At 63.6% G+C, this 42,793-nt stretch carries 43 protein-coding genes and 1 pseudogene; 22 read left to right on the top strand and 22 right to left on the bottom strand.

Annotated features, from left to right (window positions below):
• Positions 1-789: 789 nt before the first annotated feature.
• Entirely contained in the window at positions 790-1,650 is an 861-nt protein-coding gene (locus UNPA324_RS11700) for a LysR family transcriptional regulator (protein ID WP_128920967.1), read from the bottom strand.
• Between the two features lie 103 nt (positions 1,651-1,753).
• Here UNPA324_RS11700 and UNPA324_RS11695 point away from each other — a divergent pair, with 103 nt between their 5' ends.
• The gene (locus UNPA324_RS11695) at positions 1,754-2,746 is read left to right on the top strand and encodes a zinc-dependent alcohol dehydrogenase family protein (protein WP_164936454.1); all 993 of its coding nucleotides are present in this window, start codon (positions 1,754-1,756) and stop codon (positions 2,744-2,746) included.
• Positions 2,747-2,841: 95 nt separating this feature from the next.
• Here UNPA324_RS11695 and UNPA324_RS35105 read toward each other — a convergent pair whose 3' ends face one another.
• Together UNPA324_RS35105 and UNPA324_RS11685 are read right to left on the bottom strand one after the other, a co-directional pair.
• Complete coding sequence (locus tag UNPA324_RS35105) at positions 2,842-3,084, bottom strand: hypothetical protein (protein ID WP_245471709.1); 243 nt, start codon at positions 3,082-3,084, stop codon at positions 2,842-2,844.
• A 346-nt stretch (positions 3,085-3,430) separates the two neighbouring features.
• The gene (locus tag UNPA324_RS11685; protein WP_128920966.1) at positions 3,431-4,504 is read right to left on the bottom strand and encodes an RgsD C-terminal domain-containing protein; all 1,074 of its coding nucleotides are present in this window, start codon (positions 4,502-4,504) and stop codon (positions 3,431-3,433) included.
• Between the two features lie 250 nt (positions 4,505-4,754).
• Between UNPA324_RS11685 and UNPA324_RS11680 the strand changes: the two genes are divergently transcribed.
• Entirely contained in the window at positions 4,755-5,789 is a 1,035-nt protein-coding gene (locus tag UNPA324_RS11680; RefSeq protein ID WP_128920965.1) for a patatin-like phospholipase family protein, read from the top strand.
• On the opposite strand, the gene UNPA324_RS11675 is transcribed toward UNPA324_RS11680, so the two are convergent.
• Together UNPA324_RS11675 and UNPA324_RS11670 are read right to left on the bottom strand one after the other, a co-directional pair.
• On the bottom strand, positions 5,790-6,218 hold the full coding sequence (locus tag UNPA324_RS11675; protein WP_128920964.1) for a CBS domain-containing protein: 429 nt from the start codon (positions 6,216-6,218) through the stop codon (positions 5,790-5,792).
• A gap of 190 nt (positions 6,219-6,408) precedes the next feature.
• The gene (locus UNPA324_RS11670) at positions 6,409-7,230 is read right to left on the bottom strand and encodes a rhomboid family intramembrane serine protease (RefSeq protein WP_141934729.1); all 822 of its coding nucleotides are present in this window, start codon (positions 7,228-7,230) and stop codon (positions 6,409-6,411) included.
• Positions 7,231-7,685: 455 nt separating this feature from the next.
• Between UNPA324_RS11670 and UNPA324_RS11665 the strand changes: the two genes are divergently transcribed.
• Positions 7,686-8,240 carry a PAS domain-containing protein gene (locus UNPA324_RS11665; RefSeq protein ID WP_128920962.1) on the top strand — a complete coding sequence of 185 codons (555 nt, stop codon included), beginning with the start codon at positions 7,686-7,688 and terminating at the stop codon, positions 8,238-8,240.
• Between the two features lie 160 nt (positions 8,241-8,400).
• On the opposite strand, the gene UNPA324_RS11660 is transcribed toward UNPA324_RS11665, so the two are convergent.
• The gene (locus UNPA324_RS11660) at positions 8,401-8,787 is read right to left on the bottom strand and encodes a COG4315 family predicted lipoprotein (protein ID WP_181769364.1); all 387 of its coding nucleotides are present in this window, start codon (positions 8,785-8,787) and stop codon (positions 8,401-8,403) included.
• 145 nt (positions 8,788-8,932) lie between these two features.
• On the opposite strand from UNPA324_RS11660, the gene UNPA324_RS11655 reads away from it, so the two are divergent.
• A complete protein-coding gene (locus UNPA324_RS11655; RefSeq protein WP_128920960.1) occupies positions 8,933-9,439 on the top strand; it encodes a GNAT family N-acetyltransferase in 507 nt (168 codons plus the stop codon).
• A 127-nt stretch (positions 9,440-9,566) separates the two neighbouring features.
• Positions 9,567-9,884, top strand: a complete 318-nt coding sequence (locus UNPA324_RS35100; RefSeq protein ID WP_181769363.1) for a hypothetical protein — start codon at positions 9,567-9,569, stop codon at positions 9,882-9,884.
• A gap of 78 nt (positions 9,885-9,962) precedes the next feature.
• Here the strand turns inward: UNPA324_RS35100 and UNPA324_RS11650 are convergent, their stop codons facing one another.
• Positions 9,963-11,909: a DEAD/DEAH box helicase gene (locus UNPA324_RS11650; protein ID WP_128920959.1), complete on the bottom strand. Its 1,947-nt coding sequence runs from the start codon at positions 11,907-11,909 to the stop codon at positions 9,963-9,965.
• Between the two features lie 238 nt (positions 11,910-12,147).
• On the opposite strand from UNPA324_RS11650, the gene UNPA324_RS11645 reads away from it, so the two are divergent.
• Together UNPA324_RS11645 and UNPA324_RS11640 are read left to right on the top strand one after the other, a co-directional pair.
• A complete protein-coding gene (locus UNPA324_RS11645) occupies positions 12,148-12,654 on the top strand; it encodes a hypothetical protein (RefSeq protein WP_164936452.1) in 507 nt (168 codons plus the stop codon).
• Positions 12,655-12,709: 55 nt separating this feature from the next.
• On the top strand, positions 12,710-13,063 hold the full coding sequence (locus UNPA324_RS11640) for a cupin domain-containing protein (RefSeq protein ID WP_128920958.1): 354 nt from the start codon (positions 12,710-12,712) through the stop codon (positions 13,061-13,063).
• Positions 13,064-13,084: 21 nt separating this feature from the next.
• Here UNPA324_RS11640 and UNPA324_RS11635 read toward each other — a convergent pair whose 3' ends face one another.
• From UNPA324_RS11635 to UNPA324_RS11615, 5 genes are all read right to left on the bottom strand, one after another.
• Complete coding sequence (locus UNPA324_RS11635; RefSeq protein WP_128920957.1) at positions 13,085-13,597, bottom strand: hypothetical protein; 513 nt, start codon at positions 13,595-13,597, stop codon at positions 13,085-13,087.
• A gap of 103 nt (positions 13,598-13,700) precedes the next feature.
• Positions 13,701-14,114 carry a VOC family protein gene (locus UNPA324_RS11630; RefSeq protein ID WP_128920990.1) on the bottom strand — a complete coding sequence of 138 codons (414 nt, stop codon included), beginning with the start codon at positions 14,112-14,114 and terminating at the stop codon, positions 13,701-13,703.
• Between the two features lie 8 nt (positions 14,115-14,122).
• Positions 14,123-15,868 (bottom strand): serine hydrolase, encoded by a 1,746-nt coding sequence (locus UNPA324_RS11625; protein WP_128920956.1) that lies wholly within the window; start codon positions 15,866-15,868, stop codon positions 14,123-14,125.
• Positions 15,869-16,065: 197 nt separating this feature from the next.
• Complete coding sequence (locus UNPA324_RS11620) at positions 16,066-16,548, bottom strand: DUF5680 domain-containing protein (protein WP_128920955.1); 483 nt, start codon at positions 16,546-16,548, stop codon at positions 16,066-16,068.
• Positions 16,549-16,551: 3 nt separating this feature from the next.
• Entirely contained in the window at positions 16,552-17,703 is a 1,152-nt protein-coding gene (locus tag UNPA324_RS11615) for a zinc-binding dehydrogenase (protein ID WP_128920954.1), read from the bottom strand.
• A 298-nt stretch (positions 17,704-18,001) separates the two neighbouring features.
• On the opposite strand from UNPA324_RS11615, the gene UNPA324_RS11610 reads away from it, so the two are divergent.
• The 3 genes from UNPA324_RS11610 (at position 18,002) to UNPA324_RS11600 (ending at position 20,948) form a co-directional block, all read left to right on the top strand.
• The gene (locus UNPA324_RS11610; RefSeq protein WP_283810240.1) at positions 18,002-19,243 is read left to right on the top strand and encodes an MFS transporter; all 1,242 of its coding nucleotides are present in this window, start codon (positions 18,002-18,004) and stop codon (positions 19,241-19,243) included.
• A gap of 138 nt (positions 19,244-19,381) precedes the next feature.
• Entirely contained in the window at positions 19,382-19,993 is a 612-nt protein-coding gene (locus UNPA324_RS11605) for a PilZ domain-containing protein (protein WP_128920953.1), read from the top strand.
• A 331-nt stretch (positions 19,994-20,324) separates the two neighbouring features.
• Positions 20,325-20,948 carry a transglutaminase-like cysteine peptidase gene (locus UNPA324_RS11600; protein WP_164936451.1) on the top strand — a complete coding sequence of 208 codons (624 nt, stop codon included), beginning with the start codon at positions 20,325-20,327 and terminating at the stop codon, positions 20,946-20,948.
• 153 nt (positions 20,949-21,101) lie between these two features.
• On the opposite strand, the gene UNPA324_RS11595 is transcribed toward UNPA324_RS11600, so the two are convergent.
• Positions 21,102-21,881, bottom strand: a complete 780-nt coding sequence (locus UNPA324_RS11595; protein WP_246667162.1) for an AraC family transcriptional regulator — start codon at positions 21,879-21,881, stop codon at positions 21,102-21,104.
• 169 nt (positions 21,882-22,050) lie between these two features.
• Between UNPA324_RS11595 and UNPA324_RS11590 the strand changes: the two genes are divergently transcribed.
• On the top strand, positions 22,051-22,587 hold the full coding sequence (locus UNPA324_RS11590; RefSeq protein ID WP_141934727.1) for a peroxiredoxin-like family protein: 537 nt from the start codon (positions 22,051-22,053) through the stop codon (positions 22,585-22,587).
• A 43-nt stretch (positions 22,588-22,630) separates the two neighbouring features.
• Here UNPA324_RS11590 and UNPA324_RS11585 read toward each other — a convergent pair whose 3' ends face one another.
• Both UNPA324_RS11585 and UNPA324_RS11575 read right to left on the bottom strand, forming a co-directional pair.
• Positions 22,631-24,178 (bottom strand): FAD-dependent oxidoreductase, encoded by a 1,548-nt coding sequence (locus UNPA324_RS11585; protein ID WP_164936450.1) that lies wholly within the window; start codon positions 24,176-24,178, stop codon positions 22,631-22,633.
• Between the two features lie 365 nt (positions 24,179-24,543).
• Positions 24,544-25,251 carry a GntR family transcriptional regulator gene (locus UNPA324_RS11575; protein ID WP_141934726.1) on the bottom strand — a complete coding sequence of 236 codons (708 nt, stop codon included), beginning with the start codon at positions 25,249-25,251 and terminating at the stop codon, positions 24,544-24,546.
• 268 nt (positions 25,252-25,519) lie between these two features.
• Between UNPA324_RS11575 and UNPA324_RS11570 the strand changes: the two genes are divergently transcribed.
• From UNPA324_RS11570 to UNPA324_RS11545, 6 genes are all read left to right on the top strand, one after another.
• A complete protein-coding gene (locus UNPA324_RS11570) occupies positions 25,520-26,506 on the top strand; it encodes an ABC transporter ATP-binding protein (RefSeq protein ID WP_128920947.1) in 987 nt (328 codons plus the stop codon).
• A gap of 45 nt (positions 26,507-26,551) precedes the next feature.
• Positions 26,552-27,841 (top strand): ABC transporter substrate-binding protein, encoded by a 1,290-nt coding sequence (locus UNPA324_RS11565; protein ID WP_164936449.1) that lies wholly within the window; start codon positions 26,552-26,554, stop codon positions 27,839-27,841.
• Positions 27,842-27,846: 5 nt separating this feature from the next.
• Positions 27,847-28,800: an ABC transporter permease gene (locus UNPA324_RS11560; protein WP_128920945.1), complete on the top strand. Its 954-nt coding sequence runs from the start codon at positions 27,847-27,849 to the stop codon at positions 28,798-28,800.
• 3 nt (positions 28,801-28,803) lie between these two features.
• Complete coding sequence (locus tag UNPA324_RS11555; RefSeq protein WP_128920944.1) at positions 28,804-29,682, top strand: ABC transporter permease; 879 nt, start codon at positions 28,804-28,806, stop codon at positions 29,680-29,682.
• A 36-nt stretch (positions 29,683-29,718) separates the two neighbouring features.
• Complete coding sequence (locus UNPA324_RS11550) at positions 29,719-30,450, top strand: aspartate/glutamate racemase family protein (protein WP_128920987.1); 732 nt, start codon at positions 29,719-29,721, stop codon at positions 30,448-30,450.
• Between the two features lie 177 nt (positions 30,451-30,627).
• The gene (locus tag UNPA324_RS11545) at positions 30,628-31,122 is read left to right on the top strand and encodes a hypothetical protein (protein ID WP_128920943.1); all 495 of its coding nucleotides are present in this window, start codon (positions 30,628-30,630) and stop codon (positions 31,120-31,122) included.
• A 190-nt stretch (positions 31,123-31,312) separates the two neighbouring features.
• Here UNPA324_RS11545 and UNPA324_RS11540 read toward each other — a convergent pair whose 3' ends face one another.
• Entirely contained in the window at positions 31,313-31,672 is a 360-nt protein-coding gene (locus UNPA324_RS11540; RefSeq protein ID WP_128920942.1) for a hypothetical protein, read from the bottom strand.
• Positions 31,673-31,775: 103 nt separating this feature from the next.
• Positions 31,776-32,126: a hypothetical protein gene (locus UNPA324_RS11535; RefSeq protein WP_128920941.1), complete on the bottom strand. Its 351-nt coding sequence runs from the start codon at positions 32,124-32,126 to the stop codon at positions 31,776-31,778.
• 93 nt (positions 32,127-32,219) lie between these two features.
• Here UNPA324_RS11535 and UNPA324_RS35095 point away from each other — a divergent pair, with 93 nt between their 5' ends.
• Complete coding sequence (locus UNPA324_RS35095) at positions 32,220-32,384, top strand: hypothetical protein (protein WP_164936448.1); 165 nt, start codon at positions 32,220-32,222, stop codon at positions 32,382-32,384.
• A 2-nt stretch (positions 32,385-32,386) separates the two neighbouring features.
• Here UNPA324_RS35095 and UNPA324_RS11530 read toward each other — a convergent pair whose 3' ends face one another.
• Positions 32,387-32,917 (bottom strand): gamma carbonic anhydrase family protein, encoded by a 531-nt coding sequence (locus UNPA324_RS11530; RefSeq protein WP_128920940.1) that lies wholly within the window; start codon positions 32,915-32,917, stop codon positions 32,387-32,389.
• A gap of 88 nt (positions 32,918-33,005) precedes the next feature.
• Positions 33,006-33,335 (bottom strand): DUF6949 family protein, encoded by a 330-nt coding sequence (locus UNPA324_RS11525; RefSeq protein WP_128920939.1) that lies wholly within the window; start codon positions 33,333-33,335, stop codon positions 33,006-33,008.
• 219 nt (positions 33,336-33,554) lie between these two features.
• On the opposite strand from UNPA324_RS11525, the gene UNPA324_RS11520 reads away from it, so the two are divergent.
• Entirely contained in the window at positions 33,555-34,262 is a 708-nt protein-coding gene (locus UNPA324_RS11520; protein WP_141934725.1) for a hypothetical protein, read from the top strand.
• Positions 34,263-34,679: 417 nt separating this feature from the next.
• Here UNPA324_RS11520 and UNPA324_RS11515 read toward each other — a convergent pair whose 3' ends face one another.
• Positions 34,680-34,898, bottom strand: a complete 219-nt coding sequence (locus UNPA324_RS11515) for a DUF3126 family protein (protein WP_007602550.1) — start codon at positions 34,896-34,898, stop codon at positions 34,680-34,682.
• A gap of 130 nt (positions 34,899-35,028) precedes the next feature.
• A complete protein-coding gene (gene cysE / locus UNPA324_RS11510) occupies positions 35,029-35,853 on the bottom strand; it encodes a serine O-acetyltransferase (protein WP_128920937.1) in 825 nt (274 codons plus the stop codon).
• Between the two features lie 276 nt (positions 35,854-36,129).
• On the opposite strand from cysE, the gene UNPA324_RS11505 reads away from it, so the two are divergent.
• Entirely contained in the window at positions 36,130-37,488 is a 1,359-nt protein-coding gene (locus UNPA324_RS11505) for a hypothetical protein (protein WP_164936447.1), read from the top strand.
• Positions 37,489-37,714: 226 nt separating this feature from the next.
• Here the strand turns inward: UNPA324_RS11505 and UNPA324_RS11500 are convergent, their stop codons facing one another.
• Positions 37,715-41,092, bottom strand: a complete 3,378-nt coding sequence (locus UNPA324_RS11500) for an adenylate/guanylate cyclase domain-containing protein (RefSeq protein ID WP_246667161.1) — start codon at positions 41,090-41,092, stop codon at positions 37,715-37,717.
• A 565-nt stretch (positions 41,093-41,657) separates the two neighbouring features.
• On the opposite strand from UNPA324_RS11500, the pseudogene UNPA324_RS36165 reads away from it, so the two are divergent.
• A pseudogene (locus tag UNPA324_RS36165) lies at positions 41,658-41,768 on the top strand (DUF1330 domain-containing protein); the annotation flags it as partial.
• A gap of 405 nt (positions 41,769-42,173) precedes the next feature.
• On the top strand, positions 42,174-42,443 hold the full coding sequence (locus UNPA324_RS11490) for a DUF1330 domain-containing protein (protein ID WP_128920983.1): 270 nt from the start codon (positions 42,174-42,176) through the stop codon (positions 42,441-42,443).
• Positions 42,444-42,793: the final 350 nt, after the last annotated feature.

Below are 42,793 nucleotides of genomic sequence, written 5' to 3'. Positions count from 1 at the left end.
TAGGACCGACGTTGCCGTTTTGCCATCTGACACCTCTCGCTGCCTAAGCTATAGGTGTCCACCGATTTAGGGGAGGTCCACCTTCGCAACCTCGCGGCGCATTTCGCCCGAGCTTTGCCTCGATGCTTCACCCTCTGAAAATGAAGAGAGCGCGGGGAAGGCCGGGAGCCGGTTGGCTCCCATCGAACCGCCATGCCAAGAGCAGACTGCGTGTGCTTCATGCATAGCGGAAAAGCAGGGCAACCGGAGACATCCCGGCCTTCCCCGCGCAGTGGTTTTACGGCTTATGTCGTGCTCTCCCCGGGGAGCGATGCACTATTGCCCCCGTCGCCTTGCGGATGATCGATGCGCCTGCCCGGTTGGGCCGCCACATCTCCGCAACACTTGGCGCGCAGACCCCGGGCGCCAGGACCACACGATTTTGCCGTACGCTCAAATCACACCGGTCGTGTGCGCGACGGCTTTGCTCACGGTTGCCCGCCCTGCAAAACCTCTTCGCGCCGATGCAATCGGCGTCCACCGCCGCCCGGCCCGCGTTCGTGACGATCGCGATACGCCCCTCTCCTTGGGCCGGGTTGCGGCGACACATACGAGACTTCCGAATTTCGGTAAAGCGTAATATTTTCGATAGCGCGGATTGACCTAGGGCTCGCGTGTTTTGCCCGTCGGCAACGCAAGGTCTCGTAGCCCGGGTGAGCGCAGCGACATCCGGGATTCTCATCGAGAGCGGCCCCGGCTATCGCTGCGCTCACCGGGCTACACGCTCACCGGGAATTCCGACATCGCCGGCTACGGAGCTGGGCCCGCGAGCCGTTCGATCACCAGATCGAGCAGCGCACGCAGACGAGCGAGCCGCTTCAGATCGCGATGATAGCCGACATAGGTGTCGCGGCCGGGCGGCGTCGCGCCGATGTCGAGCGCGACCAGACGGCGGTCGCTGTCGCCGAGCGGCCGCGGCAGCACGGCAAAGCCGCCGCCGCTCGCGCAAAGCTCCGCCTGCACCTGCCTGTTGTTGCTGCGCGAAGCAACGCCCGCATTCGGCAGCACGCGCTTCAGCCAGACCGCGTCCGGCATGTCGGCGAACTCCGCATTCATGGTCACGACGCGAACGCTGCTGCCGTCGCCGGCGCGCGGCGGTTTGCTGCCCTTCTTGCCGTAGAGCGCGTAGGGAATGTGCAGCAGCTTTCTGGAGATCACCTCGGGCTCGCTGAACGGCTTGATGCGAAAGACCAGATCGGCCTCGCGCCGCGGCAGACTGTAGAGCCGCGCATCGGTCAGTAGCTCCACCGTCACGGCGGGATGACGCTTGCCGAACGCGGCGATCACCGGCGACAGCATCACTGTCCCGAACCAGTCCGACGAGGACAGGCGCAACAGTCCATCGAGCTGCGTCGTCGCTCCGGACACGTGGCGCTCCAGCGCGAGCGCCTCGTCCTCGATCCGCTCGGCGTGACGCAGCACGGCGTTGCCCTCGTCGGTCAGCACGAAGCCATCCGCCGTGCGCTGGAACAGGGTCTGCCCCAACGCACCTTCGAGCGCGCGAAGCCGCCGCCCCATGGTCGGTTGGGTCTGGCCGATTTTCCGCGCGGCGGCGCCGAGCGTGCCTTCGCGGGCAATCGCCAGGAAGATGCGCAGATCGCTCCAGTCCATCAGAACTCCTGTCGTACAAAAATGTATGGATACCGTACAGCCTTGTTCCTTCTCATGCAAAATTTCATGAGCATATTGGGGCCGACAACGGAGCAAGACGGTCATGACGACACAATTGACGATGCGCGCCGGCGTGCTGGAGGCTCACAACGGCCCCTTACGCCTCTCGACGATTTCCAGACCCGAGATCGGCCCGCGCGAGGTGCTGGTGCGGATGCGGGCGAGCGGGGTCAATCCGCTCGATACCAAGATTCATGCCGGTACGGCCGCGCATGCGCGCCATCCGCTGCCGGCGATTCCGGGGATTGATTTGGCCGGCATCGTCGAACGCAGCGGGAGCGAGGTGACGCGGTTCAAGAGAGGCGACGAGGTCTACGGCATGACCGGAGGGGTCGGCGGCGTACAGGGATCGCTGGCCGAATTCGCCGCGGTCGATGCCGATCTTCTCGCATTGAAGCCCGCCAATCTCAGCATGCGGGAAGCTGCCGCCCTACCCCTGATCGTCATCACGGCCTGGGAGGGCCTGATCGACCGCGCGGGCCTGAACGCGGGCCAGAAAGTGTTGATCCACGGCGGCGCGGGCGGCGTTGGTCATGTCGCGGTTCAGATCGCGCGCGCCTTCGGGGCGGACGTGTTCGCCACGGGCTCGGCGTCGCAGCGCGTCACCATCGAAGCCTTTGGCGCGATATTCATCGACCGCGACAGCCCGGTCGAAGCCTACGTTGCGCAGCATACCGGCGGCCGCGGCTTCGACATCGTCTACGACACCGTCGGCGGCAAGGTGCTCGACGCCTCCTTTGAGGCGGTGCGTCGCTTCGGTCATGTGGTGAGCGCATTGGGCTGGGGGACACACGCGCTTGCCCCGCTGTCGTTCCGCGCCGCCACCTATTCCGGCGTGTTCACGCTGCTGCCGCTGCTGTCGGGCGAAGGCCGCGCGCACCATGGGGAGATCCTGATGGAGGCCACACGCCTCGTCGAAGCCGGCAAGCTCGTGCCGCTGCTCGACCCCAGGCGCTTTACGATGGAGAGCGTCGGCGATGCCTATGCGCTGATCCGCGATCGCGCGACGAACGGCAAGCTGGTCGTCGATGTCTGAGGTTGTAGCTCATAGCCCGGATGGGCGCAGCGACATCCGGGATTCCGTCGACGGGTATCGCTGCGCTCACCCGGGCTCCGAAGGCTCGTCCGCTGCTAATCCTCGCTGGACGCCGCCGAGCGGTTGCGCAAATAGGCCTGCGACAACAGGAAGAACAACGCGCGCTCGCCGTGATATTTGGCGGACGGCCGGGTGCGCTCGAAGCCGTCGGCAAAGATCTTGCCGGACTGGTCGCACACCTGCCATCGCCAGCCGAACCGCTTGCGCCTGGTGAGGATCACTTCGAACATGCCGACGAGCTTGGTCCCCTGCTCCCTGCCGGTCTCGCAGACACACAAGTCTGCTCCGGCCTCCTCCGTCAGACGGAGGCCCCGACATATATCGCAGCAGGACGGAAAGAGAATAAAATTGATTGTCGGAAATAGGTATCTTCCACCGGCTGTGATGAACGCGCGAAGCATCAGGAATAAGCCAATGGTGCCGGTGTTGATGCACTCCCGCCGCAGCCTGGAGCGCTGACGGGTATTCAAAACAGAAGACTGGATTTGCTGCCGAAGAGCCTCCGTGCACCAGCACGTTGGGCGACGGTGGTAATGGGAGATGGGTCAATTGTGCGCGGAATGAGAAGAGTCGTGCGAGGGGCATCGGTCTAGCGTCTCGCCGGGCGGCATCGCCGCCCAAGCCCTATCGCGCCACGACCTCGACCTCGCCGTCGACGCCGTTCACGACATTGAAGCCGCGCTCGTAGACCTTGCCCTCGTTCTTGGCGATGGCGCGGTATTCGCCTTCGGAGAGCACCACGCGCGGAAAGGCACCGATCGATTCCTTGATGACGTCGCCGCCCGGGGTCAGCACCGACCAAGCGGTGTTGGCCAGCGCCTCGCCACCCTTGTCGCTGACCAGCTTGAGCGTGATCACGGCGGCGCGGTGGGTGATGGTGACGTCGGTGAGCTTGCCGGCCTGGACGCGAATGTCCGAGCGCACCACCGAATTGGCGTCACCATAATTGGAGATGATGTAGTAGGTGCCTTCCGGGATCAGCACGACGTCGCCGGCGGCGACATTCGGCACCAGCGAGGCCCGCTCGCCGGATTCGAACTGGCTGCCCTTGTAGATCGCGAACGAAATCTGGTTCTGCGGAATGCGGCTGGTGCCGACCCGGCCCTCGATGCGCAGGCCCCCGGCCGGCAGCACGAAGGATTCGCGATCGGTCTCGGCCTTCAGGCTGACGGTGCGCACCGCGCTGACCAGGCCGAAGGCGACGTGCACGACGTAGTTGCCCGGCGGCAGCACGATGTTGGGCGTGGCGTTGCGGTCCTCGCGGATCAGCTTGAAGGTGCCGTTCTCGTCGGGACGGTCGGCAAACACGCGCCAGACCAGGCCGCTCGTGATCGCCGGTGTGTCCTTGCCGTATTTCGCAGTCAGCGACAGCACGCCCTGTCCGGGCACGGCCGCATTGAGCGGCGCGGCCGGCGGCACGGTGGTGACCGCGGGCGGCGGCATGCTGGGCGTGGCCGGCTGCATCAGGGTCGGCGGCAGGCTTGGAGGGCCGGCGCCAGGCCCGGAGGGCGGCGCCAGGCTGACGGCGCCGCCGGGGTCAGGCACCGAAGCCGGCGGCACCGGCGGCGGGCGATCGGAGAAAAGCTGCGCCTGCGCAGCGTTTTGGCCCGAGGTAACGAGGCACGCGGCGAAGATCAGCGCCGGCAGCAGCCTGCCGCTGCGCCGCCATCCGATGATGCCGTCACCCCCGCGTGTCATACCTCCTGCTTTTCACCGAAAACGCGGCAAATTCAAGCCTCTAAAGCCCCGCGAAATACGGTCCCGGACGGTTCTTTGGAACCCGGTTGAGGCCTGCGTGATTATCGCGGAGGCAACGCCCCTCGCCATACTCCTGCCCCGTGCCCTCTCCAAAGCGGCATAAACCATGCTTCGCCCTGGTTCTGGCGGAGCGCGAGTGCGATGCCTAGTCTGAGCTTACGGGCTGGCCCCGGCGTAGGAGAGAGTTTCGGTGCTGGACAGATTGAAAGGTCGGGGCGCGAACGGCTCGAATGGCGAGAAGGTGGGTCTCGGCAGCATCCGTCGACCGATCATTGGCCTTGCCTTGGGCGGCGGCGCGGCGCGCGGCTTTGCCCATATCGGAATTCTCAGGACACTGCTTGCCAACGGGATCGTGCCCGACGTCGTGGTCGGCACCTCCATTGGCGCCGTGGTCGGGGGCCTCCATGCGGCCGGCCGGCTCGATACGTTCGAAGAGTGGGGGCGCAGCCTGCAAGGCATGCGCAACATCCTCGGCTATCTCGACATCCGCCTCAACGGCTCCGGCCTGCTCGGCGGCGAGAAGCTGGCGACCCGGCTCGAGGCGGCGATCGGGCAAGTCCTGATCGAGGATCTGCCCATCAAGTTTGCGAGCGTCGCGACCGAGGTTCGCACCGGTCACGAGATCTGGCTGACGCGCGGCCGTGTGGTCGATGCGATGCGTGCGTCCTACGCCCTGCCCGGCATCTTCGCGCCCGTCCTGATCGGGGACCGCTGGCTGGTCGATGGCGCGCTGGTCAACCCGGTGCCGGTCTCCGCCGCCCGCGCGCTCGGCGCCGAAATCGTCATCGCGGCAAATCTTTCCAGCGACATCTTCACCCATTCCACGACGATCTATTCACACGGCGCAGTGCCCACCCCAGTCGCGCCGGAGGCGGAGGAACCGACGGCCAAGCGGCGCTTCCCGCGGCTGTTCTCGCCCGAGAAGACTGTGAAGCGTGAGTTTTTCGGCGGCAACGGCCGGCCCGGCATCTCCTCGGTGATGGTCGATGCCTTCAACATCATGCAGGACCGCATCACCCGCGCCCGCCTCGCCGGCGATCCGCCGGATCTGTTGATCACGCCGCGGGTCGGCCAGTTCGGCTGGTTCGACTTCCACCGCTCCGAAGACTTGATCGCTCATGGCACGCGCGCCACCGAGCGCGCGCTCGCCTCGATCCAGGAGGCGATCCATGTGCTGGCGCCGGCGCCCGCGGGCACCGCGCCAAAAGCGGACGAGCAGACCTGATCAGGCGGTCTTGATGTAGTCGCGCAGGGCTTCCTGCTCGGACTCGTATTCCTGGACCCGACGTTTGACGATGTCGCCGATCGAGATCAGGCCGACCACCTTGCCGTTGTCGATGACGGGCAGATGGCGGAACTTGCCTGTCGTCATGGTCTCCATGAGCTCGGCGACCGTGTCGGTCTCCTTGCAGGTGACGACCTTGCGGGTCATGACCTGAGCCACCGGCTCTTCCAGCACGCCGGCGCCGCGCTCGCCGAGCACGCGGACGATGTCGCGCTCCGACAGGATGCCTTCGAGACGGCTCTGGTTCATCACCAGCACCGCACCGATCTTCTTCTCGCCGAGCAGTTTGATCGCGGCAGCCAGCTTGGCGTCGGGCTCGACGCTCACGATCTGGTGCCCCTTCGTGTTGAGAATGGAACGTACCGTCATTGTCGCCTCCCTGAATCCGAGCCCTCCGCCTCTTGGCGGTCAGGACTTGTTCTTCGAGTCTTCAACTAACAGTTTCGGCGCGGGTTTCGCGCTCGCGCGCTTGTCGAAGCGTTGCCGCTATGGGTTTGTCGCTTCGGAACATTCTTCCCGCAAATGATGGATGAATTCGGGCTGCGCCGCAAGCGCCGCTTCAAATACGGTCTGAAACGTCCTGTGATGACGCATCCGCAGCATCGTTTCGCACGCGCGGCACGGGATCGAACAGGGTGAATAGCAACAGGCCGGCGAAGAAGCCGCCGATATGCGCCTGCCAGGCGACGCTCGTGGTTTCGGCATCGATGCCGATCGCGCCGACGCCGAAGATGATGTTGACGCCGAACCAAACGCTGAGGAAGCCGACCACCCGTCCGTCGCGCAGCGCGCGCGACAGCGGCAGCGCCGGAACCTTTGCCGCGGTATCGGCATCCGTTCGGTTGAACGACAGGAAGCTGCCGCGGACGAAGGCGAAGCGGATTGCGGCTGCCATCGCGCCCGACACCGAGGCCGAGGCGCCGATCATCGGCGCCACCGCATGCTCATGGGTGAGGAGATGGGCGAGCGCGCCGGCCGCTGCCGTCACCGCCAGAAACAGGAAGAACCTGACGGCGCCAAAGCGCCGCGCCAGCGCGCTGCCGAACGGCAGCAGCCACAGCACGTTGAAGCCGAGATGGGTCAGATTGGCGTGCAGCAGCGAATAGGTGACGAAGGTCCAGACCTTGGCCCCGGTGCCACCGGGGATCTGCAAATTGAGCAGGGAGGAATCGTAGCGCTTCGGGATGAAGCCGAAGACGTCGATGGTCCAGTTCTCGAGGTCCGGCGGCAGCAGCACCCGCAGATGGATCCCCGCCAGGAGGACGATATAGGCGGTCAGCGCCCCGGGCAGCGTCAGGACCGGCTCGCGCGGAGCCTCCTCATGGGCGGCAGGCAGGTCGAGCTGAGGATCTTGCGACGAATCTTGCGGCGGGGAATCCAAGGCAGCTTCGCTTTCAGGCGCGATCGGAGCGATCCACTTGCAGATAGTCGCCTTTGCCGCCCTTGCGCAAGTGCACAAAAGGAAAAGGCAGGGCCCTGGGAAAGCCCTGCCTGTCCGTGTCGGCCTTTTCCGCGCCCGAGGAATGAAGGTGTATCCCCACCCCTCCCCGGCCCGTGGCCAAACTGTTTGACGCCCTGTGTACCGACCCCGCCGAGAACCTGGAGAAAAGCGGCGGGGCTTGCGACTGCGATCACCTTAACAGGGCCGCTGCCGACGCAAAGTCCATAGTTAATTTAACGTTAACGACGCAAAGGCGGCCTCAAGGCAGGCGAAAACGCCTCCTCGGCATGGACGCTGCAAATCCCCTCCTGCACAACAACACAAGGGATCGCGGCTGCACTGAAGCGGGACAGGTTTGTCCCTTCGGGGTTGCGCTCCGGGGTAAGCGTTCAGACATGAAACATCCGTCAAGCCGCGCGTTCTTCGCGTATTGGGACAAGAAGCGTGGCGCCGCACGGGCCCCTGATCGGGCCGACATCGATCCGGCCGCGGTCCGCGGCCTGCTCGGCGACATCTTCGTGCTCTCCTGCGAGCCGAATCTCGGCTTCCCGTTCCGCGTCGCCGGCACGCGCGTCTGCGCGCTGGCAGGGTGTGACCTCAAGGACCAGAGCTTTGCGGCGCTGTTCGCTGATGCGAGCCGCAGCGAGATCGAGGAGATCACGACCATCGTCGCCGACGAGGCGTTAGGTGCGATCGCCGGTGTCACGGCCGCGCGCGAGGACGGCAGCAAGGCCTATCTCGAGCTGTTGCTGCTGCCCTTCAACGCCCGCCCGCATACGCCGGTGAGTGTGACCGGCGTGCTCGCGCCGTTCGACGACGAGTGCGGCGCGCTTTCAGCCTTCACCCTCACCTCCTGGCGCTATCTGCACCAGCCGGAGAAATTGCTGCCGCGCGCGATCCGGAAGTTGCAGGTCGCACGCGGGCTGATGGTGTATGAGGGGCTGAGATAGTCTCGTATCCCGGACAGACGGCAACGAGCTAACGCTGCTGCGCAGAGTCGGGGCCTAACCTCTCAAAAACAATCGCGGTTAGACGGCCCCGGCCCTGCAGCTCATCACCTCGCGGTACTGAGCTGCGCTTGGGGCAGCAGACATTCTCAGACGCCTGCTCTCACGGCATCGCCAGGTGCCAGGCGCCGTTCAAGAAACCGTCGCCGGTGACATCGCCGGGCTTCTGGTCTTTGGCGAAAGTGTAGAGCGGCTTGCCCTTGTAGGCCCACTGCTTCGAGCCGTCGTCGCGGGTGATGATGGTGTAGCCGTCGCCGGCGGCGTCGCTCGCCTCGGCCTTCAGCACCGGCCAGTTCGTCGCACATGGACCGTTGCAGGCCGACTTGCCGTTCGCATCCTTGTCGAAGGTGTAGAGCGTCATGCCCTTGGCATCGGTGAGCACGTTGCCCTTGTCGGTCTTGCCGGTCTTGGTCGGCGGTGCGGCGAAGGCTGCGGGAACGATTGCGAGCGACATTGCCAGCGCGAGCGCGAGGCGGATCGAGGACGTCATGATATCTCCTGTCATGCAATTGGCTTGCATGGGTAGGACGCCGGGCGCGGCCTGGTATTCCTGAGACGTCGGCAAAGATATTTTTCGCTGCGCGCCTCGAGGCAGCGGAATAAACTGGACCGACCGAACCGAACGACGGAAAGACATGAGCAAGCCGCATTGGCGTCCCGCGCACGCATCCGACCTACCCGCGATCAGCGCGATCGCGGCGCGGCTACATCCTGATCTTCCCGAGAGGCCCGAGGTGTTCATGGAAAAGATGCAGCTCTATCCTCCGGGCTGCCGCGTGCTCGTCGCGGAGGATGCGATCGCCGGCTACGGCCTCGCGCATCCCTGGAAGCTGCATCGGATCCCGCCGCTCGACGGTTTCCTTGAACGCCTGCCCGAGAACGCAGAATGCCTCTACGTGCACGATGTCGCCGTGCTGCCAGACCGGCGCGGCGGCGTTGCGCGCGACTATGTTGCCGGGATCGCGGAGCTGGCGCCCGCATCCGGCATCGCGACGCTCGCGCTGGTCTCGGTCTACGCCACGCGGCCGCTGTGGGAACATCTCGGCTTTCGTGCCGTCACCGCCGATGGGGACCTGCGCGCCAAGCTCGCCTGCTACGGGGAAGGCGCGACCTATATGCTCCACGACCTCGCTGCGACGTAACGTCCCTGCCCGACCGCCCCCGGCTCACGCGCGCGTGAACCGCCGCCTCGAACCGGGTTGGACCAGCCTCCGTCGAAGGGATGTGCGAGCCGTTCCGGTCTCGCCGAACCGAGGCTGGAGAAAATTCATGAAGCTTACTTTGTCGAAAGTTGCTTTGATTGCATGCGTTGCGACGAGCGCGTTCGCAACGACCAGCGCCAACGCGGCACAACACCGAACCGACGGCTGCCAGTTCGCCTTTTTCGAAAGCTGTGGCATCGTCGCCGACACGTCGACCCCCGGCCGCGCACGCCGTACCGTCGTTCGCCTCAACGATACCTCGCCGACCTACATGAAGCAGTCTGACCCGCGCTACAGCTCGGCCATGCGCGATGCCGGTGGTGGCGGAGGTGGCGGCGGCGGCGGTGGCGGTGGTGGTGGTGGCGGCGGCGGTGGCGGCCGCTGAACTCCCACCTGACCTTTCGGATGATGTCGCCGGTGCAATCCGGCGGCATCATTGCCGTCCGTGCTGAACGACGGCGGTTCAGCCGCGATGCTTTTTCTTCTTCTTCGTCTTCTTTCCCGGTGCGCCCTTCACCGGCCACGGCGTGACCGACGGCTCCGCGCGGGCCTGCTTGTCGCGATGCTTCTTCTTTCCAAAAGGCGGCGCATCGTCGAATCTCGGTCCGCGCTCGCCGGACGGTTTGCCGCGTGGTTTGAATTCACGCGCCTCGCGCGGTCGCTCGTCGCGACGTTCGCGATGATCGCCATTGTCGCTCTCGCGCCGCGGCGCACGTGACCGCTCTTCCGACGGCACCGATCGCTGCGGCGCCTCGCCCAGCGGCTCGATCCGGATGCTGTCTTCCTTGTCCGGACGCTTGATCTTTGCGGCGAAAGATTCTGCGGCCTGCGCTGAGATCTCGAACTCGGTTGTGGTGTCCATGATCTTGATGGCGCCGATGTCGCGTTTGTCGATGCCGCCGCGGCGACAGATCATCGGCAGCAGCCAGCGCGCTTCCGCATTTTTGCGCCGTCCGATCGCCGCGCGGAACCAGACGCTGCCCTCCGCCATGACGTGTTTCGACGACGCCTTTCCGGACTTCGATCGCGGCTTGGCGGCGCGATCGTCGCCGCCTTCAAACCTGTCGCGCCCGCGCTCGTCTCGCGGCCGGCCGCTCCGCTCGCCCGGATCGATGATGTCCTCGGGTGACGGCAGGCGCGCCCGATAAAGCCGCGCCAATGCGGCCGCGATGTCCTCGGCCGACCGCTCGGCGAGCAAAGCCTGCGCCAGAGCCTGATCGTCGGGGGTCGTCTCCTCCGTGAACAGCACGTCCTTCATGCGCGCATGATCAAGCTTGCGGATCTCGTCCGCCTGCGGCGCCGTGCCCCAGGCCGCGTCGACCCCCGCGAGATTGAGCAGCAGCTCCGCGCGCCGCCGCCGAGCCGGCGGCACCAAGAGGACGCTCGTCCCCTTGCGGCCCGCCCGCCCCGTGCGGCCCGAGCGATGCTGCATCACCTCGGCGTCGTTGGGCAAGTCCGCATGAATGACGAGGTCGAGGCTCGGCAGATCGATGCCGCGGGCGGCGACGTCGGTCGCGACGCAGACGCGGGCGCGTCCGTCGCGCAGCGACTGCAGCGCCAGGGTGCGCTCGTTCTGCGTCAATTCGCCCGAGAGAGCGACGACGGAAAAGCCGCGCTCCAAGAGCGCGGCCTGCAAATGCCTGACGTGATCGCGCGTGCTGCAGAACACCAGCGCACTCGGCGCCTCGTAGAAGCGCAGCACGTTGACGACGGCGTGCTCGGCATCGGCGGGCGCGATCCGGATCGCGCGGTATTCGATATCGGCGTGACCGCCTTCGTCGCCGGCGACCTCGATCCGGAATGCTTGCTGCTGATATTGCTTGGCCAGCGCGACGATGCCGCGCGGGAACGTCGCCGAGAACAGCAGCGTGCGGCGCGTCTCCGGCGTGGTCTCGAGGATGAATTCCATGTCCTCGCGAAAGCCGAGATTGAGCATCTCGTCGGCCTCGTCGAGCACGACCGCCTTCAATTCGGAGATGTCGAGACGGCCGCGGCGCAAATGGTCGCAGAGCCGTCCGGGCGTGCCGACGACGATATGGGCGCCGGCTGCGAGCTCGCGCTGCTCGCGGCGCGGATCCATGCCGCCGACGCAGGAGACCACGCGCCCACCCGCATGCCCATAGAGCCAGGCGAGCTCGCGCTGAACCTGCATCGCGAGCTCGCGGGTCGGCGCCACGATCAGGGCGAGCGGTGCGGCGGCGGGCGCAAACTGCTCGGCATCGCCGAGCAGATCCCTGGCCATGGCTAGGCCATAAGCGAGGGTCTTGCCGGAGCCGGTCTGCGCCGAAACCAGGAGGTCGCGATCGGCGGCGTCCTCCGCGAGCACGGCAAGCTGAACGGGGGTCGGAGAATCATAGTTCCGCTCGGCCAAAGCGCGGGCGAGCGGCGGGGTCAGGGCCGGAAAAGACACGGGATGGAGAACCTTGGTTAATTCAGGCGCGCAAACGGTGAACCGGCGGGCCCGAGCTCGCGTGCGCGGCAAACGGCCCGGCCACACGCTGGATTTGATCTGGCCGCTCTTTACGCCAAGAGTTCGGAAATCACCATGCCTATGATGCATGGCTTGGCCAGGAGAGCCGCGCCCGAAGGTTGCAGCGGATTTTTGCGGCCACTTCCACTAACCTGAGACCAACCGGATCTTATGGAAAATGAACGTGACGGCCTCCACCAAACGCCGCTGCGGCGACTGCACTCTCTGCTGCAAGATCATGGCCATCGAGGCGCTGGCCAAGCCGGCGAGCGCCTGGTGCGGGCATTGCAGGCCCGGCCGCGGATGCGCGATCTACGCAGGACGACCGGCGGAATGTGAAGACTTCGCCTGCCTGTGGCTCGTCAACGATCTCCTCGACGAGCGATGGAAGCCAAGCCGGTCGAAACTCGTCCTGACCACGTCCGAGGACGGTATCGAAGTCCGATGCGACCCGGGCTTTCCCGACGCTTGGCGCAAGCAGCCCTACGCCGGCGACATCCGTGCATGGGCTGTCGAAGGTGAACGCAACGACATGACGGTGGTCGTGATCATTGGCCTACGCATGTTCCTCATCACATCGGATCACGAGTTCGATCTTGGCGTCGTCGGGCCGGACGAACGGATCGTGCGGGAGCTGGAGGGCACGAAGGTCGTGGGCGCGACAATCGTGAAAGCGAACGATTGACTGGCCGGACATTCGATCCCAAATCGTGCCTCAGGAAAAGAAGACTGGAGGACCCATGGCCGACAGCATCTCGCTTGCCGACAAGCTCGCGACCTTCGAGGATTATTGGTCCCCGCGCACGGTCACGACCTTCAACGATTGCGACGTGATGGTGGTGAAGGTGAAGGGCGAGTTCACCTGGCACAAGCACGACGACACCGACGATTTCTTTCTCGTTCTGAAAGGCCGTCTGGACATCGAGTTGCGGGACCGCACGGTGACGCTTGGTCCGGGCGAGCTCTATGTCGTGCCCAAAGGTGTCGAGCATCGCCCGGTGGCGCGCGAGGAGGCTCACCTGATGCTGATCGAGCCGACGGGGACGCCGAATACGGGCGACAAGGCAACTGCGGCAGCGCGCAAGTTCGCATAGTGGGCAGCACGCCTGCGCGGCCTAATCCCTCGAGGTCGCCAGTCCGCTGAGGCTGCCGGCCAGCCAGGCTCTCGCGCGCGCAACACTGTCCTTGACCGCGCGGGCCAGGGCTCGGACGGCGCGCCAGGCTTCCGTCTCCTGCAGCCACGCCTTCGCCGCCGCATATTTTCCGTAAGCCCAGGCAAAGGCGGGAATTCGCATCAGCTTGTCCCGCGTCAGATGGAACAGGCGCTCGACCAGCACGAGCTTGAGCAATTCGCCGATGATGAACATCACCGCGCCGCCCAGGATCTGACCGGTTGCGGCGAGGTACGCAGCAATCGGCTTGACCGGCTCGAGAATAATGACCGGAACAGAGAATAACGCCAGCGACGGATATGGCGGCAGCGACCTGATCCAGCCGCGCAAACGCCTGAATTCGAAATGCCGCCCGATCCAGCGGGCGATCGGCCTGGCCACGGCCATGAAGACCGCATCCACCAGGAAGTAGATCGCGGCCAGGATGTAAGTGACGGGTTTCAGGATTCGCTTCACGGCACCTCTCCCGCAAAGTGAAAGCCGGAACTTGGGCCTAAGTTTCACCTCGGCGTGAATAGTTCGGGGACATCAGATGGAACTTTTGCGGCATCGGTCCCGCTCAGATTTCCGCGTAGATCTCCAGCAAATTGCCGTCGGGATCGCGGAAGAACAGCGTGCGATGGCCGAACGACTGGTTCGTCGGCGGCGAGACCAGCGCCACGCCCTGCCGAACGAGCTCATCCGCGCAGGCGTCGACCTCGGCGGCGGAGACCTTGAAGGCCAATTGCAATGCGGCGCTGCCTGGAGGGATTGGCGCATCCGCCGCGGTTCGACTGGGTCTCGCCAGCGCCAGCGTGTTGCTGCCGATGCCGTACTCGATCCAGTTGGGCGAGAGCTCGCGCAGCACGGACAAGGCGAGCACGTCCTCATAGAACCGGCGCATCGCCGCCATGTCGCGCACGAAGACGACGGTGTAGTCGATCGCGCGAATGGCGTCGAAGGGGGAGCGCGGCCGGCTCGACTGCGGCGCCATCGGCGGCGTCACTCCTGGTCCACCACACGGTCGGCGACGAAGACGCCGTTCGGCTGGTGAAAGACGATCTGATCAATTTTGCCGTCTTCCCCACGAAACTCGACGGCAAAACCGTCCAGCTCGACGATACGAAACCTGCGTCCCTGCTGCGGCTCCAGACGATAGGCCGGCTGAAAGTCGGGCTTCAGAATCAGCCGGCCATCGGCGTCGAGGGTCACGTGGTGGTTCACGCCACCGCTGTTGAAATGCCCGGCGCAGCGCCGACGAAACGCAGCATCTATACAATCGCCGGCGGCGCGCCGCTCGAACACGATGTCCTTGGCCGTCGGCTCCAGGGGCGCCGAGAGATGCACGATATTGCCGTCGCGATCGGTGTGGAACGTGATCGGAAGATTGTCAGGCAGAAGCCGATCGACGACCTCGGGCGTCACGAACGTCTCGAAATGCCGATGTGCAAGCGGCGCGCTCATGCCGCGCCACGACCAATGCAGCGCACCATCGTTCACGCGGACGGACATCACGCCATAGGCTGGATGCGCATAATCGGCGGCATAGGCGGACAGCACATGTGCGGGCTGCGTGTCCTTGTGGCGTGCTCTCTCCCGCGCCTCCTTGTCGGCCGGAATATGTGCGATGAAGTCATTGCGAACCTTGTGGAAGCGCGTGAACCAGTCTACCGGCTCGCGTCCGCGCAACCGGTCGACAATGTACCACGCCAGGATCTGCGGCACTGCGCTCGGACTGCGATTGGTCAGCACGGCAACCCCGATGCCGGCATCCGGCACCAGCGTCATCAGCGAGCCCCAACCATTCCAGCCGCCGCCGTGCCACATCAGGCGATCGCCATGATAGGTGTTGGACTGAAACCCCAATGCATAATGACCGTGGCCGAACTCGGAGAATTCCGACTTCCCGACGTGCGCCAAAGGCGTATGCAGCTGCTCCACCAGCGCAGCCGGCAGCAAGCGCTCACCATCAAACTCGCCCCTGCCGAGATGCAGGCGCATCCAGTTCGCAAGATCGGTCACCGACGTATTGATAGCGCCTGCGGCCGTGACCCGGATCGGCAGACGTAGTCCCGGCAGCCGCGTGTCGACATGTATCATATACGGCCGCGCCGCATCGGCCACAGCTTCGAGCTCGTCGAGCGAGAAGCCAACCGTCATGCCGAGCCGATCCGTCAGCCGCTCCCGCACAAAGTCTTCAAAGCTCTTCCCGCTCAGCCGCTCGATCAAGAGACCAGCAGCATTGTAGCAGAGGTTGCTGTATTGCCAGCCGGTGCGAATGTCGCGGCTCAATTCAAGGTGCCGCATGAGCGGCAGCATTTCGGCGGGCGCAAGGTCGCTGGGCAAATGAACCCAATCGTGCCGCGGCAGCCCCGATTGATGGCTGAGCAGGTCGCGAATGGTGACGCGCTCGGTGGCGACCGCATCTGAGAGGCGAAACTCCGGCAGATAGTCGCGGACCGGCTTGCTCCAGTCGAGCACGCCGTCATTGTGCAGCAACGCGACGGCGGTGGCGGTAAACGACTTGGTGATGGAGCAGATCACAAACTGAGTGTGCGGCGTCACCGGCAGATCGGCCTCGACGTTGCGCTGGCCATAGGCGCGCGCGAGCGCGACCTCGCCGTCCCGGACGATGGCGAGCGCAACGCCCGGCACCTTCCAGACGGCCATCGCTTCCGCGGCGAGCCGATCGATGTCGGGAATGAGAGAGGCAAGAGCGGAATGCGGGATGTCGGCAGGTCTATTCATGACACACCGGATGCTTTCGAGGTGCGCAGCATAACTTCCTCAACGTCAAATAGAAACACGTGACAAACGTTCTCGCAGAGAATTGAAGCGCAGGCCGCGAGAACCGCAAGCACGTAGCCCGCATGAGCAAAGCGATATGCGGGACCGCTGCAACAAAAGCCCCGGATGTCGCTTCGCCCATCCGGGCTACGAGTTATCTATCGCAACAAACCGCCACTATAGCGCAGCTCGTAGAGCTTGGTGCCGTCCTGCCACGCAATCGTCTCGACGCCGTGAAAGCGACCAAGCGCGCCCTCAACCTCGCTGCGGTAGACCATGCCGGCCTGCTCGAACAAAGGCGGTCCCCGGTAGGGCTGCTCGGCGCGCACACCCAGCAGCGCCTGGCGCAGGACTTTGTAGATCGCGAGGAAGCTCTCCCGGTCCCTGATCTCGGCGCGGACGCCGCCGCTATAGCTCATCGACCAGATGACGCGGTCGTCCCGCGACACGGTCTCCTGGCCGACGAAAAAACCCATCCCGAAATAGATATCGCGATAGGCATAAGGTGGAGCGCGGTGCTCGAGCTGCTTGGAGCCGGCGAGCAGCGGCGTCGCCATTGTCGCGTCGTCGTCGAGGCCGGCATAGGTGCGCCGCTTGGCCTCGACCAGGAAGGCTGCGAGATCGTGCGGGATGGACGACATTTTCTAGTCCACCAGCTCCGGCCACGGCACGATGGTCGACTTCACCGTCTTCATCGCCATCGCGTCCTTCACCGCCTGCGCGACGCCTTCTTCCGTGAACGGATAGATCGTCTGCATCTTCGCCCAAGGATATTTGTTCGCCGTGCGATAAAGCATGTCGACGCCGAGCGGCAGGTCGTTGCCGGTAAAGCCCCAGGACCCGAGCACGTTGAGATCCTTGGTGCAGATGCGGTGCCAGGACGTGTCGATGGAGCCGGCATCGGTGAACTGGCCCATCTCGACGTAAGTGCCGCCGTCGCGCAGCATCTCGATGCCCTCGGGACCCGCGGTCGGATGGCCCGAGCAGTCCATCACGAGGTCAGCGCCGAAGCCGCCAACGATCTCGCGGACGCGCGCGATGCGCTCCTGCGGTGACTTCAGCTCCTCGATGTTCACGGTCGCCTCCGCGCCGAACTCGCGCGCCAGCTTCAGCCGCGGCTGCTCCGGCGCACCGACAGAGATCACGCGCCCCGCCCCCATCTCCTTGGCGGCTGCGACCGCCAGAATGCCGATCGGACCCGAGCCCTGGATCACCACCGTATCGCCCCAGGAAAAACCGCCCGCGCGGCTGGCACGGTTGAAGGCGCGGATGCAGGAGGTCAGGGGCTCGGACAGCGCGCCCAGGCGCAGCGACATGTCGTCGGGCAGCTTGTAGATCTTGGTGCCCGGCAGCATGTCGAGATCGACATAGACATATTCGGCCCAGCCGCCCCACATGTGCGGCGCCTTGTCGAAGCCGAGATAGCGGCCGTAATAGACCGGCGTCAGGCATTTGTTGGCCGTTTGCGGATAATGGATGCAGTAATAGCAATGGCCGCAGGGCATCAGCGGCGGGATCATCACTTTCGAGCCGACGGTCAGCGGCTTGCTCATGAAGTCCTCGGTGAACTCCGCGCCGCATTCGACGATGATTCCGCCGAGTTCGTGGCCCAGCGTGAACGGCCAGGGCAGCGGCTTCGGCCAATGTCCTTTGAGGATATGCAGATCGGTGCCGCAGACGCCGCAGGCGCCGACCTTGATCAGCGCGGCTTTCTTGCCGACCTTCGGCCACGGCACGGTGCGGATGACGGGCTCCGAGCCGGGACCGGCGTGGGTGCAGACGCGGATCTGTTGCATGGCTGTTTCCTCATTGCCCGTCTGTTATGATTGCTTGGCGCGGGCGTAGGGCGAAGCGTATGTGAGATGCGCGATCGTGCCAAGCGCAAGTCTCGTAGCATAAGTCTCGTAGCCCGCATGAGCGTCAGCGACATGCGGGAGCAGCGGCCCCGGATATCGCTTCGCTCATCCGGGCTACGGAGCCTGCCACAACCGCCACCTACAGCGCAGCGCATGGCAGATGTCCACGCACATCCAATTGTCTTGAGCGCCGACCGGCGACCGTGTACGGACGGCGAAGTCCCACCCAGGTCATCCCTTGAATCCCCTTCCCCAAAATCCCGTCGTTGCGTCCGGCTCGTTCGCGGCGATGAAATCGGTGCCGTACCGGCTTCAGTTCATGGCCTATGTGCTGGCGATGATGGCCGACAATATCGAGCACGTGATCAGCTATTGGGTGGTGTTCCAGGAATTCCATTCGCCGGCGCTGGCGGGCTTTGCGGTGCTGTCGCACTGGCTGCCGTTCCTGCTGTTCTCGGTCGCGGTCGGCGGGCTCGCCGACCGGTTCGATCCGCGCCGCATCATCCAGTGCGGCATGCTGCTGTTCATCGTGGCATCGAGCGGATGGGGCTTCTTCTTCCTCACCGATACGATCCAGATGTGGCACGCGATGCTGCTGCTGGTGATTCACGGCTGCGCCGGCGTGTTGTGGCAGACGCCGAACCAGCTCTTGCTCTACGACCTCGTCGGGCCGGCGGACCTTCCGAGCGCGGTGCGGCTGAACGCGATGGCGCGCTATCTCGGCATCCTGGTCGGGCCCGCGGTCGGCGGCGTGATCATGCTGACGCTCGGCACCTCGCACGGCATCATCTTCAACACGCTGTTCTACCTGCCGATGCTGCTCTGGCTGTTCTGGGCGCCGGTGCGCGACAGAAGCGTGGCGATGCGGCGCTTTGCCGTGCGCGGCCTTGCCGACATCATGCTGACCATCCGCGCCATCGGCACCCAGCCGGTGCTGACGGCGATGACCTGGCTTGCCGGCCTCACCTCCTTCATGATCGGCAATGCCTATCACGCCCAGACGCCGGGCTTTGCCGGCGATCTCGGCCACGGCGATCCCGGCGCCTCCTACAGCGTGCTGCTGGCGGCGGATGCGGCCGGCGCAGTGCTCGCCGCCATCGCGCTGGAATCCTGGGGACGCCTGAAGGGCACGCCGCGCACCGCGATCATGCTCGCAATGCTCTGGAGCGTGGCGCTGCTGGGCTTTGCCGTGGTGCGGATCTATCCGGTCGCGATCGTGCTGTTGTTCTGCGCCGGCTTCTTCGAGCTGTCGTTCAACACCATGGCACAGGCGCTGGTGCAGCTGAACGCGCCGTCCGACATCCGCGGCCGCGTCGTCGGTCTTTATAATATGGCGGGGCTCGGGATGCGGGCCTTCAGCGGCATCACGGTCGGACTGTTTGGCGCGGCGATCGGCATTCACTGGTCGCTCGGCCTGTCGGCCGCGCTGCTGCTGGCGCTGCTGATCCTGCTGCAGCGACGGGCGACGAAGCCGGCTTGAGCGCCGAGCCTTTGAGTGTGGCTTTTCGAGCGCATTGTGTCTGTCCATTGCCGCCGTGGCCGATCCTAACGCGGCATTAACCCTATGCACCTTAGGGTCGTCCCGGACTCCGCCCGGGCGGGGGGTCGGGTGTTGAAAATGGCGTTGGCGAACAGAAAATTTCTTCCGGCCACCGAGGAGCGACGGCGCTTCCAGCGGGTGAAAGTGCACCTGCTCGGCCGCTACATGCTGCCGGACCGCCGTGAATTCCCCTGCCAGGTGATCAACATGTCACCGGGCGGTCTCGCGCTGCTCGCCCCCGGCATCGGCAATGTCGGCGACCGCGTGGTCGCCTATCTCGACCATATCGGCCGCGTCGAGGGCAAGATCACCCGCATCATCGACAACGGCTTCGCCATGACGATCGGTGCCACGCCCCGCAAGCGCGACAAGCTCGCGGCCCAGCTGACCTGGCTCGCCAACCGCGACATCCTCAACCTGCCGGAGGACCGCCGTCACGACCGTATCGTGCCGCGCAACCCGATCGCGGTGCTGACGCTCGAGGACGGCACCAAGATGACCTGCCGCATCATCGACCTTTCGCTGTCGGGTGCGGCCATCGCGGCGGAGAACCGGCCGCCGCTGAAATCGACGGTCCTGCTCGGCCGGGTCCAGGGCCGCGTGGTCCGAAACCTCGAAGACGGCTTCGCGCTGGAGTTCTTGCACGCGCAGCCGATCGAGACACTCGAAGAGAGCGTTACCGCGCGGTAAAGCGCACGAACGCCAAAACCCCCTGTATTCCAGCCCCGAAGGCGGCCTCCGCAATGCGGACGCCGCCTTTTTCATGCGCCGTGACAGCGCCAGCGCGGGTTAACGCGCGGCTGGTTTGCACATGGAAATAGCGGCTCCGCCAGCGTTTCCGCGTTAATCGATAAAATTTGAATCAATTGCAGTTGTTTCAAATTTTATGAGAATTCGATTCAAGTATAGATCGAATTCGCCGCAGGTTTTACTTGTATTCGTCTCGACTTGACTTGGTCGACTTAGCGGCAACTCAAAAGCTCCGTGCGAAATGTGGTCCCAACAAGAAACGGGGGCCGCAATGTTTGACTTCAAGGGACAGGGGAAAGGGCTGGTGCTGGCTGCCATGCTCTTCGGGATCAGTGCGGCAGCGCAGGCCGGCGAGAGCCGCCTGCTCTACGCGAGCCTCGGTGACACCACGCGTGCACCGATCGGCTGGGTCGAATTCTGTGCGGACAACGCCGCCCAGTGCCAGGGCGCACCGACGCAGCCGCGCGACATCGTGATGTCGCAGGGAGCATGGCGCGACCTCGTCAAGGTCAATCGCTGGGTCAACGAGACCGTCAAGCCTTTGACCGACCAGGAGCACTGGGGCGTGATCGAGAAATGGTCGCTGCCGACCGACGGTTACGGCGATTGTGAAGACTACGTGCTGTTGAAGCGCAAGATGCTGATCGATGCCGGATGGCCGCGCGAGGCCCTGCTCATCACCGTCGTGCGCGACAAGAAGGGCGAAGGACACGCGGTGCTGACGGTGAAGACCGACAAGGGCGAGTTCGTTCTCGACAATCAGAACGAGAACGTCGTGGCCTGGACGGAGACCGGCTACCGCTTCGTCAAGCGCCAGTCGCAGAGCGATCCCAACGTCTGGGTCTCGCTCGGCGATACCAAGCCGGCGGTCTCCACCGCCAGCGCCAGAGACTAGGCAAGAGATTAGGAACGAGACGACAAGTTACGCGATCCGGTCACATCCCCACCCCTCCCCGTCCCAGACCGGTTCGCGCGCGCCCAGCCATCCCCCAATGGCTGGGCGCAACTTCTTTGAGGGGTCGTATCCCGGAACGCGGTGCGGCGCGCTTTAATCTGCAAGGCTTGCAGGCAAGATCGACGCTGGCTCGCTGCCCTTGCCCCGATCGACCATCTTTGTGAGATCCGATACGCCGCCGCCGACCGCCAGCCGCGTAGCTCGCGCAGATATCGGAGGCGAGCCGAACAGCCTCGAATAGGACCGCGAGAATGCGGCAGCGCTGCCAAAACCCACATGACGAGCCACCGCCTTCACCTGCTCGCCGCGCATCAGCTCCCGTTGCCCTAGCATCAGGCGCCAAGCGTTGAGATAGGCAGCGGGCGTCGTGCCGAGGATCCTGGGAAAGACGTCCATGAATCGGCTGCGCGACATGCCGCTGATCTCGGCGAGTTGCTCGACGGTCCAGGATCTTGCCGGCTCATCATGCATCGCCACGATCGCCCGGTGCAGAGCGGGATGCGACAGGCCGGCAAGAAGACCCGGCTTCGTCGTACCCGCATCGATCGCCTCCCGCAGCACCAGCAGCACGATCAACTCGCAGAGCCGGTTCAGCGCGACGCGCTGGCCGCAGCGATTGCCGTACCCCTCGGTCACGAAGGTGCTGACCAAGGCCTGCAAGGTCGGGCGGCCGTCGAGATCGATGTCCACCGTTTCAGGCAGAGCATTCATCAACGGGTTCGCCGGGCCGCCGAAATCGACTATTGCGGCGACGAGCAAGTTGGGCTCCGACCGGCTGTCGGCTCTGGCGTAAAGGACCACCCGCTCGGCCACGCCGGCCTGGCCGGTCACGACGAGATTAGCCGCCGCACCCACGGCGTCCGGCGAGAGCATTGCGACTGACAGGTCAAAAGCTTCGAAGAAGGCAGCCAGGCGATCGCGCTTGGGCCTTTCAGGACTTTCGATCATGTAACTTGGATGTTTCATATCCTGGAGTGTGACAGAGAGGGCTGGTTCTCGCAACCGGCCGGAGAGCTGGCCAATCTGCCCAACAGGAGTTCCCATGCTTACGCCCCGACAAAAGGCGCCGGATCTGTCGGTCGAAACGCTCGGCCTCGGCCGCTTCGATCTTGCCGATGAAGCGCCACAGCGTTTCACGCTGATCTGCTTCTACCGCGGCCTGCATTGCCCGATCTGCGCCAACTACCTCAAGGAGCTGGAGCGCCATACGCCGGCCTTCGCCGAGCGCGGGGTAACGACGATCGCGATCAGCTCCGACAACGCGGAGCGCGCGCGGTCGATGGCCGAGAAGGTCGGCGCTTCAGAGCTGCGCTTCGGCTATGGACTGAGCCTTGCCACAGCGCGCGAATGGGGCCTCTACATTTCTGCCTCGCGCGGCAAGACGTCGATTGGCATTGAGGAGCCTGCGCTGTTCTCCGAGCCGGGCGTCTTCCTGATCCGTCCCGACAAGACCATCTATTATCTCTCGGTACAGTCGATGCCCTTCGTGCGGCCGAACTTCGGTGAGATGGTTCAGGCGCTCGACTTCGTCATCAAGAACGACTACCCGGCGCGGGGTGAATTCACCGGCGCGGTTTGAGAATGAGAGCCGAATCTCGCGGAGTGCGGCCTCCAGCCTCACCTCACTCCGCGGCTTCGAGATTGGCGGGCTTCTCGATCTCGCCCAGCGGCGACACCGCGGGGCCATTGAGCGCGGTGCCGTCGGGCGCGAACTGCGACCCGTGACACGGGCAGTCCCAGCACTGCTCCAGTGCATTCCAGTGCACGACGCAGCCGAGATGGGTGCAGCTTGCCGAATGCAGATGCAAATGTCCGTTGCGATCCCGGCACGCCGCGATCTTCTTCAGACCGCTGCGGACGAGGCGCCCCTCGCCGGGGCGCAGCCGTTCGACGCTCGTAATCTCGCTCGCGGTCAGATATTCCGCAAAATTCTTCAGCGGCGTGATGTTCTCGCTGATGAACTCACTGATGTTTCTCTGAATTTTGCGGGACGGGGCGTAGAGATCCTCCCAGGGGCCTGCGCCCGCCGTGATCAGATCCGTCAGCAATAGACCGGCGACGAGCCCGTTGGTGATCCCCTGCCCGGAATCGCCGCTGACGATGAAGACATGCTCCTCGTCGGGGCTGCGGCCGATGAAGCCGGCGAAATCGACCGGCTCCAGCACCTGGCCGGACCACCGATGGGTAACCTCGCGCAAATCCGGCAGGCGCTCGCGCGCCCAGCGCTCGAGCGCATCGAGGCGCTGCGCGCCGTCGTTCGCTTCACCCGATTTATGATCTTCTCCGCCGACGATCACGATGTCCTCATCATCGGAGAACGGCTGGAGCCGGACATAGTGATAAGGATCGAGCGTATCCCAATAGAGCGCATCCTGCAGCGCGCCGGCCGCTATCTTCGCGGCGAGCGCATAGGTGCGGTAAGGCGCCTGCTTGGTGTGGATCGCCACCTCGACGTTGACGGGCGAGTTGGTCGCAACCACCACATCAGTGGCGTGGACCTCGTGGCCTGAGGCGGTCGTCACGACCATGTCGCCATGCTGCTCGCGGATACTCTCGACACAGGTGTCGGCGTAGAGCTGCGCCCCGCGGCGCTTCAGCGCGCCCGCCAGACCCGCGAGGTATTTGGTCGGGTGCAGACGTGCCTGGCCGGCAAAGCGCAGCGAACGCACCTGCCCCCTGGCATGGAACGGGGTTGGATCGACGCAATTTTCGACGGGAATCCCGAGCTTGCGGCAGCAATCCAATTCGTCGTCCAGCTCGGATGCTGACGTTTCGGGTGCCAGCACCCAGTAACCATCGAGGCGCCTGAAATCGCAATCGATGTGCTCGGCTTGCTGGATGGCCTCGGCGCGATCGATCGCGGCGGCGACGCTCTGATAGCAGCGCCGCGCACAGTCGAGGCCACGTACCTTCACCAAGGCATCGTAACCATCGTCGAGTGCGGTGGCCAAATGCGCGGTGGTGCGCGCCGTCATCCCGCTGCCGATGCTGCCGCGGTCCAGCACCACGACCGAGCGTCCATGGCAGGCCAGCTCATAGGCGACCGATAGCCCGGCAATTCCGGCGCCGATAACGACGACATCCGTGCCTATCGTCCCGGATAGTGCCGGCGCCTCCGCGACCGAAACATCCATCCAGAGCGATCGGGTGTGCTCATCCCGTACGTTCATGACAACGCCTCCTCACGCACGAACAAACGACGCGACAAGATCAGGGTTCCTCGCGGGCGGTCGGCGAGCGGAAATGCCGTTGGGACTCGGCATTGAATTAGGAACCTTCGTCGCGCTCGCGGTTGAACCGGCATGACAAATCCATCACCCGGGATGCGCAGGGCATTACGTCACGCCCAATTGTACGGCCACTTGCTGGTGCGAAATGACAGGCTGTATTACCCAGGAGGCAATCATCCGATCTGCTCGGTGCAGCTCGCACGGGAGATGGTCAGGTCAGGATGGATGACGAAGCGAGACGGCGACTACGAGATCACCCCGGACGGGCAGCTCGCCGCAGAACGCGAGCTCAGTCACTGACCGGATCAGGCGCCCAGCACATCCGCGAGCCGCAGCTCGTCGGCGGCGGGCTCCTTCAAGAACAGCTCGTCCTCGATATCGGTCAAGTGTGACAGCATCTGCGCGCGGGCAGCTTGCTTGTCGCGCTTGCGGATCGCCTCGACGATGCCGGCATGGTGCTCCGTGCCGCAGGCCGGCGTGTCGTGGCGGCGATAGAGCAGGATGATGAGCGAGGAGCGCGCGATCAGCTCCTTCAGGAAGCCGAGATAGATGCTGTGGCCGCTCATCTCGGCGACGAGACGGTGAAACTCTCCGGAGAGCCGCACCGAGGCGCGGGCATCGCCGCGCAGCTCGGCTTGGCGTTCCTCGGCAAGATGGTGCTGGAGGCGATCGATCCAGTCCGGCGACACCGCATCGATGGCATGATCGACGATGGTGGGCTCGATCAGACGGCGCGCCTCGAACACTTCGCGGGCATCGGCCGGCGTCGGCCGCGCGACGAAGGCGCCACGGTTCTTCTCGATGTTGACGATGCCCTCATGCGCGAGCTGCTGCAGCGCAGTGCGGACCAGCGTGCGGCTCGCGCCGTAGATCTCGCCGATCTCGTCCTCGCCGAGCTTGGTGCCCGGCAGCAGGCGATGCTCGAGGATCGCGGCGGTCACACCCTCCCGGATGCGGCTGACGCGATCGCTCGCATCGGGCGCGTCGGATTTCGGGCGGGGCTTGGCGGCCATTGGTTCGAGGGTTGGGCTTGAGGGCTCGATCGACGACATTCGCTTTCGAATGTTAGTCGACCAGCTGTATCCAATCACAGGCGAAAGTTTATACAATCTTCGCCCGTTTTGTGTGCAGACGGCTCCGCACAGGGCGGGCAGGACAGAGCCGCCGGATTCGATCTAACGATCTGACTCCGCTGCACAGTTTCGAAATTCAGCTGGCAAAGCGGCGATTGGCACGGACCTTGCGGAGAGAGCGGCTGCACCGCCCCTCCTTGGACACGCCATGGCCACTCCCGCCGCCCTCGAACTGGTCGCCGTCACCAAGCGCTATGACACGACGCTGGCGGTCGATACCGTCAATCTGAAGATCCCGGCCGGCACCTATTGCTGCCTGCTCGGCCCGTCCGGCTGCGGCAAGACCTCGACCCTGCGTATGATCGCTGGCCACGAGGCGGTCAGCGAGGGCGACATCATCCTGGGCAGCCAGAATGTCACCGACCTGCCGCCGGCCGAGCGCGGCACCGCGATGATGTTCCAGTCCTACGCGCTGTTTCCGCATCTCTCCGTGCTCGACAATGTCGCTTTCGCCCTGAAGATGCGCGGCATCGACAAGCCGACGCGCCACAGGCGCGCCGGCGAGCTGCTGGAGCTGGTAGCGATGAGCCAATATGCGGGCCGCCTCCCCGCGCAGCTCTCCGGCGGCCAGCAGCAACGCGTCGCGCTCGCCCGCGCGCTGATCACCGAGCCGCAGATCCTGCTGCTTGACGAGCCGCTCTCTGCCCTCGATCCGTTCCTGCGAGTAAGGATGCGCGGCGAGCTGAAGCGATTGCAGCGCGAGCTCGGCATCAGCTTCATCCAGGTCACCCACGGCCAGGAAGAGGCGATGGCGCTCGCCGACCACATCGTGGTGATGAACCACGGCAAGATCGAGCAGCAGGGAACGGCCCGCGACATTTTCCACCATCCCCGCACCGAATTCGTGGCGCGCTTCATCGGCGGCCACAACGTGCTCAGCGACGCCGGCAAGCTCATCGCCGTGCGCGCCGATCAGCTCGGCATCGCGCCGTTTGCTGACGGCGCGTTCGGCGCGCCGGCGCTGCTGACCCAGACCGAGTACCAGGGCTCCTACATCGCCGTCTCGCTCACGCTCGACAACGGCACCGCCCTGTTCTCCCACGTTCCCGAAGCCACTTTCGACGTCCACCCGTTCCGTCCGGGCGATCGCGTGCTGGCCACCTGGGATCCCGCCAAGGCGCAACGCCTGCAATAGCGCCCTTCATCTTGGAAAATGCGCAACACTAGAGGAGTGAGGGAAATGACCGAGACGACCAGGAAGACCGGCCTCAGCCGCCGTACGCTGCTCAAGGGCACCGCAAGTCTTGCCGGCCTTGCCGCCGGCTCCGGCGCCATTACCGGCTTTCCCTATGTGAAGTCGGCCGAGACCAAGGTGCTGCGCTATCTCGGCACCGCCGTGAACGAGGGCGACGATATCTCCAAGCAGTGCCTGAAGGACACCGGCATCAAGATCGAATACATCACGGCGACCACGGACGACGTCACCAAGCGCGTGATGACCCAGCCGAACTCCTTCGACGTGCTGGACACCGAATATTTCTCGCTGAAGAAGATCGTGCCGTCGGGCAACATCCTCGCGCTCGACGCCAGGAAGATCAAGGAGTTCGACAACATCACGCCTGTTTTCACCAAGGGCGAGACGCCCGGCGGCAAGAAGATCGGCGGCCAGGGCACCGCGCCGTGGAAGGTGCTTTACCTCGAGGGCAAGGATTCCAAGAAGTTCGCGACGTCGGCCACCGAATTCGTCACGCTGATTCCGACCGTCTACAACGCCGACACGCTCGGCATCCGCCCCGACCTAATCAAGCGGCCGATCAACTCCTGGTCCGAGCTGCTCAATCCCGAGTTCAAGGGCAAGGCCTCGATCCTCAACATCCCCTCAATCGGCATCATGGACGCCGCGATGGTCGTGGAAGCCACCGGCAAGTACAAATATGCCGACAAGGGCAACATGACCAAGGACGAGATCGATCTCACCATGAAGGTGATGACCGAGGCCAAGAAGGCCGGCCAGTTCCGCGCCTTCTGGAAAGACTTCAACGAAAGCGTCAACCTGATGGCTTCGGGCGAGACCGTGATCCAGTCGATGTGGTCGCCGGCGGTGACCAAGGTGCGCTCGATGGGAATTGCCTGCACCTTCCAGCCGCTGAAGGAAGGCTACCGTTCCTGGGCCTCCGGTTTCTGCGTCTCCAAGGGCGTGTCGGGTGCGAAGCTCGACTGGGCCTATGAGTTCGTCAACTGGTTCCTGTCAGGCTATGCCGGTGCCTATCTGAATCGCCAGGGCTACTATTCCGCCGTGCTCTCCACCGCGAAGGCGCATATGGAGCCCTACGAATGGGCCTATTGGATGGAAGGCAAGCCGGCCGAGAAGGACATCAAGGCGCCCGACGGCTCGCTGCTGGAGAAGGCAGGCTCCGTGCGCGACGGCGGCTCCTATGAGGACCGCATGGGCGGCGTCGCCTGCTGGAACGCCGTGATGGACGAGAACGACTACATGGTCCGCAAGTGGAACGAGTTCATCGCGGCGTAGCTGAGATGTCCGAAGAAGTCCTGCAACAGGCATCCCCGGGCCTGATCCCGGGGTCAGGCACAGCGCGCGCCGCGAAACCGACGCGCCTGTCGCCGTCCTTCATCTCCTGGCTTCAGGCCGGGCCGATGATGCTGGTGTTTCTCGCCTTCTTCCTCATTCCGCTCGTCTTCGTCGTCATCGTCTCGTTCTGGGACTACAACGAATACCAGTTGCTGCCGGCCCTTTCGGGCCGTGGCTACACCGACACGTTTGAAGGCTGCATCGCGCAGCTCCCCGATCTCTGCACGATCGGCAAGACCTATCTGAAGACGCTGAAGCTGTGCTTCATGGTCTGGACGATCACGCTGTTCATCGGCTTCTGGGTTGCCTATTTCCTCGCCTTCCACGTCAAGTCCAAGACCTGGCAGATGGGATTGTCGCTGCTCTGCACGATCCCGTTCTGGACCTCCAACGTGATCCGCATGATCGCCTGGATTCCGCTGCTCGGGCGCAACGGCCTCGTCAATTCCGGCCTGGTCAAGACGGGCCTGATCAACCATCCGCTGGAATGGCTGCTGTTCTCCGAATTCTCCGTGGTGCTGGCGCTGGTCCACCTCTTCACCTTCTTCATGGTGGTGCCGATCTTCAATTCGATGGTGCGCATCGACAAGTCGCTGATCGAGGCCGCCTATGACGCCGGCGCCACCGGCTTCCAGACGCTGGTCAACGTCATCATACCGCTCGCCAAGCCGGGCATCGTGATCGGCTCGATCTTCGTCATCACCATCGTGATGGGCGATTTCATCACTATCGGCGTGATGGGCGGCCAGCAGATCGCGGCGGCCGGCAAGATCATCGAAACGCGGGTCAACGCGCTGCAGTTCCCGGCGGCGGCAGCCAACGCCGTGATCCTGCTCGCCATCACCTTCCTGATCATCACCATGATGTCGCGCATCGTCGACATCAAGAAGGAGCTCTAGAGCATGAAGGAAGGACGCTCACGCTCTTTCTACGTGCTCGCGACCTTCTTCGCGGCCTATGTGCTGTTCCTCTATGGCCCGATGATCGCGATCTACGTGCTGTCGTTCCAGGGACCACAGGGCGGCCTCACCTTCCCGATGAACGGCGTGTCGACCTTCTGGATCGCAAAACTGTTCCAGGGCACCGGCATCGTCGATCTCGGCGCGGCCTTCCGCCGCTCGCTGCTGCTCGGCATCATCGTGATGATCGTCACCGTCGTGCTGTCGGTCGCCGCCGGCATGGCCTTCCGCAGGAAGTTCAGCGCGCAAAGCATCCTGTTCTACTCGGCGATCGCGAGCCTGATCGTTCCTTCGATCATCACTTCGCTCGGCATCTCGCTTGAATTCCGCATCATCGACGATCTGATCAAGAGCTACTTCAACGAGAATTTCGAGACCTCGATGGGCCTGCTCACCTCAGGTCTCGGTGCGCATCTGACCTGGACGCTGCCGTTCGGTCTGCTCATCATGTTCGCGATCTTCAATCGCTTCGACCCGCGCCTCGAGGAAGCCGCGCGCGATCTCGGCGCCACACCATGGCAGACTTTCCGCCATGTCGTGCTGCCGATCATCCTGCCGTCGGTGATCGGCATCGGTCTGTTCGGCTTCACGCTATCCTGGGACGAGCTCGCCCGTTCCAGCCAGGCGATCGGGGCGGTGAATACATTGCCGCTGGATCTGCAGGGCCTCACCACCACGGTGACGAACCCCGACATCTATGCGCTCGGGACCGTGATCTCGGCCGTCTCGTTCACGGTGATCACCCTTGCGCTTGGCACCATCCACATGCTCAACAAACGGCAGGCGGCCAAGGGTTCGGACGCCGGCCAAGGACTCGTCTAAGAACCGGCTTGTCTGACGAGGGACTTGTCTGATCCGATGCGGCTGCACGTCGTCAATCCCAACACCACCGCGTCGATGACGGCGAAGATCGCCGCTGCCGTGCGCGCGGTCGCCCTGCCCGGCACGGTGATCGACGCGCGGCAGCCGACGATGGGTCCAGTCTCGATCGAGGGATTTTACGACGAAGCCTTCGCCGTGCCCGGCATGCTCGGCTGCATCCGCGAGGCCGACCGCGATGGCGCGGAGGCGCACATCATCGCCTGCTTCGACGACACCGGCCTAGATGCCGCCCGCGCCGTCGCCAAAGCGCCGGTGATCGGCATCGGCGAGGCCGGCTTCCACATGGCGAGCCTGATCGCGGCGCGCTTTGCCGTGGTGACGACGCTCGGTGTCTCGATCGTGCCGATCGAGCACAATTTGCGGAAATACGGCCTCGCCGATCGCTGCGCCCGCGTCCGCGCCGCCGAGGTGCCGGTGCTGGCGCTGGAAGAGCGCAACAGCGATGCGCTCGGCAAGATCTCCGCGGAGATCACGGCTGCGGTCCGTGACGACCGCGCCGAAGCCATCGTGCTCGGCTGCGCCGGCATGGCCGATCTCGCCGCCGAGCTCGCCGCCACGCACGGCCTGCCCGTGATCGATGGCGTCGCGGCGGCGGTGACGCTGGCGGAATCGCTGGTGCGGCTGGGGCTGAAGACCTCCCGGCTCGGCCCCTATGCGGCGCCGCGTGCGAAGACCTATTCCGGGCCATTTTCGCCGTTTCAGCCCTAATTCCCGAGCCGGCGCGGAGCCTCGGAGGCCCCAAGGCCCGCTGATTGCTGGTTTTTTGGCCTTTAGCCTCTTTTTGGTCCCATTCGTTGCCGACACGTAACGTTTTCGGGACGCCCCGGCGGCCTCAGGCTGCCGGTCTTCGCCACTCACCAAGTTTCAATTTGGGTTTTGTCAGCGATGATCGATCTCGCCCAGGACACACCGTCCAACCCCCTTCTTCGTCTCGGCGCCCAGCCCATCGCGCTGACCGCCGCAGCGCTCCTGCTCCTGATCGCTGGCGTCACCTCGATCGCGATCTGGCGTGCCTATACCGGCGCCGCACCCGAGACCGACCGGGTGGTGGCATCGCGGCAGCTCCAGGCGCGGACCGCCCAGGCCTCCGAGCAGCTCGTCGAGAAGACCAAGGGGCTGGAGGCGACCCAGCAGGAATCGATCGACCAGCTCCAGGTGGTGCAGGATCAGCTGCAGACGATGAAGCGGCTGATGGCGGCGCAGCAGGCCGACGCCAAGCGTCTGTCCGAGCAGGTGGCATCGCTGAACGAGTCCATCGACGGCCTGCGGCAGTCGTTCGCCAGCGCGCGAGCAACCGACGTCGAAGCGCCCACGGTTACCCGCAGGAAACCAGAGCGGCACCGCGTCCACGCCAGCGCGCGCAAGCGCTCGCGCGGCTGAGCAACTCACGCTACCGCGACTAATTTTTTCGACTTGTGAACTGGATCACATTCGCCCGTGTGATTCCGCGCGATGCTCGCGGTCACCGGATGGCGTGAGCCGATTTCAATGTCCGGGGCTGGCAAGGTCGTTGACGGTATACTGCGTCAACGGCCTTGTTTTTTGGTCGGTCAGCCTCTCGTCGAGGACGCTATTCGCAGACATCCACGCGACGGTATCGCCAGCCGGCTGACGTCATGACGCGCTTCCGCACGACGTAGCAGCCGCCATAACCATCATTGTAGCCGTAGCCGGTACCATAATAGTAGGGATCGCCGTAATAGGGATAGCCGTAGCCGTAATAGCCGCCGTAGAGGCCGGCGCCGGCGATGCCGGCCCCGATCGCGACTCCGGGCCAGAAGCCGCCGCCATGCCAATGGCCGCGATGGCCCCAGCCACCACCGCCATGACCCCAGCCGCCATGTCCGAACCCCCGCGCCTCGGCCGCCTGCGGCACTGACAACCCGACCACTGCTACGGTCAGCGCCGCCATCATCATCCTGCGTAACATCACTCGATCCTCCGCAGGGACACACTCCACGCTTCACAGCAGGACCAAGCTAACGTCACCCGGGCATTCCGGACAGCCACACTGCCTCACTTCCACGCGAGCATCAGCAGCCGCGGCAAATGCTCTTCAGCTTCTTGTCGAGCATGCGATTCTCGGCGTTGACAGTGGCGTCAGCCGCGCCCCCGGTGCCGCTGCCGGTGGTGACTCCGGAGCCCGGGCCGGACGATTGAGCCGTGCCCAGGCTGTTGGTGCCGGGCGGCGGAGCCGGCGCGTTGGCGACGCCTCCGCTCGCCCCCACGGAGCCTCCGGTCGATGCCGCAGAGCTTCCGGTCGATCCGGCAGACCCGCCAGTCGCTTGCGCGAACGATACCGCCGGCATCGCCGCGAGGGCCAAGTTCAGCGTCAAGATCAGGGTCAGCGTCTTGATTGAAGCGGTTGCAGGCGATGCAGCCATTGGAAATTCTCCTTCTCCGGTCAACCGCCGCGGCGAAGGCCGGTTCCGGAACAAATGCCGTCACATCAGCTTGAAAGCGAGGAGGCCATCACGATGACCGATCGCGATCCCTTTGCAGAGGGCGAACGCGCCGCGCGCGAGAACATTCCGACTGAGGCCAATCCTTACCTCGACGGCAGCGACGAGCATGCGCTGTGGGCCGCCGGCCACGAGAAGGTGGCAGGCGCGATCGAAGCGCGCGAATCCGAGAGCAGCTGAACTCAATCGATCCGCTTCAGGCCCTTCTTGAAGCGCGGACCGTTGGCGACATAGAACTTGGCCGCGCTTCCCATTCGCTGCACCTGGGCGTCGTCGAGCGTGCGGATCGCGCGCGCCGGCGAGCCGATGATCAGGGACCGTTCGGGAAATTCCTTGCCCTCGGTGATGACGGACCCGGCACCGACGATGCTGTTGCGGCCGATCCTGGCGCCGTTCATCACGATCGAGCCCATGCCGATCAGCGCGCCCTCCTCGATGGTGCAGCCATGCAGGATGACGTTGTGGCCGACCGTGCAGTTTCGGCCGATGACGAGCGGAAAGCCGAGATCGGTGTGGCAGGTCGAGCCGTCCTGCACATTGGCGCCCTCGCCGATCTCGATCCACTCGTTGTCACCGCGCAGCACGGCGCCGAACCAGACGCTCGCGCCCGGTTTCAGGCGCACCCGGCCGATCACGGTCGCGGTCTCCGCGATGAAATAATTGCCGTCGGCGGGAAGGTCGGGCGCCTGCCCGTCGAGTTCGTAGATCGCCATGGAGGTCTCCTGTCGCGTCGACCCCAGCCATAGCGAAACGGCGGCGAAGAGGCAAAGGAACCGGTGCGCCGGGCGATCCGGCCAGGCCTCAGCCGAGAACGCCGGCCGCGCGCAGCGTCATCAGGAAGAAGGTGCCGCTCATCATGCTCCAGAAGCCGGCGATGAGGGTTGCCATCATCACGAACTCGGCGCGGCGGCTTTCCACCCGCATGCCGCGCAGCGTGTTGCGCATGATGATGAAGGGCGCGGCGAACACCAGGAACGGCACCGCCGCGAAGGTTTTCGGCGCCACGCCGTCCTGCAACAGGCCGAAGCCTGCGGGGCGCTGCGCCAGCGCCTGGTATCCGTTCACGAGCGCGCCCGCGAGCGCGAAACCGATGCAGATCGAGAAGAAGGTATTGAGAGCTTCAGGTGTCATCGGAACGGTCCGCCCTTACGCAACGCCACCGCCTTCCTGTGACAAATAGCGCTGGTTAACGCTACATTATCCTTAAGGGAAGGTTAACGCCGGCGCTCCTTGCGCGCAGGGCGGTCCCCGCCCGCCGCAGCCGGGAACGCTGCGCGAAATCGCCGCCGCATGGCATATTCGCCGCTGATTCGTCGGCCCGGCCGACGTCCGGCTCTCTTGCGCTAGCTCATGACGGTGTTCTCGGAAGCTCCCCTCAGGTCCCCCCGCACGCACGCCCGGGCGCACGTCGTCCCGATCGTGCTCGGCGGCATTGCCGCGGCCTGCGCGATTGCGCTCGTCGCCTATTTGCTGTGGCCGACCTGGGGCACCAGCGGCGCGAACGCCCCGGACAAGCTGCCGGTGAGCGTCGGCGGCACCCTGTTCAACCTGCCGACGACAGCGATCCGCATGAAGATCCAGCGGCACTCGGGACCGCAGGAGCGCATCGATCTCGACTTCCTCTATCCGTCGCTGGAGCCGCCCGGCGCGCCGAAGCACGTCACCGCCGACACGGTGGAAGCGGCGGTGCAATCGATCGACCGCATCTTCCTGTCGATCGCAGCCCATCACGATGCGCTCTCGCCCGAGCAGCGGACCGCCACGATCTATCCGCGTTATCTCGACCAGGCCGCAGCCCAGCCCGTGGACGGCCTGACGATGCGAATGTTCCGCAGCGACACGCCTTACGGCAGCGAGGACTTCTATTCCTCTGCAAGCCCCGCCCTGACCGCGCGTTGCACGCGTGATGCGGCGACGCCAGGCATGTGCCTCTCGGAGCGCCGCGTCGGCGGCGCCGACCTCACCTTCCGATTTCCGCGAAGCTGGCTGTCGCAGTGGCGCGATGCGGCGGAAGCGATGGACAGGTTGACCGCACAGCTGCGCGGGCCGAAGGGCTGAGCGCGGTCCTTTCGGCCTAGGTCAAAAGCAAAAACTGCAAAAACAACCCCATGCACAGCAGCCAAGCGCCTGGAATTATTCGTATTTTTCGAAGTCGATTTGAGATGTCATCATTGGCGGGCATGAAGCTGGTGTTCGTCATTGCGAGCACAGCGAAGCAATCCAGAATCCCTCCGCGGAAAGATTCCTGGATTGCTTCGCTGCGCTCGCAATGACGGTGTGGAGAAAATGCCCTCGATCTCGGTGCGGTGGGACGCGGCATTCGCAGTTCGCGTATCCCGGACGCGCTGCAGCGTGCTTACGCTGCTGCGCAGAGCCGGGACCCAGAAGGCCCCGCGCTCCGCCGATGCATGGGCCCCAGCTCTGCAGCGCATCGCCGACGAGGCGCTGCGCTGCGTCCGGGGCACCAAAGCGAAACTACTCCTGATCGACGAGATCGTCCTCGAGGATCGCCATCTGGAACTGGAACGAGCGATCGTCGTCCTCGTCGTCGACGAACAGGACACCGATGAATTCCTCGCCGATATAGACTTCGGCGGAATCGTCCTTCTTCGGCCGCGGAACGACGCGGATCTTGGGATTGCCGAATACGCGCTTCAGATATGCGTCGAGCTTTCTGACTTCTTTGACGTCCACGGCAAGTCTCCGATCGAAAATGGTCGGCGGGTTTTAGGACGAGACGCGACGAACCGCCAGCATGAATTGCCAAAGAATTTGGGACGGAAAGGGCCGGAAAATCCGGCCCTTCACAACGTCAAAGGCCCCCTCAGAGCCCCATGGCGTTGATCATCTGATCCATGGTGCGCGACGGCTCGGCGCAGCCGGCCTCGCCGACGATCTTGGCCGGCACGCCCGCGACCGTGACGTTGTGCGGCACCGGCTTGACCACGACCGAACCGGCGGCGATGCGCGCGCAATGGCCGATCTCGATGTTGCCGAGGATTTTTGCGCCGGCGCCGATCAGGACGCCATGGCGGATCTTGGGATGACGATCCTCGTTCTCCTTGCCGGTGCCGCCGAGCGTGACGCCGTGCAGGATCGAGACGTCGTCCTCGATCACCGCCGTCTCGCCGCAGACGAAGCCGGTGGCGTGGTCGAGGAAGATGCCGCGGCCGATGCGCGCGGCCGGATTGATGTCGGTCTGGAATACCGCGGAGGCGCGGCTCTGGAGATAATACGCGAAATCCTTGCGGCCCTTCAGATAGAGCCAGTGCGCCAGGCGATGGGTCTGGATCGCGTGAAAGCCCTTGAAGTAGAGCAAGGGATCGATGAAGCGCGAGGTCGCGGGATCGCGGTCATAGACGGCAACGAGATCGGCGCGGAAGGCGTTGCCAAGATCGGGTTCGTCACGCAGCGCCTCGCCATAGGCCTGGCGCACGAGCTCGCCCGACAATGCGGAGTGATCGAGCCGTTCGGCGACGCGGTGAACCACCGAATCCTCCAGGCGGCTGTGATGCAGCACCGACGAATAGATGAAGGTCGCAAGCTCCGGCTCGCGACGGACGATGTCCTCCGCTTCGCCCCGGATCCGTTCCCAGATCGGATCGAGCGATGCGAGCTTTCCTCCCGGATTGACCTGATGCACTGCCATGGGGCGCTCTTTCGAATGGGCTCGTTTGACCGGTTCTATAGCATAGTCTAGGCGACAAAGTCCTGACCGGCTTGCCTGAGAGTGAACTTTGGCTTGCCCCGCGAAAGCATACCAAGACGTTGAAACACAACAGTTTCTTCCGACGCCCCCAAGCGGCAAGGTCGGCTCAAGGTGGTCAGAGTTTTGCCAAATTCAAGCCAGGCGGCGTCAAACTATTGGTGAATTCTCTTTGAGCCGCTATTGCGAGCATGGTCCGAAGCGAGGACGGGAGCGGATTTGAGCATCACCACCGATCAATTGCGCGCGCGCGCCGCGGGCTCGCTTTGGCTGCGTCTGGCGGCGGTGGCCCTGCCCCTCCTGATGATCGCGCCGGCGTTCTGGAATGGCTATCCGCTGTTGCAATGGGATACCGGCGGCTATCTCGCGCGCTGGTACGAGGGCTATCTCGTCCCCAGCCGCTCCACAATGTTCGGGCTCTATCTGCATTATGGCGAGAGTTTCGGTTTCTGGATCAACCTCGCGGTCCAGTCGCTGGCGACGTTGTGGCTGTTGCAGCTCACCCTTCGCGTGCTCTCGATGATGCAGACCTTCCGCTTCGTTGCGATCAGCCTCGGCCTGATCGTGTCGACCGCGCTGCCCTGGCTTGCGAGCATGCTGCTCACCGACATCTTCGCCGGCCTCTCGGTGCTGTCGCTGTTCCTGCTGGCCGTCGGCGCAAGCCGCACTTCGGTGCTGGAAAAGATCTCGCTCTTCGTCTTCACCGCCTTTGCCGCGGCGACCCACAGCGCCACGCTCGGCGTGCTGCTCGGCCTTTGCGCCGTGGGCTGGATGGCGCGGCCGTTTCTTAAAGAGCGCCTTGCGCTGGCCGGATTGGCACAGGCGAGCCTCACCATCGTTGCGGGCGGCCTGATGCTGGTCTCGGCAAATTATGCGCTGTCCGGCAAGCTCGCCTGGACGCCCGGCGGTTACGGCGTCGCCTTCGGCCGCATGATGCAGGACGGCATCGTCGCGCGCTATCTCAACGACCATTGCCCGCGCGAGCGCTACAAGCTCTGTCCGTATCGCAATGAACTGCCGGCGACCGCAGACGAGTTCCTGTGGGGCAAGAGCATGTTCAACACGCTCGGCCGCTTTGAAGGCATGAACGACGAGATGGGTTACATCGTCGTGCAGTCGCTCAAAGACTATCCGGCCTGGCAGGCCGGCGCGGCGCTGCGGGCGATGGGCCAGCAATTGCTGCATGTCGCGACCGGCGAAGGCACCAATGGCTGGATCCCGCACACCTACGGCATCATCGAGCGCTACGTCCCCGCGCAGGTCGCGCCGATGCGCGCGGCACGGCAGCAGCACTGGGCGATCAATTTCGACGACGTCAACTGGCTGCATGTCCCCGTCGCGCTGGCCTCGATGCTGGCGCTGGTCGCGCTGCTGGCGCATGCGCTCGCCAGCCGCCGGCTCGACGATCTGACGCTGCTGGCGGCGACCGTAACGCTGGCCTTGCTCGGCAACGCCTTCATCTGCGGCGTGATCTCGGGCCCCCACGACCGCTACGGCGCGCGGATGGTGTGGGTCGCCACCTTCGTGGTGCTGACGGCGCTGACGCGCCGTTTTGGGGATGACATCAAAGCGGGATGAGATTGGGGTGAAGCGTCGTCGCGCCTGGTTTCGTCCGAGCAGCGATCGCTTCGTCGAAAATGAACACCCGGAACTGACTTGGCGTTCAACAGCCTATCCGCGTCGGCAAAGAACTAGAGTCCGATAACAGCGCCCACAGCAGAAGTGGCGTGTCTGCAGGATGTCCGCTTTGGGACCACAAGCGGCCCTCCCTGGTCGCATTTCGACCCAAGAAATCCAAAGCTGATCAGCACCCAGCGCTTTCTAATCTTGCCTTGGCTCTGACAAGGTCCGGAGTTTCAAACCCTTCGCTAAACGATCCGTAAATCGCGCCGAGTTGTAAGCGATACCTGTCTGCGTTGTGTCTCAGTTCGCTCAGGTCACACATGCTCAAACAAAGTCTAAGTTCCAGCGACTTCGCTTCTTGTTCGCGCGCAACATCAAGGCCTTTAGAAAAGTAGAACTCCGCCTGATCCAAGTCATGATTCGATCGGAGGTAGGCTTCGGCGAACAAACGATATATCTCAGCCTCGTAAAAGCGTTCGGAATTCTCCTCATTGAGCCTTAATTGCGCCTGCTTCAGAAAGTCGAGCGCCTTCCCGTAGTGTTCGTGCTCTATGCATGCGTCCGCTAATAGCCCTAAAGCGTAAGTCTCAAACAATAGCGCGCCAGTGGCGCGTTCTTGTTCCAAGCCCTCCTGAATTTCGGCGAGACCTCTCTCAAAGTTGCCTTGGTAAGCGCTCGCCCATCCCCGCAAAATCAGGGCCATGGCCAGATAGTGCGCAAACTGATGTTCTTCGCAGAACGCAACTGCGACGTTCGCCTCCGCAGCGACAGCGGTGGCATCGCCCCGAAGCTGATGCACGCGAAGGCTTATCGTTCGTGCGATTGCCTCACTGAAGGGATGTTGAGATGCATCTGCGTATCGGCGTGCCTCCGTGCACATTCGCAAAGCTCGATCTGGATGACCGAGTAAGCAGAGGGTCATGCCGTCGTATACCCGGACATGAATTCGGGGGTCTTGTGCCGACAGGTCAAGGTATTCTGCAGCCTTACTGTCCTCACAGAGGCCAAGACTACGTTCCAGCTCCGCGTGAGCATCGGCAAATTTCCCCTGGGCGAACAATGTAAACCCTACAGCCTCGTGGGCAAGAACCCTGAAAACCGAGTTATCCGCCCTCTCGGCACTATCCAGCAAATGTTGTGCAAGAGCTTGAGCTTCACCAAGCGATGCGTGAACGAAGTTCCACGTCCATAAACCAAAGATCGCAGGCAAGACATGTTCGTCAAGCCCACTCTCTTTGCAGAGTTGAAGCGCTCGCGTGTACGCATGCTTGACGCTGTCAGTGCTCCACCCCTTAGTTGCCCGGAGAGCGTTGCCGAGTGCTATCTGTAGCAGCAACTCCGACTTGTTGCGGAGTATCGGGTCGTCGATCTGCGGAATCTGATCCAACCCTTGCTTCAGGTGACGGACCGCTTCATTGTGCGCCGAGCGAGCCGCTGACTGTCTGCCTGCTTCGTACCAGTAGTGTAAGGCCCGTTTGTGATTCTTGGCCTGTGTATAGTGGTATGCGATAATCTCGGGCTGCGTCCGTACAGCTTCGGGGAATTTCTGCTCGAGCGCCTTCGCGATAGCGGCGTGCAGTTGCACGCGGCGGCTCTTCAGGAGCCCAGCATATGCGGCGTCTCGCACCAAAGCGTGCTTGAACGTGTATACCGCGTGTGGATTTTCCCCCCTGCAGAACATCAGTTCCGAACGGACCAACTGATCAAGAGCTTCGTCCAACCTCTGCTTCGGCAGCCCGGCGACGGCGCTCAGAAGCTCGTAGTGAAAATCTCGCCCTGCGACAGCACCGATTTGAGCCACATCCCGCACCGGTGACAACCGATCAAGGCGGGCCATCAGCGAAGCCTGCAAAGTGGTTGGGATTGCGAATGACGGCAGAGGCCCCTCAAGAACATATTCACCGTCACGCTCTCGCAAAAGCCCGCCTTCCAAAACCATCTTTGTTAACTCCTCGACAAATAGGGGCACGCCATCCGTGTGTGCGAGAATACGCTCCATTACCTCCTTGGGGAGGGTTTTGCCTCCGGTCACCCGCAGGACCAACGCTGTGCCGTTACGTCGGCTAAGTCGGGTAAGCGGGATGATGGTGGTGTGAGGATAACTCGGCCAGGGGGGAGTGAATTCGGCTCTCGCCGTGATCAGCACCAGTGCCCTAAGCTGAGGCACATGCTCCACCGCAACTCCGAGCAGCTCAAGTGAGGTTGGATCAATCCAATGTACATCTTCGAAAATGAGTAAGACCGGCTGCCTCGCCGCTAATCCATCAAGCTGGGCCAATAGTGCTGCGAAGGTCTTCTCTTTACGTTTTTGTGGAGTGAGGTCCTGCAGCCGGTGGTGATCATCCGCCGGCAGCACCAATAAGTTTGCCAAGACTGCCAAGTGTTCGGGATTTCGTGTGGATTGCGCTAACAGAGCGTCCAGTTTGGATAGCTTCTCCCGAGGCGAGTCCCTGTGCTTAAATCCGGCAGCACGTTCGAGTTGGTTGATGAAGGGGAACAATGCACTGTGGGTATGATGCTCGGAGCAGAAATAGCGGAGAGTGGCGTGGGATTCAGCCTGAAGCCGCTCGTTGAGCGCCGACGCAATGTGGGACTTGCCGATACCTGGCTCGCCGGTAAGTGTCACCACCCGACCTTCTTCCTGTACGGCTTGTCGCCAGCGGCGTAACAACAGCTCCATCTCCTCGTCACGCCCGAACAACGGTGGCAGCTTGGTGGTGTGCATCGCCTCGAATCGGCTCTCGACACCGCTGGTCCGCAGAACCTGACAGGCCCGGACCGGCTCCGCCCAGCCTTTCAGCGCGACGGGATCCAGCTCGCAGTACTCGAACTCCCCCCCGGCGAGCCGGCGCGTCCTCGCGCAGATCAACACAGATCCCGGCTCCGCCATCGCTTGTAGCCGCGCGGCGAGGTTCGGCGTCTCACCAACAACGGCTTGCTCCGCCGGAACACTCCCAATCAGAAGCTCGGTGACCACTACAGTGCCTGTCGCAATGCCGACGCGAACCTCCAGGGCAGCAGCGACATTCCGGATGCTCGCTACGGCATCAATGATTGCAAGGGCGGCGCGCACAGCCTGTTCGGCATCATCCTCGTGCGCTTTCGGATAGCCGAAATAGATCAGCACCCCGTCGCCCATGTAACGGGCAATCTTTCCCTGATAGCGGCTTATGACTTCGGTGATGCAACTGTGATACGCGCCAATCAGCGTTCGCATATCCTCCGGGTCCAGTCGCGCCGCAAGGGCTGTGGAGCCAACCAAGTCACAAAACATCACTGTAAGATGACGCCGCTCGCCCTCATCCGGTCGGTTCAGGTAAAGCTCTGTTTTAGCCGAAGGCCTAGCTTCGTCATCAAGCTCTGCGATGGCGCGCATCAGCTTGCGCCGATGACCTAGCAAGACGCCCAGCTCCTTTAGATCCTGTTCTGTCAGGTCGTGGACGACCGAGAGGTCGATGCCGTTTTCGGCGAAGCGCCGGGCGTATTCCGATAAGCCAATTGACTCCAGCCACTCCGTGACGCCTCTCATGGCCTGGCGCTCGCTCTCGATGTCGAACAATCGTACACTACGCAAAGGTATCACACACGAAGAAAGAGCGAACGCGGAGCGGCGGGCGGACCGCGGCTACTGAAACTCGCTGCCTGCGCGCGGAGATCCCCGATGGAATGAAATCATTTGGGAGCTTGGCCAATTACGGCCGAAACATTGAGAATTGCGCAAGCCGCTCACTCCGGATTAGGCCCATGTCCAGCGAGCTCGCCGGCGGTCGCTTGCGCGAGGCAAAATTGGGAAACAAGATCGTAAGATATTGTCAGGCGGGCAGTCGCGCGTCCCCGCACCGACACTTTGAACCGCGCAATACCGGCCGCTGACCCTGCCGCTGGTGGGCTGGTGCGCTGGTGGGTGTGATAATCTTCCGGCATGAAAATCAAAGCGGAGACTGGCCTCTGCCAAAAGGCTTACCTGTCGCTGAATACATCACACATCATCACGGAGCCCGCGATATTTTAAGATATCGAATCAAGCTTGCACCTATGATCGACAAATTCGGTGGGCGCTATCTGACAAAGGATATAACGCGCATCAGTTCCCGAAAGGCGGCCATTGAAAGCCGCAGCACGTCGTCATTACCGAATTTCCTGACAAGCACTCGCTGGCCGCTTGGTACAACTCACCTGAATACCAGCCACTGACTAAGCTGCGCAAACAAAGTCATGCTTGGGGGCCTTCCTAGGCGGCTCGGGAACCATTTCTGGGGTTGTCTGGTTAGTTTTGAGGTGATGACAGGACAGGACCATCGCCATGAGGACTCAATATCTCGCTGCGATCGCAATAGCTGTTCTTGCCGCTGGCACTGGGCTGGCAGTCCATTCTAAAGGTTCGCTGCCTCCTCAACCGCAGGTCATGCAAGTGGCGGACCGATTAGCTGCGTCGGTCGATGCGTTTTTGCTCGGGTCTGGCGGCTGACAGCCGGCGTTGCGGCATGGCGCCACTGACATGCAGCGGCAAACGTCGCAGCAATAGATCAGCCTAACTGCCCCTCGGACATCGCCGTCGCGGCGACGTCCGATCTCGTCTGCAAATTATCGGTGCCTCGGGGCACACTCATGGTTGTGGAATTCTCTCGATTTGAGCCTGCATATCACTGCCGTTTCCGCGCGAGCGGAAAGCCAGGGAGATCATTAAGGCACATGGCGGACGGCTGATCGCAGCTGCAGGTGTGGCGGCTAGCGGCTCTCAGGTCGTAGCTGTGGACGGAGAGGCGCCCAAGCGAGTCGTTATTGACATGTATCCGAGCATGGAAGCGCTTCAAGCCTGGCGGAACGATCCGGAACACGTGCAAGTACGACGCATCGGTGAGAAATATGCCAAGTATCACACCCATGCGGTCGAGGGCGCTTCGCCTTAATCCCTGTCCGGCTCGGGGAGTGGGCTACAGACATCTGGTCGTCCCAGTTGCTGTATTTGATCCTAGAGGCAGCCGCTGCAGGCCGCGCGATTGATTGATGGGGTCAACTTCTGCTGTTGGCTCATCAGCGAAGCGCGGCGCATCTCGTTGAGGTCCGCTTAGCGAGGCATGGCGCGCCAGATTTGCTCAGGTTGAGTCATTCGCATTGTGACCCATCTGCGACATGAGTTAGATCGAAATCCCGCAGCGCGGCAGTCTCCTGCCGCAATAAGGTGTGTTATCCTTTCGGCCGCAAGAACGGAGGGACCGGGCAATGAACCGGCGCTCATTCATCACGCTGCTCGGCGGCG

It is taken from the genome of Bradyrhizobium sp. UNPA324 (assembly GCF_006658635.1).
Classification (GTDB): Bacteria; Pseudomonadota; Alphaproteobacteria; order Rhizobiales; family Xanthobacteraceae; genus Bradyrhizobium; species Bradyrhizobium nanningense.
Note: the sequence above shows the minus strand (reverse complement) of the source record. Positions and strands in the feature narration are given on the sequence as shown.

Bases quoted from the DNA above. Each gene is read 5' to 3' on its own strand.
- UNPA324_RS11700 (WP_128920967.1), bottom strand. From the start codon at position 1,650: ATGGACTGGAGCGATCTGCGCATCTTCCTGGCGATTGCCCGCGAAGGC.
- UNPA324_RS11695 (WP_164936454.1), top strand. From the start codon at position 1,754: ATGACGACACAATTGACGATGCGCGCCGGCGTGCTGGAGGCTCACAAC.
- UNPA324_RS11685 (WP_128920966.1), bottom strand. From the start codon at position 4,504: ATGACACGCGGGGGTGACGGCATCATCGGATGGCGGCGCAGCGGCAGG.
- UNPA324_RS11675 (WP_128920964.1), bottom strand. From the start codon at position 6,218: ATGACGGTACGTTCCATTCTCAACACGAAGGGGCACCAGATCGTGAGC.
- UNPA324_RS11665 (WP_128920962.1), top strand. From the start codon at position 7,686: ATGAAACATCCGTCAAGCCGCGCGTTCTTCGCGTATTGGGACAAGAAG.
- UNPA324_RS11660 (WP_181769364.1), bottom strand. From the start codon at position 8,787: ATGACGTCCTCGATCCGCCTCGCGCTCGCGCTGGCAATGTCGCTCGCA.
- UNPA324_RS11655 (WP_128920960.1), top strand. From the start codon at position 8,933: ATGAGCAAGCCGCATTGGCGTCCCGCGCACGCATCCGACCTACCCGCG.
- UNPA324_RS35100 (WP_181769363.1), top strand. From the start codon at position 9,567: ATGAAGCTTACTTTGTCGAAAGTTGCTTTGATTGCATGCGTTGCGACG.
- UNPA324_RS11645 (WP_164936452.1), top strand. From the start codon at position 12,148: ATGAACGTGACGGCCTCCACCAAACGCCGCTGCGGCGACTGCACTCTC.
- UNPA324_RS11640 (WP_128920958.1), top strand. From the start codon at position 12,710: ATGGCCGACAGCATCTCGCTTGCCGACAAGCTCGCGACCTTCGAGGAT.
- UNPA324_RS11630 (WP_128920990.1), bottom strand. From the start codon at position 14,114: ATGGCGCCGCAGTCGAGCCGGCCGCGCTCCCCCTTCGACGCCATTCGC.
- UNPA324_RS11625 (WP_128920956.1), bottom strand. From the start codon at position 15,868: ATGAATAGACCTGCCGACATCCCGCATTCCGCTCTTGCCTCTCTCATT.
- UNPA324_RS11620 (WP_128920955.1), bottom strand. From the start codon at position 16,548: ATGTCGTCCATCCCGCACGATCTCGCAGCCTTCCTGGTCGAGGCCAAG.
- UNPA324_RS11615 (WP_128920954.1), bottom strand. From the start codon at position 17,703: ATGCAACAGATCCGCGTCTGCACCCACGCCGGTCCCGGCTCGGAGCCC.
- UNPA324_RS11605 (WP_128920953.1), top strand. From the start codon at position 19,382: ATGGCGTTGGCGAACAGAAAATTTCTTCCGGCCACCGAGGAGCGACGG.
- UNPA324_RS11600 (WP_164936451.1), top strand. From the start codon at position 20,325: ATGTTTGACTTCAAGGGACAGGGGAAAGGGCTGGTGCTGGCTGCCATG.
- UNPA324_RS11595 (WP_246667162.1), bottom strand. From the start codon at position 21,881: ATGCTCTCGCCGGACGCCGTGGGTGCGGCGGCTAATCTCGTCGTGACC.
- UNPA324_RS11590 (WP_141934727.1), top strand. From the start codon at position 22,051: ATGCTTACGCCCCGACAAAAGGCGCCGGATCTGTCGGTCGAAACGCTC.
- UNPA324_RS11585 (WP_164936450.1), bottom strand. From the start codon at position 24,178: ATGAACGTACGGGATGAGCACACCCGATCGCTCTGGATGGATGTTTCG.
- UNPA324_RS11575 (WP_141934726.1), bottom strand. From the start codon at position 25,251: ATGGCCGCCAAGCCCCGCCCGAAATCCGACGCGCCCGATGCGAGCGAT.
- UNPA324_RS11570 (WP_128920947.1), top strand. From the start codon at position 25,520: ATGGCCACTCCCGCCGCCCTCGAACTGGTCGCCGTCACCAAGCGCTAT.
- UNPA324_RS11565 (WP_164936449.1), top strand. From the start codon at position 26,552: ATGACCGAGACGACCAGGAAGACCGGCCTCAGCCGCCGTACGCTGCTC.
- UNPA324_RS11560 (WP_128920945.1), top strand. From the start codon at position 27,847: ATGTCCGAAGAAGTCCTGCAACAGGCATCCCCGGGCCTGATCCCGGGG.
- UNPA324_RS11555 (WP_128920944.1), top strand. From the start codon at position 28,804: ATGAAGGAAGGACGCTCACGCTCTTTCTACGTGCTCGCGACCTTCTTC.
- UNPA324_RS11550 (WP_128920987.1), top strand. From the start codon at position 29,719: ATGCGGCTGCACGTCGTCAATCCCAACACCACCGCGTCGATGACGGCG.
- UNPA324_RS11545 (WP_128920943.1), top strand. From the start codon at position 30,628: ATGATCGATCTCGCCCAGGACACACCGTCCAACCCCCTTCTTCGTCTC.
- UNPA324_RS11540 (WP_128920942.1), bottom strand. From the start codon at position 31,672: ATGTTACGCAGGATGATGATGGCGGCGCTGACCGTAGCAGTGGTCGGG.
- UNPA324_RS11535 (WP_128920941.1), bottom strand. From the start codon at position 32,126: ATGGCTGCATCGCCTGCAACCGCTTCAATCAAGACGCTGACCCTGATC.
- UNPA324_RS35095 (WP_164936448.1), top strand. From the start codon at position 32,220: ATGACCGATCGCGATCCCTTTGCAGAGGGCGAACGCGCCGCGCGCGAG.
- UNPA324_RS11530 (WP_128920940.1), bottom strand. From the start codon at position 32,917: ATGGCGATCTACGAACTCGACGGGCAGGCGCCCGACCTTCCCGCCGAC.
- UNPA324_RS11525 (WP_128920939.1), bottom strand. From the start codon at position 33,335: ATGACACCTGAAGCTCTCAATACCTTCTTCTCGATCTGCATCGGTTTC.
- UNPA324_RS11520 (WP_141934725.1), top strand. From the start codon at position 33,555: ATGACGGTGTTCTCGGAAGCTCCCCTCAGGTCCCCCCGCACGCACGCC.
- cysE (WP_128920937.1), bottom strand. From the start codon at position 35,853: ATGGCAGTGCATCAGGTCAATCCGGGAGGAAAGCTCGCATCGCTCGAT.